Here is a 57,213-nt window from a genome sequence, read left to right as displayed (position 1 = left end):
GTCGTGCTTGGTGAGGAAGGTGTAGGCGTAGATGTATTCGTTCCAGGCGCCGATGAAGGAGTAGATCGCGGTGGCGATGATCCCCGGCGTCGAGAGCGGCATGACGATGTAGAGGAAGGCCTGGAACCGGGTAGCGCCATCGATGCGAGCGGCTTGTTCGAGCTGGATCGGGATGTTGTCGTAAAACCCCTTGAGCAGCCAGATGGCGAGCGGCAGGCCGAAGGTGAGATAGGTCAGGATCAGCGAGCCGTGGGTGTTCACGAGGCCAAGGAGCCGCATCAGGATGAACAGCGGCACGAGGAAGACGATGGCCGGGAACATGTTGCGCAGCAGCACCGAGAAGAAGAGGAAAGTGCGGCCGGGAAAGCGGAAGCGCGAGAAGGCATAGGCGGCCGGGACAGCGACGATGATCGCGAGGATCGTCGTCGCGGTGGAGACCCAGAGGCTGTTCCAGAAGTAGCGCAGGAAATCCTGGCCGATGCTGTTTCGAGGGTCGAGTAGCCGCGCATAGTTTTCGAGCGTCGGGGAGGCGGGCCACCATTGCGGCGGATACTGCATGGCCGCGAAGCCGGTTTTCAGCGAGGTGATCAGCATCCAGGCCATGGGCATGGCGGTGAAGATCAGCAGCAGGACGAGAAAGACGCGGCCCGACCAGCGCCAGTAGTCGACGGGCTTTTTGGTGACGGGGCGGATGCGGGTAGAGGTGGCGTCGGTCATGGGGTTTGTCCTCCGACGGATGTCGCGGGGGGCATCGGCATCTCGGCTTTGGACCATCCCCTTGGGGGCGGTGCCATGGGAGGGGATGGAGCTTTGGTTGCGGCGCGTGCCGACACCCCCACCCATCCTCCCCCATCAAGGGGGAGGTGCTGATCGAGTTGGGGGCGAGATTTGTGCCAAACCCACCGGCCCAACACCTCCCCCTTGATGGGGGAGGATGGGTGGGGGTGCGCGAGCCCGGATATTAAGGCCAAGTCACCACCCTCACCCCCAGCCATTCGAGCGTAGCTCTCACGGCCTTCTCCGTTCAAATCGCGCCACAGGAGCGATTTGCCCAAGGGACGCTGCGAAGCCCACAGGGGGGAGGGGAGGCGAAAGAGCCGATGGCTGGGAGCCGCTTCCTCCCTCCCCTTGATGGGGAGGGATTGAGGGTGGGGTGGAGCCAGGCACTCTGAAGTCTGTGCTCATGCGCCAGCCCTCTTGTCGTCGCCGCGGGTCAGGGCGCGGACGTAGAAGTAGCCAAGGGTCATCATGATGATGAAGAGCAGCACTGAATAAGCAGCGGCCGCGCCCCAGCGCTGGCGGCCGAAGGCGAGCTGGTAGATCTGGGTGATCCAGATATCCGACGAGCCAGCCGGACCGCCGCCGGTCATGATGAAGGGGATGATGAAGGAGTTGAAATTCTGCACTGTCAGCAGGAGCACGGTGACCGTGGACACGCCGGCAAGGTGCGGGAAGGTGACGTGCCAGAAGCGCTGCCAGGCATTGGCCCCGTCGACCTTGGCGGCGCGCAGCAATTGCTCGGGTACGGTCTGGAGGCCGGCCATCAGCATGATCATGGCGAAGGAGAATTCCTTCCAGACATTGACCACGATCAGCGAGGCGAGGGCGGTGGAGGTGTTGTCGACGAAATTGATCGGCTGATCGGTTACGCCGATCTGCACCATGAAGGCGCCGATAGCGCCGAAATCGGAGTGATAAAGCCACTTCCAGACATAGGAGGCAGCTACGGTGCTGACGACCCACGGAATGAGAAGGATGGCGCGCAGCACGCCGCGACCGATGAATTCGCGATGCAGCGACAGGGCGGCGCCAAGGCCGAGGAAGAAGGCAAAGAGGGTCGAGAAAAACGTCCAGATCAGCGTCTGCCAGGTGACTTTCCAGAACGAGGCGCTGGTGAGGATGGTGGTGTAATTGTCGAGGCCGACAAAAACCTTGTCCCGCAGCTGCAGGCTGGCCGGGGTTTTGAAGAAGCTCAGTTCGATCGTGTAGTAAACCGGATAGGCGATGACGATGAGCATCACCACGATGGCCGGGAGCACATAGAGATAGTCGGCGCGCTGCTTCCACATGCGCGAGAGAAGACTGCTCCGCCGTGCCGGCTCCACCGGGCGATCGGTGAAGATGGCAGACCCTGATACGCCGCTCATTGTGCTGTCCCTGTTGGTGGAAGGAGCGGCCGGCAATCAGGGACTGCCGGCCGTCTGCGCGGGAGGGATCGCTACATTCCGCTCATCAGTTCTTCGACCTTGGCCGCCGCGTCGTTGGCTGCCTCATCGACCGTCATGGTGCCGGTAAGCGCGTTCTGCAGCATGTCGGGCACGATGATGTTCATGATCTCGGGCGCATAGGGCTGGACCGGGAACGGGATGCCGTTGGGCAGCATGGAGGTGGTGACGTCGAGGAATTTTATGGTGTCCAGACGTTCCTTCATCCATTCGGTCTTGAAGCCGCCGAGGTGCCCGGGGTTGGAACCGACCCAGGCGAGCTTGGTCGACCATTCCGGGCTCGTCCACATGCAGATCAGCGCCTTGACGGCTTGCTCATCGATGGCGCCGCCATCGACATATTCAGGCTTTACGACGTGAATGTTGGAGCCGCCGAACACCACGGCACGACGGGCCGGACCTTCGGGAAGCAGGCCATAGCGCATGTTTTCGACCACGGCGTCGGCGGTTGCCTTGTCGGCCCCGGTTGCCTTGGAGGCAAGGTCGAGCATTTTCGCATATTCAGCCGGGTGGGCGATCATCATGGCGAGTTGGCCGGCGATGAACGGCGCCTGGTTTTCGGCCTGGGTATTGGTCAGGGCCGAAGTTGGGACCGACTGGTCCCTGACATACATGTCATAGGCGGCCTGCAGGGCGGCCTTCGAACCGTCATTGTTGAGCTCGACAGTTTCATAGGCCGGTTCGGCCGAGGTTTCGTCGAGCGCGCCGCCGCCATAGGCCCAGAGCTGGGGCATGAAGCGGAAGGGCGTATTGCCGGCGTTTTGCTTGGCGACAAGGCCATAGCCGGCAATGCCGAGCTTGTCGTGGATCGTCTTGGAATAGGTGACGACATCGTCCCAGGTTGCGGGCGGAGATTCAGGGTCGAGCCCGGCATCGGCGAAGATCTTGGCGTTCCAGATGAACCCCATGGTCTCGTTATTGGTCGGGATACCGTAGGTTTCGCCGTCCCAGGTGACCGACTTGAGGGCGCCCGGCCAGAAGTCGGCTGAAGTATAGCCTACATCTTCCGGCTTCAGCGGATTTAGATAGCCCTTGGCGGCGAATTCGACGCCGCCGAGAATTTGGAGGCGCACCACCATCGGCGCGGCATTGCCGAGAAGGGCGGTGCGGAACTTGTCGAGCAGCTCGTTGTAGGTGATCGACTGCACGTCGGCCTGGATATTGGGATAGGCGGCTTTGAAGGCTTCCCAGAAGGCCTTGTCCTGATCGTGGGCGATCTGCGGGTCGGCCTCGAAGGGCCCGGTGTACCAGTAGCTCACCTTGCCGGCATAGTCGTTGGGCACCACGGCACCGCAATCCTTGGCAGTGTCATAGGTGGCCGTGCCGGCAATGGATTTGATGTATTCCGGCGACCACTGGCTGAGATCGACCGACTGCGCATAAACGGTCGTCGACATCAGTGAGGCGGTGGTCAAACCGGCCAAGGCATAGGCAACGACTTGCCGACGATACGGCGAGCCAGACCGCCGAACGCGGTCCTGCATGTTCGTCATCGATAGTCCTCCTCGGTTGGATTCCGGCGCTTACGGCACGGCATCCGCGGCGTCCCGCCGCTAGGTCCTCCGGGGCCGGGCTTTTGCCCATGTCTCCCGCTTGGGACAGTTCCAGACCAGAACTTATCTGTCAATATGGCTTGGATCGTACATTATTTTGCATATTTAATGTGCATTATCCCGCTTGGCATCCCGCGAGAAGGCGCATAAACCATGCTCCATGACCACGATGCCTGCCGACGACACCAATGAATTCGCTGCTTCCGAGCAGCCACTATCGATCTATGAGCTGATCCGGGAAGATATCATTTCCGGGCGCCTGGAGCCCAATGCGCGGCTAAAGGTTGCCGATCTTGCGACGCGCTATGGCACCTCGACCAATCCCGTGCGCGAGGCGCTGCAGCAATTGCGCGGCGAAGACTTTGTGGTGATGGAGCCCAATCGCGGGGCGCGGGTGCGGCCCATCGATGAGGCTTTCGTGCGCGACATCATCGAGATCGAGATGCTGATCGAGCCGGCGCTGACCAAGTGGTTTTGCTCGATCGCAACCGATGCCGATATTGCTGATCTCGAAGCGGCGCAGGCCGCAATCGAGGCGCACAATTTTGCCGATCCCAAACATCACGGCGAACTCGATACGCGGTTTCACCAGCTCATCTACGACCGCCACTACAACCGGCACGCGGCTGATCTTTGGTGGAAGCATCGCGAAATCCTGCGGGCCATCAGCCGGCGTTTTCCGACCTCGCTGAGCCGCATGCAGGCTGTGTTGCGCGAGCATCGGGAACTGATCGAGGCTATTCGCGCGCAGGATGCCGATCGTGCCGCCGCGGTTGTGGCGCTGCATGTGGAGGGGTCGGGTCGGCACATCATCGAGCAGATGGGCGTTGCTAAGCGGAATGGGCCGAGGAGAACGCCGGCCTAGGGGCATTCGAGGGAGGAAACCAATGAAAATCACGGACTTGCGCTGCGCCGTCATAGGGCGCCACCCGATCGTTCGTGTCGTTACGGACGAAGGAGTTTATGGTTTGGGCGAGGTGGAATACACCAAGCCGTACCTAAAGCCCTGGGTGCTGCATTTTCGCGAGGCGCTGATCGGGGAGGATCCGACCGATGTCGAGCGCTGCATGCTGAAAATCCGACAGCGCGGGTCTTTCAAGCCCTATGGGGCGGCGGTCAGCGCCATTGAGCATGCGCTTTGGGACATCGCCGGCAAGGCGGCCAATGTGCCCGTCTACAAGCTGCTCGGCGGCAAGGTGCGCGACAAGGTGCGGGTCTACAATGGCTCCATTCGCAAGAAGCGCACGGGAGATCGGCCGGAGGACTATGCGGCCGACGTGAAGTGGATGATGGAGCGGCCGGAAAACTTCTTCATGGTGAAGCAGGGGATCAGCTTTCACTCCAACATGAAGGATTCCATCGACGACTTTCACTACGGCGTCAGGCAGGAAAAGGCTGGCTATCACGGCGCCATGGATCAGGGGCAGATCAGCGAGCGCGGCATGGCGCACATGATCGACTGCGTCATCGCCATGAAGGAAGTCTTGGGGGACAAGGTGAGCCTGGCGCTCGATTGCGGGCCGGGCTGGTTCCTCAACGACGCTATCCGCTTTGCGCAGGCGACGGAAAAATACAATCTCATGTGGCTCGAGGACATGCTGACCGGGGACTATGTGCCCTGGGTCAATCCACAGGCCTATCGCGAGCTTACGGTGTCGACCTCGACGCCGATCCATACCGGCGAGCAGATCTATCTCAGGCACAATTTCAAGGAGTTGATCGAGACGCAGGCGGTGCGGGTCGTGGGGCCCGATCCGGCTGATATTGGCGGGATTGCGGAGCTGAAGTGGGTGGCCGAACACGCCTATATGCACTCGATCATGATGGCGCCGCATGGCACGGCCAATGGGCTTCTTGGGCTCGGCGCGCTGATCAATGTCTGCGCCACGCTGCCGGCCAATTATATCGCCTTTGAATATCCGAGTGCGTCCGACCCTTGGTGGGAGGACATCGTCATTGGCCTGCCAAAACAGATCGTGCGGGATAGTCACGTCGATCTGTTGGAAGCACCGGGGCTGGGGCTCGATATCGATGCCGAGGGGACGAAAAAGTACCTCTCCGAGGAGGATGCTGGTTTCTTCGACTAGCGTGGCGAGGCGCTACCTCCGGTTTTCCGCCGCGGTGGCTGCTTAAGCGTGAATGCGCATGCGCCATGTGCATCTCCTTTTCTCCTCAAACTGGAGACAATCGAAAGTCCTACTGGCGCTTTGTTGGTCATCTCGGTAATGCATGCGTATGCATTATGGAGGGTTGACCCATGCCAGTTTGGCTGAAGCGCGGTAAGGATGTTGAAGAGCGGGCCGAGGCGGATCGCCAGGTTCGGGCGACGGTCGAGGGGATTCTGGCCGATATCGAAAAGCGCGGCGACGCTGCCGTGCGGGATCTGTCGATCAAGTTCGACAAGTGGGATCGCCAGAATTTTCGGTTGAGCCAGAAAGAGATCGACGATTGCGTGGCGCAATTGACCGATCAGGATCTGCACGACATCGAATTCGCCCAGACCCAGGTGCGCAATTTCGCTCAGAAGCAGAAGGACACGATGCTTCCGCTTGAGGTCGAGACCATGCCGGGCGTGACGCTGGGCCACAAGCATGTGCCGATCAACGCCGTGGGCTGCTATGTGCCAGGCGGCAAATATCCGCTGCTGGCTTCGGCCCATATGTCGGTGCTGACGGCGAAGGTCGCGGGGTGTCCGCGCGTCATCACCTGCGCTCCGCCCTTTAGTGGCAAGCCGGCGCCGGCGATCGTCGCGGCGCAGGCCATGGCGGGTGCGGATGAAATCTATGTGCTCGGCGGCATCCAGGCCATTGGCGCCATGGCTATCGGCACGGAGACGATCCAGCCAGTCGACATGCTGGTGGGACCCGGCAATGCCTTTGTCGCCGAAGCCAAGCGCCAGCTCTATGGTCGCGTCGGCATCGACCTTTTTGCCGGCCCAACCGAGACCCTGGTCATCGCTGACGAGACTGTCGATGGCGAACTCTGCGCGACAGATCTTCTGGGGCAAGCGGAGCATGGGCCCACGAGCCCGGCCATTCTGTTGACCAATTCGGAGAAGCTGGCGCGCGATACCATGGCCGAGATCGAGCGTATTCTCGCCATTCTGCCGACGGCCGACATCGCGAAAAAGTCCTGGGCCGATTTCGGCGAGGTTATCGTTTGCGACTCTTATGAGGAAATGCTGGCGGAGGCCGATCGCATCGCCTCTGAACACGTGCAGGTCATGACCGATCGCGACATGTGGTTCCGGGACAATATGACCAATTTCGGCGCCCTGTTCCTCGGGCCGCGCACCAATGTGGCCTATGGCGACAAGGTGATTGGCACCAATCACACGCTGCCCACCATGAAGGCGGCGCGCTATACGGGCGGCCTCTGGGTCGGGAAATTCCTCAAGACCTGCACCTGGCAGACCGTGACCACCGACGAGGCCTCGGCTGAGATCGGCGCCTATGGCTCGCGCCTCTCCATGCTCGAAGGTTTTGTCGGCCATGCGGAGCAAGCCAATATCCGCGTGCGCCGCTATGGCGGTCGCAACGTGCCCTATGGTACCGCTGCCGCACCGACAGCAGAGGCCGCCAAGTAATGATGCTTCCCCGCACGCCCAGTTTCCGTCTCGATGGCAAGCGCGCCCTGGTGACAGGCGGCACGCGCGGGATCGGGCTGGGCGCGTCGGTTGCTCTGGCTGAGGCCGGGGCGCATGTGACGGTGGCGGCTCGCACCGCCGCCGATGTCGAAGGTGTGGTCAATGCCATGGCCGACATCGGTCTTGCGGCCGAAGGCGTCGCCATCGACATCACCGATTTCTCGGCTGTCCGCGAATTCGTCGCCGAAAGCGATCCGTTTCACGTGCTGGTCAATTCGGCCGGCACGGCGCGGCACAGTTCGGTCGCCGGCATTACTGAGCCCGACTATCAGGCGGTGATGCAGCTCAACCTCGCTGCGACCGTCTTCGTGTCGCAGGCCGTGGTCGGCAAGCTCCAGGCAGCCGGACAGGGTGGGTCGATCATCAATGTCTCGTCGCAGATGGGCCATGTCGGCGGACCCAACCGCGCGATTTACGCTGCCAGCAAACATGCTGTTGAAGGCCTCACCAAGGCCATGGCCATCGAGCTGGGCGCCAGCAATATTCGCGTCAACACGATCTGCCCGACCTTTATTGAAACCGAACTGACGGCGAAGAACCTGAGCGATCCCGATTTCCGCTCATGGGTTCTTTCCAAGATCAAGTTGGGGCGTCTGGGCCGGGTGGAAGACATTATGGGGCCAGTGGTTTTTCTCGCCTCGGATGCGGCGGCGCTGATCACCGGCACCGCGCTCTTGGTGGATGGTGGATGGACGGCGGAGTAAGGAAAACCGGGGTCACGTCTTCGCAGGTGGCGCAGCGCGCGGGTGTTTCCCAGTCGGCTGTGTCGCGCAGCTTTACCCCCGGCGCTTCCATTGCCCCCGAGACCCGCGCCAAGGTTTTGGCGGCGGCCAAGGAGCTGGGCTACCGCCCCAATGCCATTGCTCGCTCGCTGACGACGAACCGCTCGCGCATCGTCGCGGTGGTGATGGCCTATCTCGACAATCTCTTTTATCCCGACGTGCTCGAGCAGTTGGGACGTTTGCTCGCCAAGGAAGATTACCGCCTGCTGCTTTTTACCGGCCTGGCTGATGGCGACAGCGACCCGGTTTTTGACCAGCTCATGCAATATCGGGTTGATGGCATCGTGCTCGCCTCGACCTCGCTGTCTTCGGCCTTGTCGGAAGAGTGTGCCGCGGCTGGCATTCCGGTGGTTCTGTTCAACCGCACTACCGAGCGCGACGCAGTATCGAGCGTGACGACCCGCAACCGCGAGGGCGGGCGGCGGGTTGCCGAGTTCCTGCTGGCCGGTGGCCACGAACGCTTTGGCTATATTGCCGGGCTCGAGAGCTCATCGACCAATCGCGACCGTCTCGCGGGCTATCGCGAAGCGCTGGCCGAGGCGGGGCACACGGAAATCCTGATTGAGGTTGGCAATTACGATCGTGCCGAAGCACAGGCGGCGGCGCGAAAACTGCTGACGCGACCGGATCGTCCCGATGCGCTGTTTGTCGCCAATGACCACATGGCTGTTGCGGTGATGGACGTGGCTCGGTTTGAGCTTGGGCTTTCTATCCCCGAGGACATTTCCATTGTCGGCTATGACGATGTGGGGCCAGCGCGCTGGGACGCCTATGGCGTCACCTCCATGAGCCAGCCGCATAAGCGCATGGTCGAGGCTACGGTGGAAATCCTGATGAGCCAGATCAATAGCGGGGAGATCGAGGCGGAGCATCGCGTGTTCAATGGGGAACTGGTGGTGCGGACATCGGCGAGACTGCCGGCTTCGGGGGTGGTCGAGGTCGAGGGCAGGCGGGTGTTCAGGCCGGGGCGGTGAAGACCTTTTTGGGCGGCTAGCCAGGCTGCGATCTTGCCGGGAAATCTACCCCATCGTCACCACCGGGCTTGTCCCGGTGGTCCATACCGTCCGGGGTCCCCAAGGTGGATTGCCGGGACAAGCCCGGCAATGACGAAAGGGGGTATTGGGGAATGGCTTTAGCCGCGTGACCGTCAGCCTTCCCCCAGCCCATCACGATAGTCATTCAAATCCGCGTCGACCGATGACGGGGCATCGATCCATTCGATCATCGGTAATCCCGTTGCCGGATCGCGCGCCGGAATGGGCAGCATCATGATGCGCTTGGCCACGGTGCGGCGGCTCTCTTCGGTGAGATTGGCCTCCTGCACATTGTCCCAGTCGCGGCCATCGGGATAGCCGCCGACCATCTGCACGTCGTCGGAATTGCCGGTCATGCAGTGGGAGACGCCGGCCGGCAGGACGACGATGTCGCCCGCTTCCACCCGCAGTTTCACCCCGCCCACCCCGAAGAACTCGACCTCCATCCAGCCCCGCGCGCAGCCGAGGCATTCATGCGTCGTCGAATGGAAATGGGGATAGGTGTAGATGCCGGGATAGCGCCAGTTGTTGAGCCAGTTGTTTTCGCGCAGCCGCGCCATCACCGCGTCTTCGCCGCCGCCCGGCACAGCATTGCGATGGACCAGCAGCGGAAAGCGGGAATTGGGCAGCATGCCCTTGGGCTTGGACCAATGCAGTTCTGTCTTGATGCTCATGAACCTTCCCCTTCTTGAACGAAGAAGGGGCGCCCTTGGGCGCCCCGCAGTCGTCGTTGGGAAGTTTTTATTCCGTACCGCCCCAGGCCTGGGGATAGTTCGGCATGTCTTCGCAGCCGCACATGGCGTAGTGGAGCGGCGGCATCTTTTCGTTGATGTATTGGTCGAGCACGTCCTGGGTGATGGCCGGCTGCGGCAACACCCATTCCGGGCTCGGGACCTGTTCGCCCTTGAGCGTGTTCACCGCAGCAATGATGGCGGTGCGCCACTGATAGGTCGGGTAGGTCGGGGCAATGCCCTTGAAGCCAAGGTCGCGCCACTTCTGGAGGTAGTCCTGCTGGTCTTCGCCGGTGACGACGGGGACATCGACGCCCTGGTCTTCAAAGGCTTCGACGGCGGCGACGGCGGTGGCGCCGGCATCCATCCACACGGCGTCGATGGTGCCGCGCTGCAGGTAGTCTTCGACAATCGACTTGGTCTTGGCATTGTCGCCATCGGTGAATTCTTCACCGAGGACTTCAAGGCCAGCTTCCTTGAACATGTTGCGGGCGCCCGAGGCGCGGGTTTCGAGCACGTCGACGCCCGGCAGGATGCGCAGCATCAGCACTTTGCCGCCGGCCGGCACATTGGCGATGATGTGTTCGGCCGCCTGGATGCCGAAGCCATAGCCACCCACCGGGTGGACGAAGGTGACCGGGCAATCGGTGGTGACGCCGCGGTCGAAGACGATGACCGGAAGACCGGCGGCGCAGGCTTTTTCGACCGCCGGCGTGAGGGCCGCGGTGGAGTTCGGCGAAACGATCAGCACGCTGCAATTGCCGCCGGCCAAGAGGTCGTCGATATCGGCGATCTGCTTGTCATCAGAACCTTCGGCGTCGACATGGGTGAAGGTGCCGATTTCCGGATGGAGTTTCACTTCCTCGGTCATGTCGGTGTAGCCGACCACGCGCCAGGGATTGTTGACGCCGGCATTCGAGAAGCAAACGGTCCAGGGACCTTCCTTCTTGAACGAGGCGGTATCGGCCATGGAGTCGCCGGCATATTGCAGATACGGCTGGTCCGCAGGGCCGTTGAAGGTTGCGGTCAGCTGGTCGCGCTGCTTGGCGAATTCGGCCGGGTCGTCAAAGTTTGGAGCCTGAGAAAATGCGGCTCCGGTCAGCATGCCGAACACGGCAGCCGCCAAAATAATCTTCTTCACGTCTTCCTCCCTCGTGAGGTTTTCCCACTCTTCCCTCAGACGGCCGATCGGCCATCTGTCTCAGCTCATCGGCCCGCGCGCTTGCGCTGGTAAGTCGCAAACGCCACTGCGCCGATGAGGATTAGTCCCTGCACCACCAGGCGAACCGGCTGGGCCAGCCCGAGAAGGTTGAGCAGGGTGAATATGGCTTCGAGCGCCAGCGCGCCGGCAATGGTCGCGGGTACGGAGCCGCGACCGCCGAGCAATTGCGCGCCGCCGATGACGGCGGCCGTGATGGCCTGCAGCTCGAAGCCCGAACCGATATCGACCGAGACGCCGGCCCGGCCACCGAGAATGACGCCGGCGAGAACTGCCGTCAGCGCCGAGACGACGAAGGCGGAGATGCGCACGCGCTCGACTGGCACGCCGGCAAGACGCGCGGCCTGCTGGTTGTCGCCCACGGCATGCAGCATGCGGCCGAAATTGGTGCGGTGCATGCCCCACCAGAGGATGGTGCCGAAGACGACGAGGCAGATCACGGCGACTGGCAGCAGCGTGATCACCGGTATGTCGGTGATGTTGTAGCGGCCGAAGAAGCGGAACGTGTCGGGCAGGTAGCCGCGCGGGGCGCCGCCGGACCACATGAAGGCGACGCCGTTGAGCGTGATCATCATGCCGAGCGTGGCGATCAGCGATGGGACCTTGAGGTAGCTGACGACGAGGCCGTTGATGAGCCCGATGACGGCGCCGATGCAGAGCATCAGGGGGATAATCCAATAGGTCGAATTGGGATCGTTGCTCGCGAGCATGGACGAGCCGATGACAGTCAGCGTCATGATCGAGCCGACGCTTAGATCGAAGCCGCCCGAGACGATGACATAGAGCGCGCCGGCCGAGAGAATGGCGAGGGCGGTGACGCGCTTGAGGAAATTCATGTAGCCGGTGGGTTCGCCGAAGGCCGGGTTCATGACGATGATGGCAAGGATCAGCGCCGCGACCAGCACATAGACCGGATTGATCTTGGGCAGGCTGCGCTTGGCCGCGGCGGGCCGGGGAAGGGATTGCGCGCTCATGCGACGGGCCTCTTCGAACGGGCGGCATAGAAGGCGACGGCGGCGACGATGATGATGCCGCGCAGCACCTGTTTTACGAAGGCATCGACGCCGGCGACGTTGAAGATGGAGTCGATGAGCGAGAAGATGATGACACCTGCCATGGTGCCCCAGATGCCGCCTCGTCCGCCCGCGAGCACGGTGCCGCCGATGACGACGACGGCGATGGATTCGAGATCATAGACGCCCTCGGCGCCGATCCACGGCGCGCCGGAGCGGAGGCGGGAGGCGAGGTAGATGCCGGCAATGGCAGCGCAGAGCGAGCAGATGACATGGGCGCCGATGACGACGCGATCGGTCTTGATGCCGGCAAGGCGCGCCGCATCCTTGTTGCCGCCGACGGAGTAGACATCGGAGCCGAAGCGGGAAAAGCGCAGGACGAACCAGGCGCAGCCGGCGAGAACGAACATGAAGATCAGCGAGAAGGGCACGATGCCCACCGTGCCATAGGCGAAGATCTGGAACTCCACCGGCACGTTGCCAGCGAAGTTGTTGTAGTAATAGGACAAAACGCCCTGGATGATGAGCGACATGCCCAGCGTCGCGATCAGCGGATTGACCTCCAGCTTGGTGATGACGAGGCCATTAGCGAGGCCGACGACGGCACCAAGGGCGAGGACAGAGGCAACCGCTGGCAGCATCATGGCCGGGTCGCCATTCATGACCACGGAGGTGACGACGGCAGCGGCTGAGATGACGCTGGCGACGCTGAGGTCGATCGAGGCGACGAGAATGGCAAAGGTCTGTCCGATGGCAGTGATGCCAAGGGTGATCGAGCGGCTGAGAATGGCCACGAGGTTTTCGAGGGTGAGAAACCGCGTCTGGCCCATGATGATGATCAGGGCGATGTAGAGCGCGATCGCGGCCAGCAGCAGGATCGTGGAAGCGTGGCGCTCGAAGCGGAAGCGACGGGGATTTTTGGCGGGGAGGGGCATGTCGGTCATGCGGCAACTCCCGTTTCGCCTGTGGCGGCCAGCATGAGTTCGGCCTCGGTTGCCGAGCGGCCGAACTCGCCGGCAATGCGGCCTTCGCGCATGACCACGATGCGGTCGGAGGCGCCGAGGATCTCGGGCAGGTCGGACGAGACCATCATCACGGCCGTGCCGGCGCGGGCGAGGTCGCGCATGAGGTGGTAGATGCTGGCCTTGGCGTCGACGTCGATGCCGCGGGTGGGTTCGATGAAAATCAGAACTTTTGGGCGCAGGGCAAGCCAGCGGGCTACGATAGCCTTCTGCTGGTTTCCGCCGGAGAGGAAGCGCATTTCCTGCTCGTAGGAGGGGGCGCGCACCTTCATCTGATCGAGAAGGGCATTCATGCCGGTGAGGTCGGTGAAGCGATTCGCTTTGTGACCGCCGAACGGATTGGCAAAGCTGCGGGCGGTCAGCATGCCGTTGTCGCGCACCGACTGCATGAGGAACAGCGCCTGCGCCTTACGATCGCCCGGCAGCATGCCGATGCCGGCGCGAATGGCGTCGCGGGGCGAGGTGAGGTGGACCGCCTTGCCATCGAGGGTCATGGTGCCCGACGTGAATGGTGCGGCACCGAAAAGGGCCATGGCGAGCGGCGTGCGGCCGGCGCCTTGCAGGCCCGCAAAACCGACAATTTCGCCCGAGCGGAGTTCGAGGTTGATGTCGCGCAACGCGGCATTCGTGCCGCCGGAAACGGAGAGGACGACGGGGCCGATTTCAGACGACGTCGCTGGTTCGGGATAATATTCGGAGATGTCGCGGCCGACCATGGCACGAACGATGACGTCGGGCGCGGGGACATGGTCGAAACTCGCGGTGGCTTCGCCGTCCTTGATGACAGTGACGCGGTTGGCGAGGCGGGTGACTTCGCGCATGCGGTGGGTGATGTAGACGATGGCTGTGCCCGAGGCGCGGAGCTGGTCGACGAGCGAGAATAGCACCTCGCATTCGGCTTCGTTGAGCGCGGCGGTCGGCTCGTCCATGACGATGACTTTGGCATTGAGCGAAATCGCCTTCGCGATCTCGACCATCTGCTGGCTCGCCACGTCGAGATCGGCCACCAAGGTTTCCGGCTCGATGCGATGGCGCACGCCGAAGAGGCCGAGCACGCGCTGGGTCTCGGCAACCATCGCCTTGTTGTCGATCAACCCGTTCTTCATCGGCTCGCGACCGAGGAAGAGGTTTTGCGCGACGGTGCGCTCCGGCAGCAGCGAAAATTCCTGATAGATCACCGAAATACCGGCGAGGAGGGCTTCCTGCGGATGCTTGAAATGCTGCTCCTGACCGTCGATCAGCACCTCGCCGTTATCGGGTCGATAGACGCCGGAGAGGATTTTGATGAGCGTCGATTTGCCTGCGCCATTCTCGCCGCAAAGCGCATGGACCTCGCCGCGGGAACAGGTGAAGGACACGCCGCGCAGCGCCTTTACCGCCGGGAACGACTTGGAAATGCCGCGCATCTCGATGGTCGGGACGTCACTCATGCGGCGATTTCCTTCCCGGCCGCGTCCCACGTGCTGCGGATGAAATCAGCGCTTTCGGAAAAGAGCGTGTCGTAATCGGGAAAGAGCGGGCGCCAGACACGCGTCGCTGCCGCGATGGCGGGGAGGCCGGCGCCAAAGGCTTCGAGCGTCACCCAGCCATCGTAACCCGAGCGGCGGACAGCCTGCATGATTGAGAGAAAATCGATATGCCCGCGACCGGGAATGCCGCGATCGTTCTCCGAGATATGGACGATGCCGACATGCGGCGCCACGGTTTCGTAGGCTGCGACCTGATTGCGATCTTCGATATTAGCGTGGAACGTGTCGTACATGATCCGGCAGGCCGGATGGTCGACGCGGCGCGCATAATCGCGGCACTGCGTCGTCGTGTTGAGGAAATAGGTCTCGAAGCGATTGAGGTGTTCGAGGCTGAGATAGATGCCATTGGCCTCGGCGCGGGTCGCCAGCGCACGGTGCGCCTCGGCGCCATAGGAAAGCTCGCTCTCGGTGGGGCCGCTGCCGGTAAAATGCCCGATGGGGGCGTGGATCGGCCCGCCGACGCTTTGCGCGCCAAGCGCAATGGCGCAATCGAGGGCCCAATCGAGATGTTTCCGGCCGCGCGCCCGATTGTCCCGGTCTTCCGAAATCGGGCTGGCATCGGGGCTCGGCACTATGGAGGTCGTGCAGCGCTCGAGCCCTATGGCATCCAGCTCCTTGGCCAGCCACGCATAATGCGACGGCTCGCCGGAAAGAACCGGCACCTCGACGCCATCATAACCCAGCGCCTTGATCTGCCGGATTGCCGGCAGATGCGCTTCGGTCACGAAGTCGGTCAAGCACAGCAGATTGATGCCGAGCTTCATATGCTTCCCCTCGCGCCGGACGGTGCGCAGCCGCTCTCGATCGCCTTGAGGCACGTACAACAATTGTTGCACCTCACCTCGCCAGCGAATTTCGAACGCCGCAGAAAACCTGCTCCGGCCTAAACTCCTCCACGGTCCGAAATGTCAGTCTGGCTGTCTTTATGACTGCTCTGGTTGACTTCCGGACGTTCGACTCTCTCTAGCATCAGCGCCAGGAGGCGAACGTTGCGATCATTGCGCACTGCGTGCACTCGCGCGTTCGAATGATAACACTGGTAGAATTTGCACATGGAGGGGACCATGAACGCAGAGGCCCGTTTGCACGCCTTGGCCCGGCCGGCCGTCTTCACCGAGCCCGGCGCGCTGATGTATGCCGGCAATTGCGCCGACCTTTATGAGGCCTCGCTCGCCGGCAAGGTGACGTTGAACGCCTGGACGCGGCGGAAATATCCGGGAAAGCCGCTTGGCGAAGCGCTGCCGCAGGTGCTTTCCGTGGGCGGTTGGGACGCAGTACGCACCCAGGATTGGGGGCTCAAGGAGCACTGCAACGAGGGCGTGAAAATCGCCTATCTGGCGCGCGGCTCCATGGTGCTCAAGGTCGATGGGCAGCGGCACGAGCTGACCGAGGGCCAGATGTTCGTCGTGCGCCCCTGGCAATTGCACCAGTTCGGCGATCCGCATGTGTCGGCCAGCCAGATCATCTGGGTGCTGTTCGATGTCGGCGTCCGCCGGCCGCATGAAGACTGGCTCTGGCCCGACTGGATGGCCTGGCCGGAACGAGATACCGAGCGATTGACAAGGCTGCTGTCACGCAATGAGCAGCATGTTCTTACCGCCAGCCGCGACGTGATGCGCAGCTTTCACGATATTGCCGAGATCGTCGCTGGGCATGATGTTGCCGGCGACGAGACCCGCCTGCGCCTCTTGATCTCTATGATGCTGCTGCAGTTCATGAAGCAGTTGGAGAGCCAGGCACCGGTGTTGGACGAAGATCTCGCCAGCTCCAAGCGCACCGTGCAGATTTTTCTCAATCGCTTGCCGCATGCGCTCGACGAAAACTGGACGCTCGAAAACATGGCCGCCGAATGCAGCCTGTCGCGCACGCAGTTTTCCCAGCATTGCCAGGCGCTGACCAATATGACGCCGGTGCGCTATCTGCAGATGGTGCGGCTGGAGGCGGCAAAGAAGTGGCTGAGTGAAAAGGCCGATGCCAGCGTGACCGAAATCGCGCTGGAATGCGGCTTCTCCTCAAGCCAGTATTTTGCGACTTGCTACAAACGGCGGTTCGGATTCTCGCCGCAGGAGACGCGTAGGGAACCGCACGCGGCTTAGGCGCGCTCCTCCCAGAGGCGCGCCAGTTCCACGATCGTGGACACAGCCTTTTCCATGTCCTGCCGGCTGATCCATTCGAGCGGCGAATGGAAAGCGTGGCCGCCGGCAAAGATATTGGCGGTGGGCAGGCCCATGAAGGAGAGGCGCGATCCGTCTGTGCCGCCGCGAATGGAGCCGCGCACTGGCTCCATGCCGGCACGGCGGATAGCTTCGACGGCGAACTCGACGATCTCGGGGTTCTTGTCCAGAACCTCCTTCATGTTGCGATACTGCTCCTTGACCGCAATGCGATAGCTTGAGCCCGGGTAGTTCGCGATCACCGCCTTGGCGATCTCGTCCACCATGGCTTCCTTTTCATGGAGGCCAGCGACGGTGAAATCGCGCACGATCATGGAAATCGTTGCCTTTTCCATCGAGCCGGTCACGCCGACGGGATGCACAAAACCCTCGCGGCCTTCGGTGCCTTCGGGGGGAGACGTCATGGGGCAGGCGGGCGATGATCTCGCCAGCGATCTTGATGGCATTTTCCATGCGGCCCTTGGCAAAGCCGGGATGCATGGCGACGCCGGTGATGGAGATTTCGAGCCCATCGGCCGAGAACGTCTCGTCCTCGATGGTCCCGGCGGTTTCGCCATCCATCGTATAGGCAAAGCGTGCGCCGAGCTTTTTCAGATCCACCTTGTCGACGCCGCGGCCGATTTCCTCGTCGGGCGTGAATAGCAGTTTGATCGCGCCATGCGGGATGGATTTGTCTTTGAGCAGGATTTCCGCCGCCGTCACGATTTCGGCGACGCCCGCCTTGTCGTCGGCCCCGAGCAGGGTCGTGCCATCGGTGGTGATGAGATCATTGCCGATCTGGTTGTTCAGTTCGGGATGTTCAGAGACGCGGATGACGCGGCTCTTGTCGCCGACAAGAGTGATGTCGCCGCCGGCATAATTCTTGATGATCTGTGGCTTCACGCCCGTGCCGCTGAAATCGGGCGCCGTATCGACATGCGAGCAGAAGCAGATGACCGGTACGTCTTTGTCGGTATTGGCCGGGACGGTGGCATAGACATAGCCATTGCTGTCCATTTCTGCGTCAGCAAAGCCGATTGCCCGCAGTTCGCTGACAAGCAGACGGCTGAGTGTCTTCTGCTTTTCCGTCGAAGGCTGGGCGGGCGAAGCGGGGTCCGACTGGGTGTCGATCTGCACATAGCGCAGGAAACGGTCGAGAACGGTATCGGTCATGAAAAGGCTCGTCTCAATAAGAATAGTCAGTTGGCGCTTGGGCCGACGCGGGCCGGGTCGAGGCGCGTCGGACGATTGGGCAGGGCAAGCGCTGTCTGGCGCGGCGCGGTGCGGGCGATGACGCGGCCGTGCTTGATGACCGCGAGGCGCGTGGCCTTGAGGCGGATGGCCTCGATGGAATCCGTCGCCTGTAGCAGGACCATGTCGGCCTTGTTGCCGACTTCGACGCCATAGCCCTCGAGATGCATGATCTTGGCGGGGCCGGTGGTGACGGCGTCAAAGCACTGGCGCATGGCGTCGCGGCTGGTCATTTGGGCGACGTGGAGGCCCATGGAGGCGACTTCGAGCATGTCGGCTTGGCCCAGCGAATACCAGGGGTCCATCATGCAGTCCTGGCCGAACGCGCAGGTGATGCCATAGGTCAGCATTTCGGGGATGCGGGTCATGCCGCGGCGCTTGGGATAGGTGTCGTGGCGGCCCTGGATGCCGATATTGATATTGGGATTGGCGGTGGCAGAAACGTCGGCCTCGGCCATCAGCGGCAGCAGCTTTGAGACGTAGTAATTGTCCATGGAGTGCATGGACGTCAGATGCGAGCCGTTGACGCGGCCATTGAGGCCGAGGCGCTGGGTTTCGTAGGTCAGCGTCTCGATATGGCGGCTCAGTGGGTCGTCGGTTTCGTCGCAATGGAGATCGACCAAGAGGCCACGCTTCTCGGCGATTTCGCAGAGGGCTTTCACGCTCGCAGCGCCGTCAGCCATGGTCCGCTCGAAATGCGGAATGCCGCCGACGACGTCGACGCCCATGTCGAGGGCGCGGTCGAGGAGATCGATGGCGCCGGGGGAGCGATAGTAGCCATCCTGCGGGAATGCGACGAGTTGCAGGTCGATATAGGGGGCGACGCGCTTCTTCACCTCGAGCAGGGCTTCGACGCCGAGAAGGCGGGTATCGCAGATATCGACATGGGTGCGAATGGCGAGGAGGCCCTGGGCGACAGCGAGGTCGCAATAGTTCAGAGCGCGTTCGATGACGGCTTCATGGGTGAGGAGCGGCTTCAACTCGCCCCAGATCTGGATGCCTTCGAGCAGGCGCCCGCTTTCGTTGAAGCGCGGCTGGCCCAGGGAGAGGGTGGCGTCCATATGAAAATGGCAATCGACGAAGGGCGGGGAGACGAGTTGCCCGTCGGCATCAATCACCTCACCCGCCTCGCCGCCGAGATTGGCTTCAATGGCAGCGATCTTGCCGTCCTTGATGCCGACATCGAGACCTTTGCGGCCGTCGGGCAGAGTGGCATTGGTGATTTTCAGCTCGAACATTCTTTTGGTCTCTCGTCTCGAAAGGTGGTCGGGCGGATGGAGGGCTACCACCGTCCTCTCCCGCTCAGTCGTCATTGCCGGGCTTGTCCCGGCAATCCATCTCGCCTCAGCATGGACCACCGGGACAAGCCCGGTGGTGACGACGATTGATAGGTCGTGCCAGCCCGGAACTAGTGCCGCTGCCCCTTGGTCCAGGGTTGCAACAGCGCGCGGGGATAGTCCGCGCGCCGCGCCACCAGGATCAGTGCCACGATGGATAGCAGATATGGCAGCATGAGGAAGACCTGGCCGGGCACGACTTGGCCGATCTGTGCCTGAAGGCGGATCTGGAAGGCATCGAAGGCGCCGAAGAGCAGCGCGCCGAGCAAGGCTTTACCCGGCTGCCAGGAGGCGAAAACCACCAGCGCAATGCAGATCCAGCCGCGGCCATTGACCATGCCGAAGAAGAAGGCATCGAAGGCCGACATGGTGAGGAAGGCACCGCCCAGCGCCATCAGCGCCGAACCGGCGACGACGGCGCCGACGCGGAGGCCCACCACCGAAAGGCCCTGCGCTTCAACGGAGGCAGGATTGTCGCCCACGGCGCGAATGGCGAGGCCGAGCGGGGTGCGATAAAGCACCAGTGCGACGAGGACCACGAAGACCAGCGCCAGGAAGGTCAGCGGCGTCTGCTGGAAGAGGGCGGGGCCGATGAAGGGCAGGTCGGAGAGGCCAGGAATATTGAGCGGCTGGAAGGCAGCAATGCGGGGGGGCGAGGTCACATCGGGCAGGGCCGTGCGATAGGTGAAATAGCTCACGCTGGTCGCAAGGAGCGTTATGCCGATGCCGGAGACGTGCTGGGAGAGCCCGAGAATGACGGTGAGGAAGGCGTGCAGCAGGCCGAAGAGCGCGCCTGCAAGCGCTGCGACCAGCACGCCGCCCCAGAGGCCGGCACCGAGATAGACGGCGAGCCAGCCGGCCATGGCGCCGGCGACGAAAATGCCCTCGATGCCGAGATTGAGCACGCCGGCGCGCTCACAGATAAGGGCGCCGAGGACGCCGAAGATCAGTGGCGTGGCGATGCGGATGGCGGCGGCCCAGAAATTGGCGGAGCCGAGAATGTCGAAGAGGACGTCCATGCTCAGGCCCCCACTTGCCGGCGTTCGAATATGACGCGGAACCGCAGGAAGAAGCTGCCAACCAGCACGCAGAGCAGCGACAGGGCCACGACGAGATCGGCGATATAACTCGAAATGCCGGTGGCGCGGCTCATCGAGTCTGCGCCGACGAAGACGGCGGCGACAAAGACAGCGGCGATGACTGTACCGACGGGCGAGAGGCCGGCGAGCATTGCGACGACGATGCCGGAATAGCCAAAGCCGGGCGACAGGTCGGAAGACAGGTAGCCTTTTACGCCGGCAACTTCGCCGACACCGGCGAGGCCTGCGAGACCGCCGGAGATGAGGGCAACCTTCAGCATGGTCACATCGACCGGAATGCCGGCAAAGCGGGCGGCGGCCTTGTTCTCGCCGACGGCGCGGATTTCAAAGCCGAGCACGGTCTTGCGGACCATCAGCCAGAGGATCAGCGCGGCGACGAGGCCGGTGATGAGGCCCCAGTGCATGCGCAGGCGCGGCACAAGCTTTGGCAGCTTTGCCTCGGCGATCAGCGGCACCGATTGCGGCCAGCCCATCGACAGCGGGTCTTTCAGCACGCCTTCAACCAACATCTGGATGAAGAGGATCACCACGAAATTGAGCAGCAGGGTGATGACCACCTCGTCGGCGCCAAAGCGCTGCTTGATGATCGTGGGGATGACCATCATCAGCCCGCCAGCGAGGAAGCCGGCGATCATCACGGTCGGGATCATCAGGGCCGGCGGCAATTGCAGGAGTCCGCTGCCGACGCAGACGGCGGCGAGGGCGCCGATATAGAGCTGGCCCTCGGCGCCGATATTCCAGAGCTTTGCGCGGAAGGCGACAGCGGCGGCAAGGCCGGTCAGGATCAGCGGCGTGGCGCGGTTGAGCGTTTCGCTTAGCGCAAACATCGAGCCGAAGGCGCCTTGCAGCATGAGCCAATAGGCTTCCAATGGCGTGCCGCCGGCAGCAACAACAGGAATGGCGACCAACAGCAGGGCGATGACTCCAGCCGCGAGCGACACGGTGAGTTTGAGGCCGACGGAGGCGTGATCCCGCGGTTCCAGACGAAGGCTCATGACGCAATTCCTACTGGCGGGCGGGCCTGGCCGGCCATCATCAGGCCGATCGTGCCGCGGTCGAGGCTTTCGCTGGACCCGGCATCGCTCAATTCGCCAGCGTGAACCACGACGAAGCGGTCGGCGAGGGCGAAGAGCTCGTCGAGGTCTTCGGAGATCACCAACACGGCAGCGCCGCGGTCGCGGGCGGCGAGGATGCGGCGATGCACTTCGGCCTGTGCGCCGACGTCGAGGCCGCGGGTCGGCTGGTTGGCAAGGATGACGCGTGGTTCGCGCTCCAAAACGCGGGCGAGAATGAGCTTTTGCACATTGCCGCCCGAGAGCAGCCGCGCCTCGGCATCGGGGCCGGGGCAGCGAACATCATAGCCGGAAATGGCAGCGGTCGCGCGCTCGCGCATGGCTTTGCGATCAAGGAGGCCCATCTTCGAAAAGGCAGGGCTGCGCACTTCTTCGATGGCGATATTGTCGGCAACGCTCATCGTGCCGACAACGCCATCATGTTGGCGGTCCTCCGGCATGCGGGCAACGCCTGATGTCACGAGATCGCGCGGGCTGGCTTTGGTGACGGCTTCACCGTAGAGCCGCAGCGTCCCGCTGCTTGGCACGGCAAGGCCCGAAATCAGTGCTGCGATGCCCGATTGCCCGTTGCCGGAAACACCGGCGAGGCCGACGATCTCACCAGCGCGCAGTTTCAGGTTGACGCCGCTCAGCGCCTGGCGACCTGCGCCATGGAGCGAAACGTCGTCGAATTCCATGAGGGTTTCACCCGGCAGGGCGGGGATGCGAACAACTTCGGCAACGGCCTTGCCGACCATGAGGTCAGCGATGGCACGGCGATCAGCTTGGGCGGTCACGAGTTCCCCGGCTTTCTTGCCCGCGCGAAGGACGAGAATGCGGTGGGAGACGGCGAGGACTTCGCCCAGCTTATGGGAGATGAAAATGACGCCGAGCCCATTGGTGGCGAGCCGACGCAGGACCACGAAAAGCCCCTCGGCTTCCTGCGGGGTCAGCACGGCGGTGGGCTCGTCGAGAATGAGCACTTTTGCGTCGCGATAGAGCGCTTTCAAAATCTCGATGCGCTGCTTTTCGCCAACTGTCAGGTCGGCAACGCGGCGGTCGAGATCGACGTCGAGGCCGCTCTCGGTGATGATTTTTTTGACTTTTGCTCGTGCGGCGCTCTCGCGCCCGAAGGAGAGCAGCGGTTCGGTGCCGAGGCGGATATTGGCGAGGCCGGAGAGGTTTTCGGCAAGGGTAAAATGCTGGTGCACCATGCCGATACCGGCCTTCAGCGCGGCGCCGGGCGAGCCGGGGGGCAGGGTGGCCAATGCGCCATCGTCGGCTAGCACGCGGACATCCCCTTCGTCCTGCACATAGTGCCCGAAGAGGATGTTCATCAGCGTCGTTTTGCCTGCACCGTTCTCGCCGAGAAGGGCGAGGATCTCGCCCCGATGCAGGTCGAGGGAAATGGCGTCATTGGCGGTGAGGGCACCGAAACGTTTGGTGATGTTTCTGAGCGAGAGGAGCACTGGGGCGTCGGTCATGGGTGGTGCTCCGGGGAGGTCGGACCTTGGAGTATGCCGTTCACCCCCCTCCCAGCCTCCCCCATCAAGGGGGAGGTGCCGATCGAGTGTGTGGCACCATCTCGTCAAACCCACAAATCTTCACCTCCCCCTTGATGGGGGAGGCTGGGAGAGGGTGAGGGAGCCACAAATGTTGCGGCTCCCAAATATCTTACGGCGTCGAGGTCGGTTCGGTGTCGTCGATCTCGACCGTAAAAGTCTTGGCGATGATCTCGGCTTCCTTGGCCTTGGCAGCAGCAACCGCGTCGACGCCGGCCAGGGCTTCGTCATAGACGGCGCTCGAGCCGCCATATTCCATGAAGGCATAGATGCCGTAGTCGGACGCGGTAAAGCTGCCGGCCTTCACGTCGGCGATGGCCTTGTCGATCATCGGCTCACCGTGCCAGAGGGCGCTGGCGAGGATGGTGCCGGGATAATCGGCCGAGGTGTCGATGACGTTGCCAATGGCGAGAATGCCGCGTTCCTTGGCGGCGTCGGAGACGCCAAAGCGTTCGGCATAGAGAATGTCGGCGCCGGCATCGACCATGGCGAAGGCCGCTTCCTTGGCCTTCGGCGGATCATACCAGGAGTTGATGAAGCTCACCGAGAAGGTGACATCAGGGTTGACCGACAGCGCGCCCGCCTTGAAGGCGTTCATCAGGCGGTTCACTTCGGGAATGGCGTAGCCACCCACCATGCCGATCTTGTTGCTCTCGGTCTTGAGGCCAGCAACGATACCCGTGAGGTAGCTCGGCTCATGGATGAAGTTGTCGAAGGTGGCAAAGTTCGGTTCCACCGGCGGCAGCGACGAACCCATGAGGAACGATATTTCCGGATACTCCGAAGCCACGGCGCGGGCCGGCTGCTCGACACCGAAAGCCTCGCCGACGATGAGCTGCACGCCCTGCTCGGCATATTCGCGCATCACGCGCTCATAATCGGTGTTGGAGATGTTTTCGGAATAGACGTAGTCGATTTCGCCGCGATCCTTGGCGGCCACCAGCGCATTATGCAGGCGGCTCGCCCACTGCTGTTCGACCGGCACGGTCCAAATTGCGGCGACCTTGGTCAGGTCCTGCGCGATGCTGACGCCGCTCATGGCCAAAGCCATACCGGCAGCGAGTACACCCACAAAGCTACGGCGTCCAAGCGTAGAAAATTTGCTCATTTTGTCCCTCGTGTCGAAAACTTCATCCGGGAAATCCCTGCTCATTCTCTGAGCAAGAACCCGCGTCTTGGCAAGCACAGCCGTTCCGTTGTGCACCGAACTGTCACAATCAGAACTGGCTGAGGGTTGTCCGCACATTGCCCAGGAAGCCATTGAGCTGGCCGGGCGAGACATTGTTCATGTCGTAGAGCGCCAGGTATTTCGGCCGCGTCTTGAACGTCACCCAGCCCCAGCGCATGGCGAGGCGCCGCGGCGGATCGCCCATGACCCAGGTGCGCCAGCGATTGCCGCCATAGGTCGTTACGAAAGCGACCTTCTTGATGTTGGTGAGGCAGGGCACGAGTTTGCCGCGATCCCCGCCGCCTTCCATGTTGAAGGAGACGCCCGGCACGAAGACGCGGTCAAAATAGCCCTTGAGGATCGCCGGATAGCCATAGTTCCAGACGGGGTGCACTACGACCAGCGCGTCGGCTGCCTGCAGCCGATCGACATAAGGCTTTATGGCCGGCGTCACGTTGCCGGGAACGTCATGATAGTTGAGCCGCTCTTCGCGCGTCAGGACGGGTGAAAAGCCTTCCTCGTAGAGGTTGAGAGGATCGACCTCGTGCCCGGCGCTCTGCAATCCCTCGATAGCCGTTCGAAAAAGCGTCCGGTTGAAACTCGTCTCGACGGGATGGGCGTGAATGACATGAACGCGCATCAGGCCGCATGCACCGGGTTGAGGCCGTCAAAGAGCCAGGCTTTGCCGGAGGAAAAATCATAATCCGGATTTTCCCAGGCGATCATCTTGCCAGGGTTGAGAATGCCCTTGGGGTCGGCTTCCTTCTTGAAGGCCAGTTGCTTCTGGTCCGTGCGCTTCATCCCGCCTTCCTCGAGGGTGAAACGGTGCGGATTGAAGACGTCGCAGCCGTTCTCCTCGTGGATGCGGATGATCTCTTCGAGACGCTCCTCGGTGGTGTAACGCACCATGGGAAGGCCGGCATAAGTCACGAGGCCATCCTGCCGGGTCATTTCGATATGCATGGGCAGTTCGTCGCCTAGTATGTCGACGATCTTTTTCACGTGCTCCAGCGTCGGATAGCGCGTCTGGAGATAGGTGATGGTCGGGTCGATCTTGAGCGCGCGCAGGGTCGTGTGGTTCCAGGCGAGCTCATAGACCGGCGGCAGACGCCTTAATTCCTCTTCGCTCGCCTTGTCCGAGCGATAGAGCATCTCGCCCTTGTGGTGCGAAACGAACAGTGCCAGCGCTTCCACCGAAACCGGCGCCACCATGATCAGCACGACCGATTGGCCGTCCTTGATGTAGGGCTTATGGCGGTTGAAATAGGCCTGCGGAATGGGCGCGGCACAGGGCGAGAGTTCCTTGAGCAGGATACCATCCTGCCGAGCCAGCTTTTCGGAAAAGGCTGCCGCCTCGATAAAATCATCGAAGCCGACCATGACGTCGATCCAGTCATGCGCCTCGGTCAGCGGCATCTCGGCTTCAACGATGATACCATTGGTGCCATAGGCATGCGCGACCTTGAGGATGTCTTCGCCGACGAGATCGAGTTCGCGCGGCTCGGCCTCGCAGGTGATGATTCTTAGCCCGAGGATCGAACCAAGCGCGCGCAAGCCGCCCCAGCGGATCGAGCCGACACCGCCAGAGCCGCCGGCAATGAAGCCGCCGAGTGAGGCCATGCGATAGGTGGACGGGTGAAAGCGCAGTTCGCCGCCCACGGCTTCCTTGGTTTCGTGGTCGAGCTTTTCGAGAACCGCGCCGGCCTGGGCCCGCACGCGGTCCTTTTTGATCTCGAGCACCTTGTCCATGTTCATCAGGTTGAGCATGGCGCCGCCAGAAAGCGGCATGGCCTGGCCGTAATTACCGGTGCCCGCACCACGAGGGGTGATCGCCACGCCATGCTTGTAGGCGGCGCGGAGGACGGTTTTCACTTCGTCGTTGGAGCGCGGGGAAACCACGACCTCGGCGGTGACGTGGTCGAGCTTGGCCTTGAGCACGGGCGAGTACCAATAGTGGTCACGGCTGCGCTGCTGCACGATGCGCGGATTGTCTTCTTGCGGAATGTCGCCCAGTTCGGCGCGGAAAGCGGCAATGCTCATGATTGGCCCATCAAGTCGTCGAGTTCACGGTAATCGGGAAGGGTGGTGTCGATCGCCTGTCCGGCGCGGATCACGGTCCGGTCGGCCTGCGGGCGCGACATCAGTTCAGTCCAGGTGCGGCCCTTGAAAAGGACCAGATCAGCCGGTGCCCCGACGGCCAGCTCACCTGTGTAGCCAAACTCGGCAATCGCGGCCGGGTCGGCCGTGACCACGCGCGACCAGGCAAAGGCCTCGGCCTGCGGGTGATCGAAATGGAGAATGCGCGCGCCCTCGCGGAAAACCTCGAAGCCGTCGAGATCGCCATAGGCGTAGAAGGGGTCGCGCGTATTGTCCGAGGCGATGGCGACTTTCACACCGGCCGCCTTGAGTTCGTTGACGAGCGTGACGCCTCGCCAGCGCGGCGTGCGGACGCCGTCTTTGTTGTCACGGTCCTGCAGGTACATGTTGCACATGGGCAGGGACACGACGGCGATGCCGGCCCGTGCCACCTTGTCGATGACGCGCTTGGCGGTCTCGCTGTCCTGCACGGCGAGCGAGCAGCAGTGGCCGGCGACGACAGAGCCGGTGAAGCCGCTTTCGATCACGGCATCGGCTAGGCATTCCAGCGCATTGGCTTTTGGGTCGGGGCTCTCATCGGTGTGGAGGTCGATGTTGAGGCCCAGTTCTCCAGCCATCTCCACCAGCTTGCGCATGATCGTCGGATTCTCGGGATGCACCGCGGTGGAGCCACCGAGGATGCCGCCGGATGCCTTGGTTCGTGTCGCGACCGCCCGCAGCTTTTCGGCGTCGAGGATCGTGTCCGGCCCCATCAGGCCAGCGGCCTGCAATTCGATCCGTCCTGCCCAGCGCTCGCGCATGGCTTCGAAGACGTCCCAAGTGATGTCGTGCTGCGGCGGGGCCATGTCGAGATGGGTGCGGATGGCGGCCGTGCCGTGCGCATAGGCACAGCGCAGCGAGAAATCCATGCGCCGCTCGACATCGCTTGCCGCCCAATTGGCCTCACGGTCGCCAAGCACCGCCATCAGCGCGCCGAGCCAGGTCCCATCCGGGTTTTCCTTGCGCGGCCAGATGTGGCCCTTGTCGAGATGGGTGTGGAGATCGACGAAGGCCGGCAGGACGATATCGCCGCGGAGATCGATCTGCTGCGGCAGGGTTGCCGAACCGGGGGCGCCGATCGAGGCGATCTTGCCATCGGCGATCGTGATGTCGACCTTGGCGAGATCGCCCGAACTCGCGTCGCCAAGCACCGAGACCGGTACGCTGGCATTGGTGATGGCATAGTGGCCATCGGCAGGAATAGTGATCGGCACCTCAATTCTCCCGCTTGAGGGCACTTTCGTGCCAGCGGTGCAGCAGCAGCCAGGAAACCAGCGAGGTCATGGCGAAAATGGCAACGCCGGTCAGCATCAGCAGCACCAGAGCCGCGTAGAGCCGCGGATAGTTCAGCCGATACCCGGACTCGAGCAAGCGGAACGCCAGGCCAGCACCCTTACCGGCGGAGCCTGCGGCGAACTCAGCCACCACTGAAGCGATCAGCGACAAACCGCCACCAATTCTGAGGCCTGCCGCAAAATAGGGCAGGGAGCTCGGCAATTTCAGCTGGATCAGCGTCTGCCAGCGATTGGCACCATAGAGATCGAACAGGTTGAGCAGGTTGTGGTCGACGCTCTTGAGGCCCGCGACCATATTGGAAAGGATCGGAAAGAACGCCACGACGAAGGCGCAGGTGAGCAGCGCCGATTGCGTGTCGGGCATGTAGATCAGCAGCAGCGGCGCAATGGCGATCATCGGCGTCACCTGCAGGATCACCGCGAACGGAAACACCGCCAATTCGATCCAGCGGCTCTGCACCAGGATGATGGCTATACCCACCCCGCCGATCAGCGCCAGCGCTAGTGCGAGAAAAGTGATGCGCAGGGTAACGAGCAGCGAGGGATAGAGCGTCGGCCAGTCATTGATCAGTGCCGTGATGACGTCCATCGGCGCCGGCATGATGTAGCGGGGCACCTGATTGACGACGATGTGGAGTTGCCAGAGCCCGATGGCCAGCAGCACCATGAGGATCGGAATGGCGATACTCAAAATCCGTTCGAGCCTTGAATCCTTGTGGACCACAATGGCGACGGCGCTATCGGTGCCCGCTTCCGAGCGATTGGAGAGGGTTGGGGCCGCGTCGGTCATTTGCCCTGTGCTCCCAGCATGATGGCTTCTTGAAGGGCACGCGATACCTTGTCGGTCGTCGCCCGATATTCCTCGGAAGTGCGGTAGTGCTCGTCTCGCACGGCCGAGGTTTCGATTGGCAAGTCGGCGCAGACCTGGCCTGGCCGCGCCCGCATGACCACGATGCGGTTGGAGAGGAATGCACTCTCGAACACCGAGTGGGTGACGAAGATCACCGTGATGCCGGTTTCACGCCATAGCCGCAGCACATCGTCATTGAGCTTCTGCCGGGTGATTTCATCAAGCGCTGCAAATGGCTCGTCCATCAGCAGCAGCTTGGGCCTGGTCACCAGTGCCCGCGCGATCGAAACGCGCATTTTCATGCCGCCCGACAATTCTCGCGGATAGGCATTGGCGAAATCGCCGAGGCCGACACTGGCGAGGTTTTCCATCACGGCCGCGCGGGCCTGCGACTTGCCCTGGCCGCGCAGCTTGAGCGGCAGGTGCACATTGTCGAACACGGTTGCCCAGGGCATCAGCGTCGGCTCCTGGAACACGAAGCCAACATCGCCTTCGGGCAGGCCCTTGGAATTGATCTTGGACGAAGGCCAGTCGATGCTGCCCGAAGAGGGGGCGCCAAGGCCGGCGATGATGCGCAAGGCAGTGGATTTGCCGCAGCCCGAGGGGCCGAGGAGGGAAATGAACTCACCGGCCTGCACGTCGAGCGACATGCCCTTGAGGGCCAGCGTGCCATTGGAAAACAGCTTGCTGACCTCCCGCATGGCAACGACGGGGCGGCGTGAACTGGCGGTTGGCGCCTGCGGCGCCGGAGCAACGGAAATATCGGTCAATGAAACAAGCACCCGGGTTAGGGCTGGAACGGCGCGGGCAGTATCGCCCGCGCCGAGGTCTCCAGACTACTTTACGAGATCCGTGCCGAGGCCCTGGCACACATACTCGGTGGTATAGGCCTGGGTCACGTCGATGCCGGTGTCATAGAGGCCGATAGCGGCCATGGCGTCGTAGTAGGATTTCCAGCGCTCGTCGGTCATACAGCCGATGCCCTTGTCCTCGGCATCGCCGGAGACCACGATGCCATATTCCTTCATCTTGGCGATCGAGAAGGCGATCTGCTCGTCGGTCATTTCCGGATTGTCCGACTGGATCAGCTCGTTGGCCGCGGTGTTGTCGCCATAGAGGTAATTGTACCAGCCGATGATCGATGCCTCGACGAAGCGCTTGGCCACATCGGGGTTCTCTTCAACCCAGGGCTTCATTGCTTCGATGGTGGTCGAATAGCCATTGTATTCGCCCTGGTCGGCGATGAGGTAGACGACAGGGGCAAATCCGGCCTGGCGCTCGATTTCATAGGGTTCCGAGGTCAGGTAGCCCTGCTGCACGGCCTTTGTATCGGAGAGGAACGAAGCCGGGTTGAACTGGTAGGGTTCGTACTTCTCATCCACAAAGGCCGGCCACTTGGCTTTCATCCATACGTAGTAGCCGGCAAAGCCATCGGCCCCCATGATGATCTTGCTGGCATCGGCCAGCGATTCAAAAGTGTCGAAACCTTCATCGGGATGGGCCATCAGGATCTGCGGATCCTTCTGGAAGATCGACGCCAGCGTGATCGTGGGAATGCCTTCCTTCACCGCGTTGATCGCGCCGCCGGAGCCGCCCATGTAGAACTGCACCTGGCCCGAGATCAGCAACGGACGGCCCGGCGACTGCGGTCCGCCCGGCATGATCGTTACGTCGAGCCCGTACTTTTCATAAGTGCCGTCGGCGACGGCCTGATAGTAGCCGCCGTGCTCGGCCTGGGCCAACCAGTTGGTGGCAAAGGTCACCTTGTCTTGCGCAAAGGCCGGCGTGGCGGCGAGCGCCATGGCGGCCAGAATGGTCGTCTTGATTGAAGCGTGCATTTACTGCGTTCCCCTGTGCCCCGGTCGTTTCGCCGAAGCCAATTTCTCGGGCGATCTCCTTCGCCCTGGCAGCACCATTCCGCACGACGCTCCTCGTGTGAACCCAAAAAATAGGCAATCTTTGGGAATGCCTGCCATGCGTGCAATTTATGCGCTTTAGGACTGGTCAAGCGCTTTACCTTTGGCTTAGCATTCGCCCGGCAAGCATTGGATAACCATGACCACCGCCCTAGACCCCAAGGACATCCACCCGCCATTCGCGCCCTATAGCCACGGCATTGTCGTTCCGCCGGGCCAGCGTCTGGTCTTCTGTTCCGGCCAGCTCGGCATATCGGTCGACAAGACCATTCCCCCCGATTGCGCGGGGCAGACGAAACTCTGCTTCGACAATGTCGCGGCCATTTTGCGTGAAGCCGGGCTTGGCCTCGAACACATCATCCGCATCAATGCCTATGTGACGGGGCGCGAGCACCTCCCCGACTATATGGGCGTGCGCAATGCGCTCTTTTCCGCTCCATACCCTGCCTCGACGCTGGTGATCGTCTCCGGCTTTGCCCGGCCCGAATTCGTCGTCGAAATCGAAGTCATCGCGGCCGGCCCCGCCTGAGGAACTTTTTACATGCGCAAGATCTGGTGGACTGATTTCGCGGCGCGCGAATTCGAAGGGCTCGACCCCAACAAGACCATTGCCATCCTGCCCATCGCAGCGGTGGAACAGCACGGCCCGCACCTGCCGGTCGGCACGGACACGATCATCAACACCTCGATGATCGAACTTCTTATTGAGCGCGCGCCTGCGGATATGGACCTGCGCATCCTGCCGGTTCAGGCCATTGGCAAGTCCAACGAGCACATCTGGGCCAAGGGCACTATTACCCACACGGCGACGAACCTGATCGAAGCCTGGACGCAGATCGGGCTCGAAGTGGCCCGGGCGGGCGTGAAGAAGATCATTTTCATCAATTCGCACGGCGGCAATGAGGAAATCATGGGCATCGTCGCCCGCGAACTGCGCGTTCGCGCCGGCATGCTGGCGGTCAAGAGCGGCTGGCGCTTCACGCCGCCCGGCGTGTTGAGCGACCTCGAACGCCGCCACGGCATCCATGGTGGCGATGCGGAGACGTCATTGGTGCTGCACTTCAAGCCGCATCTGGTCGACATGTCGAAGGCGGAGAATTTCGTTTCTATCGCCGCAAGTGATGAACAGCAGTTTCAATATCTGCGGCCCACGGGGGCTTTTGGGCACACCTATGCGTGGATCGCGTCCGATGTGAACCCGTCAGGCGCGGTGGGCGATGCATCCATCGCTACGGCCGAGAAGGGCAAGACGATCGCCGAAGCCAATGTGGTCGGCATGATCGAGGTCTTGCGAGAAATCGAAGCCATGCCGCTGCCCGGCGAGCGCAGGGGCTAAGCGACCGGCGTCCAGCGCTCGTTTTCGTTGAGCGTGAAGCGCGGCGAGCTGAGAGGCGCGACGATCCGGTCGCGCCAGGCCGCTAAGGGCTCCTGCCAGTTCGTCCCCTGCAACATGGCGCAGCCGATCACGGCCGGCTCGATCTCTGCCTTCCGAAGCAGGCGCAGGACTGCACCCATCGATTGGCCGGAACTGATGACATCGTCGATCACGGCGACGCGCTGGCCGCGTAGCAGCGGCAGCATGCGCGGATCGACATAGAGCGTTTTGCTTGCGGTCGGGCTGGTGATGGATTTCATCGGCTCGGAGAGATCGTCGCGGTACCAAAACTTTCGCGAGGTCCCGAGCGGCACCATGCGCGTGTGCCCGAGCCGCCGCGCCACGTTCGAAGCGAGGGGTAGTCCGAGCGTCGGCACGCCAATGATGACTTCTGGATTCTTCGTCTTGAGTAGGGCGGTCAGCGCGGCGGCGAGTCCATCCTCGACCGCAAAACTGGCCTGGTTGAGGATCAGCGACGCAACAGCCGATTTGCCATCGCCGGGCAAGACCCGCAGCGGCAGCGGCAATTGCCGCCCGTCGGCCAGCGGCGCGGGGTAAAAGCCGAGATACCCGTCAGCTGGGTTTTGCTCGTGCGTACCGGGCTGGGCAAAGGCCTGCCAGAATTCATGCGGCTCGAAACTCACGCCAAGTCCTTGATTCAATGATGCGGTGCAAGCAAAGGTTCTCCACCGATCCTATGACAAGACGAGCAGGCCAATGCAATCGCGCAGCAATGATCCCTTCGAACTCGAAGCCATGACGGCGCTGCGCCGCGATTTTCATGCCCACCCTGAACTGGGTTTCGAGGAAGTCCGCACCAGCGCTATCGTCGCCGAAAAACTCGAAGAGGCCGGCATCGAAGTGCATCGCGGGCTTGGGAAAACCGGCCTCGTGGGCACGCTTAGGATTGGTGACGGCCCCCGCCGCATTGCGCTCCGCGCCGATATGGATGCGCTCGCCATGCCCGAACTGGCCGATCGTCCCTATAAGTCGGGCACGCCCAACACCATGCATGCCTGCGGCCATGACGGCCACACCGTAATGCTGCTCGCTGCGGCGCGCCATCTGGCGCGGACCAAGAATTTCTCGGGCACTGTGCACTTCATCTTCCAGCCGGCCGAAGAGGGTAGGGGTGGCGCTAAGGCCATGGTGGATGAGGGATTCTTCAAGCAGTTTCCGGTGGATGCCGTTTATGGCCTCCACAACATGCCCGGCCTCGCGACGGACGAGATGGCCGTGGTCGCGGGCCCGCAACTGGCCTCGTCCGATAGCTGGACCGTCACCTTCAAGGGTGTTGGCACGCATGGTGCCAAGCCGCATCTTGGGCGCGATGCTGTGACGGCTGCGGGACACTTCCTCGCAGCTATCCACACCATCGTCGCTCGCGTGGTGAATCCGCTGCAGCCCGCCGTTGTCAGCGCCTGTGCGCTCGAAGCGGGGGACTTCAAGGCGCTCAATGTGATTCCCGATATCGTTCGCATCGGCGGCACGGCTCGCGCCTATCGTGCCGACGTACGCGACCAGCTTGAACTGGAAATTGGCAATATCGCACGAGGTGTGGCGGCGACCTTCGGCATTGAGGTTGACTACGAATTCCTGCGCCGCATTCCGCCGGTGGTGAATGATGGCGACGCGACCGCCCGCGCGCTGAAGGCAGCGCAGGCCGCCACGGGCCGCCCTGTCGTCACCGATTTTCCGCCCTCAACCGCTGGTGATGACTTCGCCTATTTCGGCGCCGAAGCGCCGGGCGCCTATGTCTGGCTGGGCAATGGTCCGGCCGTCGACGGCGCGCTGCACCACAATTCGCGCTACGATTTCAACGACGACGCCATTCTCACCGGCGCCCGCTTCTGGGCGACGCTGGTGGAACAGGAACTGTCGGCCTGATCAGACGAACCCGGTTCGCAGCAAAGCGAGAGCGCGCTCGGTATCGACGCCGAGCGCCACATCGACCGGTTTGCCGCGCCGGTCGACCAGCAGCCGGCCGGCATCGGGATCATCGCCAAGGTCGATATCGAGTTTCATGTTCTCGATCTTGAAAATGCTCGGGTCGAGCGCCACCAGCATTACGCAGGGGTCATGCAACGGCCGGCTCAACCGTCCGTCCTGCAGGTAGGCCGTGAGCAATTCGCGGGCGAGGCGTCCGTGTGGCGTATCGGGCAGCGCCTCGACATAGTCCGTCTGCGCCCGGACCTTGCGGGTCACGTCGAGCGGAATGATCGTCACCTTGGCGGAACTGCCGATCACCACCGAAGCAGCCTCGGGATCAGAGGCAAAATTGAACTCCGAATTCGGGCCGGAATTGCCGGGTTCATTGATGGTCCCGCCCATGACGATGATCTCGCCGATCCGGTCAACCACCTCGGGATGCTCCGTCAGTACATGGGCGACATTGGTCAGCGGTCCCAGCGCCAGAATGTCGACGCTGCCCGGTTCGGATTCTGCGAGAACCCGCGCGATCCAGCCGGGAGCATCGTCGAGTGCCGGCGCTAAGGGAGCGGGCAAAGTAACGCCCTTGAGCCCATCGGCGCCGTGAACGATGGCGACCAGATCCTGCAATTCGCGTGTCAGCGGAATATCCGTGCCGCGGACAACCGGAATGTCGCCACGCCCCATCACTGCCAGCAGACCGCCGGCATTGTCGGTTGTGCGATCGAGACCGATATTGCCGGCAATGGTCGTGAGGCCAAGCACGTCGAAATGGCCCGATCCCAGCGCGAACAGGATGGCGATGGCATCGTCGAGGCCCGGATCCGTGTCGATGATGACGCGCTTCTTCATGGTCTAAAAGTCCTCAACGCCGCCTTTTCGCGGCCTTGGTTCCAGATGATCGCTTAGCCTTGGCGATCGATCCGATCCATTTCCGCCTTGAACTGGCGGGCGATCTGATTGGCATCGGCAACGGTCTTGCCGACATCCAGCGTTTGCACCTTGCGCTCCCGCATCAGCCAGCGGCCGGCAACCATGGTGTCGGTCACGTCGGACGGCAGGGCCGCGAAGACGAGGGCGGAATAGGGGTCGTAAATCGGGTGGAAACGCGGGGCGGCGAGGCTGATGCGGATCAGGTCCGCCTGTTTTCCAACTTCTAGCGAACCGGTCTTCAAATTGAGGCTCAGGGTCCGGGCGCCTTCGATCGTCGCCATGCGGATCACGTCGACGGCTGGCAGCGGCTTTCGCGAGCCGGCGAGGAGCTTTGCGAACATCGAGACCGGCGCGAACTGGCTGAAAAGATCGAGCGTATTGCCGCTCATGGCGCCATCGCTGCCGATGCCGACCGGCAGGCCAGCGTTGCGCATCTTTTCCACCGGGGCAATGCCGCGGCCAGCCTTGCCGTTGGAGCGCGGATTGGTGACCACGCAGACCTGATGCTCGGACATCATGCGGATGTCGGCGTCATCGAGTTGCAGGCAATGCGCGCAAATGAGATTGGGTTTCAGGAGCCCGGCTTCGGCAGTGACCTCAACGGTGGATTTGCCGTGCGTGTCGAGCGCCCATTTTACCTCAAGCGAACTCTCGGCGAGGTGCATCTGCGCGGGCACGTCGGGGTGGTCGGCCGACCACTGTGCGATCCGGGCCATGGTGTCGCGGCCGGTGGAGTAGGGGGCGTGGGGGGCGATGGATGGTGTCACCAGCGGATGGCCGGTGAAGCGATCGACCAGTTCTTCCACGCGGGCAAAACCCTCGTCGAAATTCTTGTGATCCGGCGGATCGAAATCGGCCAGCGTCTGGCCGACAATGGCGCGGAGGCCCGCCTTGTCGCAGACATCGCCGACTTCGGTTTCGAAGTAATACATGTCGGCCACCGTGGTGACCCCGCCCTGGATCATTTCCAGCGCCGACATGGCCGACCCGACGCGCACCATCTCCGCCGACACGAATTTTCGCTCAAGCGGCAGGATGTAGCGATAGAGCCGGTCATCGACATCTTCGCCGAGGCCGCGGAATACCGACATGCCCATATGGCAGTGGGCATTGACCATGCCCGGCATGACGATGTCGCCACCACAATCGACTGTCTCCGCACCCGGAACATCAGGCGGTGTGCCGGAGCCGAGCGCCGATATCGTCGTGCCCTCGACATGCACCCAACCGTTTTCATGAACGGTCAGGGCGTCGTCCATGGTGACGACAAGGGCATTGGTGAAGAGAACGCTCATTCCACCGCCAGGATGGTGCACTGATCCGGCACCGGCACCAGCTTGGCGTTCGAGCCCGGTTCCAGCGGCTTGCTGAGCGGACCATTGGCCACCAGCATCCCGGCAGCGGTTTCGCTCTGATACTGATAGGCGCGACCGAGGTACGTGCGCAGGCCCAGCGTCGTCGGAATGCCTTCGGCGGCCATATTGTCGGTGACCGCCAGGCCATCGGCGCGGCAGGCGAGGACAAAATTGTCGGGGATCGCACCAAAGTGCTCGAGGCTGAGCGTCAGCTTCACTCCGCCAGCGGCTTCCGCCGTGATCTTGGCGCCATCGCGGGCGACGACCTTCATCGGCACGAGGTTTTCAAAACCGACGAAGCGGGCGACGAAGGCATTGGCCGGGCGCTGGTAGAGGTTCTCCGGCGTATCGAGCTGCATGATCTTGCCCGCATGCATGATCGCCACGCGATCCGAGATCGAGAAAGCTTCTTCCTGGTCGTGGGTCACATAGACCGAGGTCGTGCCATTGGCACGCTGCAGCTGGCGGATTTCGACGCGCATGTCGATGCGGAGCTTTGCATCGAGGTTGCTGAGCGGCTCATCGAACATCAGCAGCGGGGGCTCGATAACGAGGGCGCGCGCAAGCGCAACGCGCTGCTTCTGGCCGCCCGAAAGGGCGCCGGGCAGGCGGTCAGCGAGATGGGCAAGACCCACGCGTTCCAGCATGGCGCCGACGCGCTTGGTTTTCGCTTCACCAGAAATGCCGCGCTGCTTGAGGCCGAAGCCGACATTCTCGGCGACGCTCAGATGCGGGAAGAGCGCGTAGTTCTGGAAGACGAGACCAATGTCGCGCTGGTGTGCGGGCAAGCGCGTAAGATCCTTGCCGCCGAGCGTAATGCTACCCGAGGTGGGCTGGAGGAAGCCGGCGACGAGGCGCAGGGTCGTGGTCTTGCCGCAGCCCGAGGCGCCGAGGAGGGAGACGAGTTCACCCTCGGCGATATCGAGCGACAGATCCTCGAGAACCTTGGTCTGGCCGTAGTGGGCGGTGATGTTGCGAATGGAAAGCGGCTTGGTCACGGCAGACCTCTATTTGGCAAGGAAGGTGAGGCCCAGCGTGCGCTCGACAATGGCCATGACGGCCACGGTGAGCACCATGAGCATGACCGAAACCGAAGCGACGGTAGGATCGAAGAACTGCTCCATATGGGCGAGCAGCTGAATGGGAAGCGTCGAAATGCCCGGTCCCGTGAGGAAGATCGAGATCGACACGTCATTGATCGAGGTGATGAAGGCCAGGGATGAAGGCCGCAATCACGCCCGAGCGGACATTGGGCAGGAGCACGGTGAAGAAGGTCTTCAGCGGCGGCGAACCCAGGCTGATCGCCGCTTCCTCGATGGAGAAATCGAAAGAGGCCAGCGAAGCCGAAATCACCCGGATCACATAGGGCAAGATCAGGATCGTGTGGCCGATGACCAGCGACAGGAAGATCGGCGCATTGAACTGGAAGGCGAGATTCTTCAGCAGCGAAAAGCCCAGCACCAGTTCGGGCACCAGCACCGGCAGCACGAACAGCGTCGACAGCCAGCCCGGAAGCTGGATGCGATAGCGGCTCATGGCGTAGGACGCCGGAATGCCGATCAGCAGCGCCACGAAGGTCGAAAGCACGGCGACCTGCAGGCTGGTGAGAATGGTGCGCCGGAAGGCGTCGATCTCAAAAATGTTCTGGAACCAACGCAGACTAAGCCCCTGCGGCGGGAAGGTGAGGAACGTCGTATCGCTGAGGGCGGCGCCCACCACGATGACGAGCGGCCCCACGAGGAACAGGAAGACGAGAGCGGTGAAGCCGATCAGGGCTGGATGGATCTTTGTCGGCATCAGACGGTCATCGGGTTGAGGCGGCGGGCCGCGGCATTCATCGCCATGACGATGGCAATGGTGATCACCACCATGATGGCGGCGATGGTGGAGGCGCTCACCCAGTCAAAGGTGACCATGGCCTGCTGATACATCAGCGTACCCATCATCATCACCTGCTCGCCGCCGAGTAGCTGGGGCGTGGCGTATGAGGTGAAGCTGCCGGTAAAGACCAGCACGGCGCCGACGATGAGGCCGGGCACGGCCAGCGGCAGGATGACCTGCGTAAAGGTTGCCCACGAATTGGCGCCGAGCGAGGCCGAGGCCTGGATCAGGTCATCGGGAATGGCTTCCAGCACGCCCACAAGGGTGAGGACCATCAGCGGCACGAAGAGATAGACCATGGCAACGATCACCGATCCCTGCGTGTAGAGCATGGAGAGCGGTTCGCCGATGAGGCCGAGATTGATCAGCGTCGAATTGAGGATGCCGTTTTTGCCCAGGATTATGAGCCAGGCGAACGAGCGCACGACAACGCCGGTCAGCAGCGGAAAGACTGCGGCGATGATCAGGATGGATTTGAGCCAGCCCGGTGCACGCGACACCACATAGGCAGTGATGAAGCCGATCACCAGCGCGATGACCGTGACGATCAACGAGACATTGATGGTCCGCAGCAGCACCGTGCGACGGAAGCCGCTGCCGAAGAAGGCCTGGTAGGTAGCAAATGGTCCGCCCGGCGTTCCGAACGTCGTGTAGATCGTGGCTGCAACGGGGGCGACTAGCCCCAGCAGCACCAGCAGGGTTGCCGGCGAAGCCAGCGTCCAGCCTGCAAAGCGTTTCATCGCCTATGGCCTTTTTCTTTGGTAGCCCCTCAACCACCACGTCATTCCCGCGGGTAACGGGAATCTCTCATTCAGTGCAATACGGGATTCCCGGGGTTGCGGGAATGACCTCAAAGTAGAGGTGGGGAAAACTCGCGTTTCCCCCACCCGAAAATCTTACATGCCGAAGATTTCGTTCCAGCGATCAACCCAGCCGCCCTTAGCTGCATTGAGCGCGGCCGAGTCGATGCTCTGCAGGCCAGCGATCACGTCTGCACCATAGGTCCAGAGCGCAGCCTGTTCCGGGGTCAGCGTGACGGCGGTATTGACCGGAGCGTCAACGCCCTGCTCGGCCAGCTGCTGCTGGATTTCCGGCGACAGGATGAAGTTGATGAACTCATAGGCCAGTTCCGGCTCGGCAGCGCCCTTCGGAATATTGACCGTGTTCAGCGTCGCGATCGAGCCTTCCGAAAGGTCGGCCCAGACAACGGTCGGCACGGCGGCCTGGATCTGAGCCAGGGTGAAATCCTGCGCGATGGCAGCGGTCACTTCGCCGGTCGAGAAGAGGTTAATCATCTCCGAACCGGTGTTGTAGTTCTTCACGACATTCGGCTTGAGGGCCTCGACACCGGCAAAGGCGCCATCGGCGTCTGCGAAGGCATCGACGCCCTGATGTTCGCCGGCCTTGACCACAACCATCGGGCCAGCCGTGGTGGTGATACCCGGCAGCGACAGGGAGGAGGCGAGGTCTTCACGCCACAGGTCGTTCCACGAGGTGATCGGGGTCGTTACCTTGGCGCTGTCATAGACGACGCCGACGCGGCCGATCGAGTAAGCCGGGCCGTAACCGCCCTGCGGGTCCTTGGCGAGGTCATAGAGACCTTCAATGTTCGGGAGCTTGGAGCGGTCGAGCTCCTGGAACAGGCCCAGCTCGATGCCCTGCTGGCTGAAAGCGTCGGTGAAATAGGCCACGTCGACGCCGGCACCGTTGCGGATCTGCAGCTTGTTCAGGCGCTCGCCATTATTGCCGGTTTCAAACTGGATTTCGCAGCCGCACTTTTCGCGGAACGGGGCCAGGATAATGGATTCGAGCTTTTCGCCGTTGAAACCCCACCAGGAAATGGTGAGCGTCTTGGTCTGCGCGAAGGCAGGCGTGGCAAAAGCCGCGGTGGCGGCAAGGCCAAGCGCGAGAGTGGTTGCGACGATACGTGACATGTCTTGTTCCCTGTTCCAGCAGGCTTGGGACCGCTGGCGTTTGAGTGTGCTCCCTCGGAAATTCAGCCTATTTTTGCGCCCGAGTTAACACAAGACTAATTTCTGGGCTTTCCGTCGCAATCCGCATGAAATCGCAGAACTATTCGGCGTCGTCCTTAACGGCCTCCATCGAGACATGCGTGCTGGTATGGGCCACATGGGGCAGAGCGGAGATCTTTTCGCCCAACACTTCGCGATAGGCCGCGATGTCCTTGGTGCGAACCTTCAGGAGATAGTCGAAGCTCGAGGCGATCATATGCGCCTGTTCGACCTCAGGTAGGGACCGCACCGCCTTGTTGAAGGCCGCCAACGCTGCCTTGCGCGTGTCTGAAAGCTTGACCTCCACGAAGGCAACATGGGGCAGGCCCAGGCGCTTGGGATCGATAACTGCGCGATAGCCGAGGATGTAGCCTTCGGCCTCCAGACGCTTGATCCGAGCCTGGCACGGCGTCTTGGAAAGATTGACCCTGCGGCTCAGTTCAGCGACGCTCAAACGGCCATCGCGCGCCAGCTCATCCAGAATCTTCCGGTCGATTTGGTCTAAAGTTTCGAGAACGACTGTTTTCATGGTCACTTCGCCTACTTGGTGGGCTGAAATTACCACTGTCGTCGCGAGACGGCCATACAAATAGGCGAAACGACTTCCCGGCTTCTGGCATTTTAAGGCAACGCTTTTGAGTGCTCTTCCATGACCGACACGACCGCCTTCCGCGACACCATGCGCAACCGCATTTATGCGGATGAAAACATCCTCGTCCCCCAGCTGATCGAAGCCACCGGCCTCGACGCGGCCCAGCGCCAGTCCATCTCCGGCCATGCCGAAAAGCTGGTGACATCAGTCCGCACCGGCAACAAGCTCGGGCTGATGGAGAGCTTCCTTGCCGAGTATGGTCTTGCCACCGACGAAGGCGTGGCTTTGATGTCGCTGGCCGAAGCGCTGCTGCGCGTGCCCGATGCCGAGACCGTCGATGCGCTGATCCACGACAAGGTCGGCGGCTCCGACTGGGCCAGCCACTTTGGCTCGTCATCGAACACGCTGGTCAATTTTTCGTCCTGGGCGCTGAACCTGACCGCCGACGTGCTGGGTGACCCCGAAGTCGGCCCCAAGAACGCGCTGCACCGCGCCATTGCCCGCCTCGGCGAACCGGTCATCCGCACCGCCGTCGGTCAGGCCATGCGCCTCCTCGGCAGCCAGTTTGTTTTCGGCCGCACCATCGACGAAGCCGTCGCTAATGCGAAGAAGCCGGAATCCCTCGGCTACCGCTATTCCTACGACATGCTGGGCGAAGCCGCCCGCACTGCCGAAGACGCCGAGCGCTATTTCAAGGCCTATTCGGACGCCATCGCCACGCTCGCCCCGCACTGCACCTCCTCGGCTGTGCGCGACAATCCCGGTATTTCCGTAAAACTCTCGGCGCTGCACCCGCGCTACGAGTTCGCGCAGCGCGAACGCGTTCTTACCGAACTCGTTGATGCGACTCGGAAACTCGCCATTGCCGCCCGTGAAGCCAATATGGGCTTCAATATCGACGCCGAAGAAGCCGATCGTCTCGATCTCTCGATGGAAATCATCGAAGCCGTGCTGGCAACGCCCGAACTCGCCGGTTGGGAGGGTTTTGGTATTGTCGTGCAGGCCTATGGCAAGCGCGTGCTGCCGCTGATCGACTGGCTCGAAGCCACGGCCGAAAAGTACGATCGCAAGGTCATGGTGCGTCTCGTCAAGGGCGCCTATTGGGACGCCGAAATCAAGCGCGCCCAGGTGCTCGGCCTGCCGGGCTTCCCGGTCTATACGCGCAAGGCCATCACCGACGTCAGCTACATCGCTGCCGCCCGGAAGCTCTTTTCCAAGAAGCGCATCTACCCCCAGTTCGCCTCGCACAATGCCCACACGGCCGCTGCCGTGCTGCATCTGGCGGCTGAGGCCGGTCGCCTAAACGACACCTATGAGTTCCAACGCCTCCACGGCATGGGCGAGCGCCTGCACGAAGTGCTGCGCACCAACCACGGCACCACCACGCGCATCTATGCGCCCGTCGGTCCGCACAAGGATCTGCTAGCCTATCTCGTGCGTCGCCTGCTCGAAAACGGCGCCAATGGCTCTTTCGTCTACCAGATCGCCGACGAGGACATTCCGGCCGCCAAGGTCGCAGAAGACCCGATCACCAAGCTCCTGGCGCTCGATGGTTTTGCCAACCCGAACATCCCGCTGCCCGACGCCGTCTTCGGCGCGCGCCGCAATTCGGCCGGTCTCGACCTGACCGATCCGGTGGCCTTCGGCGCCGTGAATGCGGCCCGCGAAGCCTTCTGCAAGACCCAGTGGCTGGCAACGCCGCTGCCGGTTGCCGAAGCCTCCAGCGAAACCACGCCGGTCATCAACCCGGCTGACCCCACCGACATCGTCGGCCAGGTGGTTTCCGCCTCGGCCAAGGGTGTTACCACGGCAATCTCCGCCGCCGTTGCCAGCAAGTGGTCGCAGACCGCTGTCGGCACCCGCGCTGAACTCTTGCGCAAGACCGCCGACCTCTACGAAGCCAACCGCGCCGAACTTTTCGCGCTGCTGGCTCGTGAAGCCGGCAAGTCCTGGGCGGATGCTATCGCCGAGGTCCGCGAGGCCGTCGACTTCCTGCGCTATTACGCAGCCGAAGCCGAGACCAAGCCGCTGGCTGCTGCCCGCGGTCCGTTCGTGGCCATCTCGCCGTGGAATTTCCCGCTCGCCATCTTCTCCGGCCAGATCGCCGCGGCGCTCGTTGCCGGCAATCCGGTGGTGGCAAAGCCGGCGCCGCAGACCCCGCTCATCGCCTTCCGCGCCGTGCAATTGATGCACGAAGCCGGTATCCCGACCGACGCAATCCAGCTCATGCCGGGCGGCCCGGATGTCGGCACAGCGCTGACTTCGGATGCGCGTATCGCCGGCGTCGCCTTCACCGGCTCACTGCCGACGGCCCATCGCATCGACCGCGCCATGGCCGAACATGTCGACGCCAAGGCGCCGCTGATCGCCGAAACCGGCGGCCTCAACGCCATGATCGTCGACTCGACCGCGCTGCCCGAACAGGCCGTGCGCGACATTCTCGCCTCGGCCTTCCAGTCGGCCGGCCAGCGCTGCTCGGCGCTCCGCGTTCTCTATGTGCAGGAAGATGCTGCCGCGCGGACCATCGAAATGCTCAAGGGCGCGATGGACGAACTGACCCTCGGCAATCCCTGGGATCTCGCCACCGATATCGGCCCGATCATCGACGAGCCGGCGCGCAAGAAAATCCAGTCCTATGTGGATGTTAACGCGAGAAAGGTGATTCACGCCATGAAGGCGCCCGCCGTTGGCACCTTCGTTGCGCCCACCGTCGTAAAGGTCGGTGGCATCGGGGAAATTCCGGAAGAAATCTTCGGACCCGTGCTGCACGTCGCGACCTTCAAGGCCGACGAGCTCGATAGCGTCATCGACGCCATCAACGCTTCCGGCTATGGCCTCACCTTCGGCATGCACACCCGCATTTCGAGCCGCGTGAAGAAGGTTTCTTCGGCAGTTCACGCCGGCAATATCTACGTCAACCGCAACCAGATCGGCGCCGTCGTTGGCTCCCAGCCCTTTGGTGGCGAGGGCCTCTCGGGCACCGGCCCCAAGGCTGGCGGCCCGCACTATGTCGCGCGCTTCACCAAGGGCCATTCCGGCCTGCAGGCTGCCGCCGAAACGCTGCCGGGCCCGACGGGCGAAAGCAATGTGCTGCACGTCTCGCCGCGCGGCACCCTGTTGTGCCTTGGCCCGACCGAAGCCGATATCTCGGCCCAGAAGGTCATGGCCGGCCAGGCCGGCTGCGTGCCGCTGGTCGCCTCGCTCGATAAGGACATGCTTGGCGTCGCCACCACCTTCGACGCTGTCGCCTGGTTCGGCGATGACGCAACGCTGTCGACCATCCGCAAGACCCTGGCCGGTCGCGACGGTCCGATCCTGCCAGTGCTGACGTCAACCGAAGACGTCGCACGCTTGCAGCATGAACGCCACGTCTGCATCGACACCACGGCAGCCGGCGGCAACGCCACGCTGATCGCCACGGCGAGCTGAGGGCTTTCCTCTCTTCCACTGTGTCATCCCCGCGAAAGCGGGGACCTCCGTTTCCTAAAACAGGGCCTCCCGCTTTCGCGGGAATGACACCGTGGGGTGGGGTAGCCTGGTGTGAAGCTCAAAGCAAAAAAAGGCCCGTGGTGATCACCACGGGCCTTTTTGATTCTATACGAGAACTTTAGCTTCAGCGCGCAACAACCGCCGCTGCCAATTTCGCCGGAATCGACAGCACTGCCTTGATCTCTGCAACGCGTTCCGGCGTGTAAAAATCCGTCTCGTGCAGCATGTTGACCGTGCCGACCAGTTCGCCGCCAAGTATGACCGGCATGTTCACCACCGACTGGCAGCCGAGCGAGTTGATCAGCTCATAGTCGGGAAACACCTTGGCGATGTCTTCGATCGTGTTGGCGACGAAATAGGCGTGCTGCTTGTGCACGATGTCGAACCAGGCGTCGTAGTGGATCGGCTTGGTGCCCGAAGTGGGGTAGCTGAGGGCATCGCTCGTATAGGCGCGGCGGGCCAGTTCATTGGCCATGTCGACGGTCATATAGGTGAAAAGCTTCACGCCCACGGTGGCTTCAGTCAGCGTCTGCAGCGCGGCAAAGGCCGCTTCGACACCCTTGGCCTCGGCAATGGCCGCGTCAAATGCGGCGAGGGCGGCGGAATGGTCAGTCATTCGAATAGTCCTTAGTATGAAATATCAGGCGGCCGTCGCGGCGAGCAATTCGCGCGAATAGGGCTCCTTGAGGTCGCCTTGCTTGAGCTGGGCGACGTCGGCAATCTCGACGATTTTGCCATGTCGCATCACGGCGAGGCGGTCGCAGAGGAAGCTCACGACGGGCAGGTTATGCGTCACCATCAGGAAGGTGAGGTTCTGTTCCCGACGCAGGCGCTTGAGGAGGTTCAGGATTTCCGCCTGCACCGAAACGTCGAGCGCCGAAGTCGGCTCGTCGAGCAGCAGTACCTTGGGCTCGAGCATCAACGCCCGCGCAATGGCGACACGCTGGCGCTGGCCGCCCGAAAGCTGGTGCGGGAAGCGGAAGCGAAAACGCTGGTCGAGACCGACTTGCTTCAGCACCGCTTCAACCCGCTCCCCGCGATTGCCGATGCCATGAATGGCCAGCGGCTCGGAGAGGGCGGAGTCGATGGTCTTGCGCGGATGCAGCGAGCCGTAAGGGTCCTGGAACACCATCTGCACAGTGCGCGAGACATTGCGGTCGACGCCATGGGTCCGCGGCTTGCCCAGCACCGAAATTTCGCCGGTCCATTCCGGAGCGAGCCCGGCAATGGCGCGCAGGATCGTCGACTTGCCCGAGCCGCTTTCCCCGACGAGGGCAAAGCTTTCGCCTTCCGGGACGTCGAGGTTCACCCCATGCACGACCTTGGTGTCGCCATAGGAAATGTCGAGATTTTTGAGGGTAAGTGCGCTCATGTGCCCGCCCATTGTGTCCGGTCGAGCACCGGCAATTCGTCGCGTGTTTCGTCAATCACCGGCATGGCCGCAAGCAGGCCCCGCGTGTAGGGGTGCTGCGCCTTGTCGAGTTGCCCGGCGGCGCATTCTTCAACCACGCGGCCGGCATTCATCACGAGGATGCGGTCGCAGTAGCGGCTGACCAGCGCCAGGTCGTGGCTGATCAGGATCAGGCCCATGCCTTTTCTCGTGACCAGATCATCGATGATGTCGAGCACCTGCGCCTGCACCGAAACGTCGAGTGCCGAGGTCGGCTCGTCGGCGATGAGCAGTTCAGGCTCAGGGATCAGCATCATTGCGATCATGATGCGCTGGCCCATGCCGCCCGAAACTTCGTGCGGATAAAGCTTGGCCACGCGCTCGGGATCGTTGATGCGGACGGCAACAAGCATGTCGAGAATGCGCTGCTGCACTTCCTTGCGGCCCAGCCTCTGGTGCGTCACCAGTGCTTCGGCGATCTGCTCGCCAACAGTCATCACCGGGTTGAGCGAGAATTTCGGGTCCTGCATGACCATGGAAATGCGGGCGCCGCGAATGGCGCGCATCTGCTTTTCGTTCTGGTCGAGGATGTCGATCCCCTCGAAACGCAGCTTGTCGGCGGTCACTTCACCGGGCTTGCGGATGAGTTTGAGGATCGAGCGGCCAGTCATCGACTTGCCCGACCCGCTCTCGCCCACAATGCCCAGCCGCTCGCGACCGAGGGTGAAGGAGAGGCCCTTCACCACTTCGACGCGACCGGAATGGGTCGGAAACGAAACGCGCAGATTTTCGACTTCGAGGAGGGGAGAACTCATGACTTGCCCTCGCTCTTGGGATCAAGCACGTCGCGCAGGCCATCGCCGAGGAAGCAGAAGCCGAGCGAGACGATGATGATGGCAAAACCGGGCATGGTCGCGACCCACCACTGATCGAGAATGAAGGTGCGGCCACGCGAAATCATTGCGCCCCACTCGGGCAGCGGCGGCTGTGCGCCAAGGCCGATAAAGCCCAGGCCTGCTGCCGTCAGGATCACCCCGGCCATGTCGAGCGTTACGCGGACGATCATCGACGAGGTGCAAAGCGGCAGGATGTGCTGCACGATCACACGGATCGGACCGCCACCGGCCAGCTGCACCGCCGAGATATATTCGGCATTGCGAATGGTCAGCGTTTCGGCGCGGGCGATACGCGCATAAGCCGGCCAGGAGGTGATGGCGATCGCGATGATGGCATTGTTGATGCCCGGCCCGAGTGCCGCCACGAAGGCCAGCGCCAGGATCAGTTTGGGCAGCGACAGGAAGATGTCGGTAAAGCCCATCAGCACGCGATCGACCCAGCCACCGAAATAGCCGGAGATTGCCCCGATGAGGAGGCCCAGCGGCGCCGAGATCAGCGCCACCAGCAGAACGATGGTCAGGGTGATCTGCGAACCCCAAACCACACGTGAAAAAATATCACGGCCAAGCTCATCCGTGCCCATCCAGTTGACGCCCGAGGGGGGCAACAGGCGCTGGCTCAAGTTCTGCCCTGTCGGCGAAAACGGCGCGATCCAAGGCGCAAAGAGGGCCGTCAGCAGCAGGACGAGGATGATGACCCCGCCCAGCACCGACAGGGGATTGCGGAGGAGGGCGGTGAACACCCGATAAGCGCGGCCGGCATTGGCCTGCCAGCGCGAAGTGGGGGAATCGGCGAGAAGCCAGTCACGCGTCGTCATTAGCGAGCCCTCGGATCGAGGACGCGGTAGAGCACGTCCGAAACTTTATTGATGACGATGAAGACGGCGCCAATGACCAGCGTCGAACCGAGCACGGCATTCATGTCGGCATTGAGCAGCGCCGTCGTCAGATAATTGCCGATGCCGGGCCAGGAGAAGACCGTCTCGATCATCACCGAACCTTCAAGCAGCCCGGCGTAAGAGAGGCCGATAACCGTGATCAGCGGCACACGGATCGGGTTGAAGGCATGGCGCCAGATAACGATCCGCTCCGGCACGCCTTTGACGCGCGCCGTGGTGACGAATTCCTGGCTCAACTGATCGAGCATGAAGCTGCGCGTCATGCGGGCGATGTAGGCGAGGCTGAAAAAGCCCAGCACGGACGCCGGCAGCACGATGTGCCAGACCGCGTTCCAGAAAATGTCGATCTCGCCCTGCACGAGGCTGTCGATCAGGATCATGCCGGTGATGGGCGTAACGAGCCCATCGTAGAAGATGTCCAGACGACCCGGTCCGCCAACCCAGCGCAACCGGGCATAGAAGATCGCAAGACCGACAAGCCCGAGCCAGAAGGCAGGCACCGAGTAGCCGAGGAGGCCCACCACGCGAATAGCCTGATCGAGCCAGCTGCCCTGCCGCGCCGCGGCGGTCACCCCAAGCGGCACGCCGATGGCGACACCGATGAGAATGCCCAGCGTCGCCATTTCGAATGTCGCCGGGAAGAAGCGGCTGAGATCGTCGGCAACGGCACGGCCGGTGGACACAGACATGCCGAGATTGCCGGTGAAAACATTGCCCACATAGGTGACGAACTGCATGTAGAGCGGTTGATCGAGCCCCATGGCGATCTTGGCCGCATCATACTGCGCCTGCGTCGCGCGATCGCCCACCACGGCGAGCACTGGATCGATCGGGATCACGCGCCCGATGAAAAATGTGATCGCCAGCAGGCCCAGAAAAGTGAGGAAAAGCGTGACGAGAAAGGTCGTGACGGCCCCGATCTGCCGTCTTGTACGCTTGCCCGATAGTTTTTCTGGCGGTGGCGAGGTCAGCGCCGGCTGTTCAGTCGTCACACGAAATCCTCTTGTAATAACAGGGTTTTATCGCCGCAGGATCAGTTACCTGCAGGTTGCAAAACCTTCACATTTCCCTTTCACCATACAAGAAACTTTGCTTATATCAAAAAAATTTTGGTGGGATGGATGGCTCAGAGCGCTCTCGCAGAAGTGGAGCAGGGGCACCCGAAGGTGGGTGCGCTTATCCGTGCGCGCCGTCGACAGCAGCATATGACGCTGATGGATTTGGGTGCCGTGGCCGAGGTTTCGGTGGGCTATCTCAGTCAGGTCGAGCGCGATCATGCCACGCCCTCGCTCGGCACGCTCGCCCAGATCGCGCGGGCCCTCGGCGTTTCCATCGAATATTTCGTTTCCGCCCCGGCGCCGCACAATGCGCTGACGCGGGCAGGGGACCGCAATCGCTTCTCGCTCGATGGCTCGTCCATCGTTTACGAGCGTCTCGGTGCCGACTTCCCCGGCAACCAGCTTTCAAGCTTCATCATGCTCGTGCCGCCCGGCTATCGCTCTGAGACGGTGTCGCACGAAGGCGAGGAAATCCTCTACGTGCTCGAAGGGGCCATCACCCAGCGCCTCGATGGCGAGGAGATGGTGATGAATGCCGGCGATAGCCTCCATTTCCGCGGCAACCGCCCCCATTCCTGGGCCAATCACACCGATCAGCCTGCCAAGCTCCTCTGGACCGGCACGCTCGCACTCTTCCGCTCCACGGCGCGTCCGTCGCGCCAGGTGGTGGCGAAAGCAAAACCCGGCATCAACAAGCCGGTTCGAAAAAAAGTCACTTCAAAGGAGAAACGCACATGAAACTCTTCCGCGCCGCCCTTCTGGCGTCCACGCTCAGCCTGCCGCTGGCAGCTGGCGCCGTCTACGCCGCGACCCCGGCCGATGCCCTGGTCATTGCCCAGAACATCGACGACATCGTCGCGCTCGATCCCGCACAGGCCTATGAATTCTCGGCCGGCGAAATCAACGCCAACCTCTATGACCACCTGGTGCAGTACGCCGCCGAGGACACCACTGTTCTCGCGCCTGGCCTTGCTTCGGAATGGACTGCTGACGAAGCCGCCAAGTCGCTGACCTTCACCATGCGCGAAGGCGCCACCTTCGCCTCGGGCAACCCGGTCCGCGCCGAAGACGTGCACTATTCCTTCAAGCGCGTCATTGCGCTGAACCTGACCCCGGCCTTCATCCTGACCCAGCTCGGCTGGACCCCGGAAAACATCGACGAGATGGTCACCGTTGACGGCAACACTGTCACCGTGAAGTGGACCGGCGACTTCGCTTCGGCCTTCGTGCTGAACGTACTCGCTGCCCGTCCGGCCGCCATCGTCGACGAAGTGCTGGTTTCCCAGCATGTGACCGGCGAAGACTGGGGCAATGCCTGGCTCAACACCAACTCGGCTGGTTCCGGCCCGTTCGTGCTGACCGACTACCGTCCGGCTGAACTCGTTCGCCTCACCGCCAACGAAACCTATTTCGATGGCGCTCCGGCCATGAAGCAGGTTCTCATCCGTCACGTTGCCGAAGCCGCGACCCAGCAGCTGCTGCTGACCTCGGGCGACGTCGACATGGCCAAGAACCTGACCCCGGACCAGATCTCGGGTCTGCCGGCTGACACGGTGAAGGTCGAGTCCTACCCGCAGGCTGCCGTCCACTTCCTGTCGTTCAACCAGAAGACGGAATCGCTGACCCCGCCGGCCGTCTGGGAAGCTGCGCGTTACCTCGTCGACTATGACGGGATGACCGAGACCTTCCTCAAGGGCCAGATGGAAAAGCACCAGGCCTTCTGGCCCAAGGGTTTTCCGGGCTCTTATGACGAGACGCCGTACACCTACGACGTCGAAAAGGCCAAGCAGATCCTGGCTGACGCCGGTATCACGACCCCGATCAACGTCACCCTCGACGTGATCAACTCGACCCCGTTCACCGACATTGCCCAGTCGCTGCAGGCTGGCTTTGCCGAAGCCGGCATCAACTTCGAAATCCTGCCCGGCACCGGCGCCCAGGTGATCACCAAGTACCGTGAGCGTACCCACCAGGCCATGCTGCTCTATTGGGGCCCGGACTTCATGGACCCGCACTCGAATGCCAAGGCTTTCGCCTACAATTCGAACAATGCGGACGACAACTACACCGCGACCACGACCTGGCGTAACGCCTGGGCCGTGCCGGCCGAAATGAACGACGAAGTCAATGCCGCTCTCGCCGAGCCCGATCAGGCCAAGCGCAACGAGCTCTACATTGACCTGCAGAAGAAGGTTCAGGCCGAAAGCCCGATCGTCATCATGTTCCAGGCGGCTCTCCAGATCGCCATGGCCAACAATGTCGAAGGCTATGTGAACGGCTCGAACTCGGACTTCGTCTACTACCGTCTCGTGACCAAGCAGTAGTCTTTCCAAACACGACCGCGGGGCCAAATCCCGCGGTCACCCACGGCGGCGATTGTCCCTCGGTCGCCGCTTGCGGAGCCGGGCATCCTCCTCCCGCTCGGCTCCGCTCTTTTTCTCCGGCCCCTCACCCTAACCCTCAATGACGAGGGTTAGGGTGAGGGGCTTCAAAGCCCAAAACCAGTTTGAGACCGACAATGAACTCCACGCTCACCACCCGCATGGCCAATCTCCGTCGCCGCATGGCCGAGACTGCAACTGATCTCGTCGCCATCGGCCCATCGAGCCATATGCGCTGGCTGGCGGATCTCTCGCCCCATGGCGATGAGCGTCCCGTCATGCTGCTGGTCAGCCAGACCTATGCCGGCTTCCTGATGCCCGCGCTCAATGTCGATTCCTCGCGCCAGCACACCGATCTGCCCTTCTTCCCCTGGGCCGATGCCGAGGGTCCGAGCGCCGCGCTTGCACAACTGATCGAAGCGTCAGGCATTTCCCGCGAAAACCCGTCCGTCGTGCTCGACGAAACCATGCGCGCCGATTTCGCCCTGTTGCTGCTCGATGCCCTGCCAGGCGCCAAGCGCCGCTTCACCCAGGATACGGTCGGCTACCTGCGCTCGCGCAAGGATGAAGCCGAATACAAGCTCATCAAGGCGGCACACCTCCTCAACGACCGCGCTGTGACCGCTGCCTTCGCAGCGCTGAAGCCCGGCATGACCGAGGTGGAAGTCGCTGAATTCATCGGTGAATTCTACAAGGCCAATGGCGCTACCACCGAATTCTGCTCGGTCTGCTTCGGCCCCAACGGCGCCTTCCCGCACCACCACACTGGCTCGACCCAGCTCAAGGCCGGCGATGCCGTGCTGATCGACACCGGCTGCCGCCTCGATGGCTATCCGTCAGACATGACGCGCATGGGTTATTTTGAGGCCGCGCCCGAAGGCTATGGCCAGATCCACTCGATCATCGACCGCGCCGTGGAAGCGGCCATAGCCGCCGCCAAGCCCGGCGCCGTCGCCAGCGACGTCGACAAGGCCGCGCGCGATGTCATCACCGCGGCTGGCTACGGCCCTAACTTCCTGCACCGCACCGGCCACGGCCTCGGCATCGATGTGCACGAAGCGCCCTATATTACCGGCACCAGCGAAACCGTGCTCGACGAAGGCATGGTCTTCTCCATCGAGCCGGGCATCTATCTGCAGGGCAAGTTCGGCCTCCGCCTCGAAGAGATCGTCATCATCCGCAATGGCAAGGCCGAGATTTTCTCGGAAATGCCGCGCACGGCCGTCGCCGCCGGCTGATGTCAGAAATCCTCGAAACGGAGCGCCTGCAGCTTCGCCGCCATCAGGTTTCCGATTTTGAGGCGAGCTGCCGGCTCTGGGGCAATGACGAGGTCACCCGCTATATCGGCGGCCGCCCCAGCACGCCGGAAGAAGTCTGGTCGCGGCTGCTGCGCTATGCCGGCCACTGGGACCTGCTCGGCTACGGCTATTTTGCTGTGGTCGAAAAGCGGTCCGGCGCCATGATCGGCGAGTTCGGCCTCGCCGACTTTCACCGATCCATCGATCCGCCACTCACGGACCCTGAAGCGGGCTGGGTGCTCCATCCCGACCATCACGGCAAAGGCTTTGCCGCCGAGGCGCTCACGGCACTGCTAATTTGGGCAGATGCCCAAAACATGAGGCGCACCTGCTGCCTCATCGACCCGGAAAACACGCCCTCGCTCCGGCTGGCGCAGCGCTTGGGCTATGTGGAGGGGAAGACCGTCTCCTACCACGACAAGCCGTCGATTTTGCTGGTTCGCGGGTAGGCGGATGGGGAGCCTCTTCACATCTCCCTTTGGGGGAGAGGTCGGCCCGCAGGGCCGGGTGAGGGGGCCTTCCTACTGCTCGATGCTTACCAAGGGCCCCCTCACCCGCCGCTTCGCGTCGACCTCTCCCCCCAGGGAGAGGTGAAGATCAAAGCGTCTTCGCGACTTCCTCAAGCTGCGCAGCACATAGCCCCCAGCCTTCGTGAAAACCCATCTTCTCGTGGGCTTCCTTGTCTTCCTTGGCCCAATGCCGGGCGACCGCCGTGTAGCGCGTCTTGCCGCCTTCATCGTCAAAAGTCAGCGTGCAGGTGAAGAACGGTTTTCCCGACGGTTTCCAGTCGCCGACATAGGCATCGGTGAAGACCAGCTTCCTGTTCGGGACCACTTCGAGGTACTGGCCGGGATTGGGATATTCATTGCCCGCCTCGTCGGCCATCACCACTTCGGTGGCGCCACCGGCGCGGAGGTCGACCGTTGCGCGCGGCGTGCTCCAGGGCTTTGGCGCAAACCACTGCACCATCAGCGCCGGATCGGTCCAGCAGCGATAGACGGCCGACGGCGGCGCGTCGATCAGGCGGGTGAGTACGAGGTCGCGTTCCTCATCGATAGTGTTGTCGGTGCTCATCTTTTGCTCCCAGGCATTTGAGATTGATATGCCCAAACGACGAAGCGCCCAACGTGCCTTCGACATTTTGCGATGAAAATTTCTCGCGGCACGAAACTTCTGTTGTATGGAAGCGCCGTTCGCGCCTTGGGGAGTATGGCATGCCGACTAGAGATCACGCGCTCGATGGCAACTGGACGCTGACCTGTCTTGGCGGGCAGGGGGCTCGCCCCGGCCTTCCCGAGGCCATTCCGGCCACGGTGCCCGGCACGGTCCATACCGATCTTCTCGCCGCCGGACTGATCCCCGATCCCTATCTCGACCTCAACGAAATATCAGTCGATTGGGTCGGTCGCTGCGACTGGCGCTACGAGAGGACCTTCGACTGGTCCGATGACGGCGCTGAAAACGTCGACCTCGTCTTTGCCGGCCTCGACACCTTTGCTGCCATCACGCTCAACGGCGTGATCCTCGGCGAAACCGCCAATATGAACCGGAGCTACCGCTTCCCGGTCCGCGAGCATCTGCGTCCCGGCGAGAACCATCTCGTGGTGAGCTTCGAATCCGCCTGGAAGCGCGGCGAAGCGCTCGACAAGATTTACGAGCCGCGCCCCAACAACTATCCCGGCCCGGCCAATCTGATGCGCAAGATGGCCTGCAATTTCGGCTGGGACTGGGGCCCGACCGTCGTCACATCGGGCCTCTGGCAGGGCGTCTCGCTGCAATCGTGGTCAAAAGCTCGCCTGCGCTCGATCCGTCCCGAAGTCACCCTCGCGGGCGCCGACGGACATGTCTGCATCCACGCCGAAGTCGAGGGCGACGCGGCCAATCTGAGCCTCCGCATCAGCGTCGCCGGCGAGACCATAACGGCCCCCGTCGGTTCGGCCGAAATCACCGTCGAAAAACCCGAACTTTGGTGGCCCACCGGTCTCGGCAATCAGCCGCTCTATGCGCTGGCCGTCGAACTGCTCGATGCCGAAACCGTGCTCGACACCTGGCAGCGCGACATCGGCTTCCGCTCCCTGCGCCTCGATACGACCCCGGATGAAGAAGGCACGCCCTTCGCCTTCATCATCAACGACGTACCGGTCTATATCTGCGGCGCCAATTGGATTCCCGACGACTGCTTCCTGCCGCGCGTCACGCCCGAGCGCTATGCCGCCCGCATCGCCCAGGCCAAGGCCGCGAACATCAACATGCTCCGCGTCTGGGGCGGCGGCATCTACGAAACCGAAGCCTTCTACCAAGAATGCGACAGGCAGGGCATGCTCGTCTGGCAGGATTTTCTCTTCGCCTGCGCCGCCTATCCCGAGGAAGGCGATCTGCCCGCCGAGATCGAGGCCGAAGCGCGTGAAAACATTGTCCGCCTCATGCCGCACCCCTCGCTGGTGGTCTGGAACGGCAACAACGAAAACATCTGGGGCTGGTTCGATTGGGGCTGGCAGGACGTCCTCAAGAACCGCACCTGGGGCCTCGGCTACTATCTCGATCTCCTGCCGCGCCTCGTCGCCGAACTCGATCCCACACGCCCCTATTGGGCTGGTAGCCCCTATTCGGGCTCGATGGACATTCACCCCAACGACCCCGCCCACGGCTGCACCCATCTCTGGGATGTCTGGAACGAAATCGGCTACGAGCACTATGCCGATAGCATCCCGCGCTTCTGTTCCGAATTCGGCTGGCAGGCGCCACCAACCTGGGCGACGCTCACCCAATCGGTCCACGACAATCCGCTCACCCCGACCTCGCCCGGCGTCTGGCACCACCAGAAGGCGACCATCGGCAATGACAAGCTGCTGCGCGGCCTGAAAGGCCATCTGCCTGAACCCAAGAATATGGACGATTGGCATTTTGCCACCCAGCTCAACCAGGCCCGCGCCATCAAATTCGGCATCGAGCACATGCGCAGTTTCCGCGGGCGCAACATGGGTACCATCGTCTGGCAATTGAACGATTGCTGGCCCGTCACCTCATGGGCCGCCATCGACGGCTATGGGCGGCTTAAGCCGCTCTGGTACGCGCTGCGCGCCGTCTATCACCCGCACCTTCTTATGATCCAACCACGCGGCGACGGCCTCAGCGTCGTCGCCGTCAACGAACGCACCCTGTTCTGGCGTGGGCCCGTCACAATAAAGCGCCTGCGCTTCGATGGTACGGTTCTGGCCGAATGGACCCACTGGCGCCTTTGCGCCGATCGGCTTTCGGCGGCCGAACTCCCAATCCCCGCCGAGATCACGGCCGTAGGCGACAAGTCCAATGAACTCCTCGTCGCCACCATGCACGACAGCACGGCTTTTCATTATTTTGCCGAAGACATCGACCTGAACCTGCCGCGGGCGGAATTCGACCTGAGGGTTGAAAGGGCAGCGGACGGCTATCAGGTCACCGTAGCGGCCAAAACTCTGATCAAGGACCTCTGCCTTTTCGTCGACCGCATCCATCCAGACGCGACCGTCGACGACATGCTGGTGACCCTGCTTCCGGGGCAGAGCAAGACATTCGTTGTGCAATCGCCGGTCGAACTGGACGCGAAAACACTGTCGGGCGCGCCGATTTTCCGCTGCGTCAATCAACTGATCCGATAGCTCATCACGGTGTCATTCCCGCGAAAGCGGGAATCTCCGTTTCCAAACATGGATTCCCGCTTTCGCGGGAATGACAACGTGGATTGGAGGAGTGTTGAGGGCCTAGCTCTGCAGCGCTGCAAGCGCTAACCGCAACCGTCCCTTGTGCTCGGCCAGCATCGCCTCTGCCGCGCCAAGGTCTTCCGCGCCCGCCGCCAGCAACACTGCCGGCTTCACCGCGCCTTCGCTTGTTTCGAGCGCTGCCGCGGCGCGGTCTTCGCTGGCCCCCGAGATCGACGCAACGATTCCCCGCGCCCGTTCGCGCAGCTTGATATTGTCCGCGATGACATTGACCATGAACCCGTCGTGCACGTGACCAAGGTGAATGGCCATCAGCGTCGACAGCATATTGAGCGCGATCTTCTGCGCCGTACCGGCACCCATGCGGGTCGAGCCAGCAATCACCTCCGGCGGCGTCGGCAGGCAGACGCCAACATCGGCGATATCAAGGATCAGCGCGCCGGCATTGTTCGAAAAGCCGATCGTCTTCGCACCTGCCGCCTTGGCTGCGAGAACAGCCGAAACCGGGAACGGTGTCTGCCCGCTCGCCGTGAGCGCGATCACACAATCTCGGGCATCAAGATAGAGGTCCTCAATCGCCTTCTTCGCGGCGTCGCCATCGTCTTCCGGTCCGCCGAGCATATTCACCAGCGAGTCGAGCCCGCCGGCCAGCAACACCACGATCTGTTCGCGAGCAATGCCATAGGTTCCCGGCAATTCCAGCGCGTCGGCCAGCGCCATCAGCCCCGAACTGCCCGCCGCGACATAGATCAGACGCCCGCCAGCCTCGATACTGGCGGCCGCAAGCACAGCGCCATCGGCCAAGGCATCAACGGCCGTCGCAACGCTTTTTGCCGCATCTGCCTGACCAGCCGCCAGCAGCGTCAGAATCTCGGTCGGCGACCGCAATTCCAGTCCCTGGGCTGCCGCGTGGCGCTTTTCGGTTTGTCTTTCGGCCATAAGAAACTCCTTGGCCGGATAATGCCAAAAAAATACCACTTGTCCAGCCGGGCGCCTCAGGCCATAACCCGCTTGTCGTCGGACCCAAGTTTTTGTTGAGAAATGTCCAGCGCGCCTGCGCTTTGGACTGACCACTCTGGAAACCGGATCGTGCGAATGGTATTTTATTGGTATTGTGGGTGAGCATTTGCGCGGGGAGGTCCCGCCCGAAGTCTGAGCCCCGACTATGACAGAGAACAGGAGGAAAAACATGTCCGAGACATATGAAACCTTCTTTTCCGATCGCCCCGTTACCCTGCCGCAGGGTGGTCCGCTTTATCTCCAGCTCAAGCGCTGGGTAGAAGAAGCCATCAAGAGTGGCGCCCTCAATCCCGGTGATGCCCTGCCGTCCGAGCGCGATCTGGCGCTAAAAGTCGACGTGTCGCGCGTCACCGTGCGCAAGGCCGTGTCGCATCTGGTGCAGGAAGGCGTGCTCGTGCAGCGCCATGGCTCGGGTACTTTTGTTGCCCCCGCC

50 protein-coding genes and 2 pseudogenes (2 of these 52 only partly in view) are annotated in these 57,213 nt (G+C 62.3%); 16 read left to right on the top strand and 36 right to left on the bottom strand.

Going from position 1 to position 57,213, the window contains the following annotated elements:
- From NVV77_RS02365 to NVV77_RS02355, 3 genes are all read right to left on the bottom strand, one after another.
- Window positions 1-717 carry the 5' portion of a carbohydrate ABC transporter permease gene (locus NVV77_RS02365; RefSeq protein WP_035081435.1) on the bottom strand. Its footprint begins 168 nt before the window's first position, so only the first 717 of its 885 coding nucleotides appear in the window; the start codon lies at window positions 715-717; its stop codon lies beyond the left edge, outside the window.
- A 464-nt stretch (window positions 718-1,181) separates the two neighbouring features.
- Window positions 1,182-2,147 (bottom strand): carbohydrate ABC transporter permease, encoded by a 966-nt coding sequence (locus NVV77_RS02360; RefSeq protein WP_295410340.1) that lies wholly within the window; start codon window positions 2,145-2,147, stop codon window positions 1,182-1,184.
- A 71-nt stretch (window positions 2,148-2,218) separates the two neighbouring features.
- The gene (locus NVV77_RS02355) at window positions 2,219-3,622 is read right to left on the bottom strand and encodes an extracellular solute-binding protein (RefSeq protein WP_295410598.1); all 1,404 of its coding nucleotides are present in this window, start codon (window positions 3,620-3,622) and stop codon (window positions 2,219-2,221) included.
- Between the two features lie 316 nt (window positions 3,623-3,938).
- On the opposite strand from NVV77_RS02355, the gene NVV77_RS02350 reads away from it, so the two are divergent.
- The 5 genes from NVV77_RS02350 (at window position 3,939) to NVV77_RS02330 (ending at window position 9,180) form a co-directional block, all read left to right on the top strand.
- A complete protein-coding gene (locus tag NVV77_RS02350; RefSeq protein WP_295410339.1) occupies window positions 3,939-4,643 on the top strand; it encodes a GntR family transcriptional regulator in 705 nt (234 codons plus the stop codon).
- Between the two features lie 22 nt (window positions 4,644-4,665).
- On the top strand, window positions 4,666-5,865 hold the full coding sequence (locus NVV77_RS02345) for a mandelate racemase/muconate lactonizing enzyme family protein (RefSeq protein ID WP_295410337.1): 1,200 nt from the start codon (window positions 4,666-4,668) through the stop codon (window positions 5,863-5,865).
- Between the two features lie 170 nt (window positions 5,866-6,035).
- Window positions 6,036-7,364 carry a histidinol dehydrogenase gene (gene hisD / locus NVV77_RS02340; protein ID WP_295410335.1) on the top strand — a complete coding sequence of 443 codons (1,329 nt, stop codon included), beginning with the start codon at window positions 6,036-6,038 and terminating at the stop codon, window positions 7,362-7,364.
- Window positions 7,364-8,128 (top strand): SDR family oxidoreductase, encoded by a 765-nt coding sequence (locus NVV77_RS02335; protein WP_295410333.1) that lies wholly within the window; start codon window positions 7,364-7,366, stop codon window positions 8,126-8,128. Before hisD ends, NVV77_RS02335 begins: the two co-directional genes overlap by 1 nt.
- Window positions 8,113-9,180 (top strand): LacI family DNA-binding transcriptional regulator, encoded by a 1,068-nt coding sequence (locus NVV77_RS02330; RefSeq protein WP_295410331.1) that lies wholly within the window; start codon window positions 8,113-8,115, stop codon window positions 9,178-9,180. The genes NVV77_RS02335 and NVV77_RS02330 overlap by 16 nt, the downstream gene beginning before the upstream one ends.
- Window positions 9,181-9,353: 173 nt before the next feature.
- Here NVV77_RS02330 and NVV77_RS02325 read toward each other — a convergent pair whose 3' ends face one another.
- From NVV77_RS02325 to NVV77_RS02300, 6 genes are all read right to left on the bottom strand, one after another.
- Entirely contained in the window at window positions 9,354-9,914 is a 561-nt protein-coding gene (locus NVV77_RS02325; protein WP_295410329.1) for a cupin domain-containing protein, read from the bottom strand.
- Between the two features lie 67 nt (window positions 9,915-9,981).
- Window positions 9,982-11,112: a substrate-binding domain-containing protein gene (locus NVV77_RS02320; protein ID WP_295410327.1), complete on the bottom strand. Its 1,131-nt coding sequence runs from the start codon at window positions 11,110-11,112 to the stop codon at window positions 9,982-9,984.
- 65 nt (window positions 11,113-11,177) lie between these two features.
- The gene (locus tag NVV77_RS02315) at window positions 11,178-12,164 is read right to left on the bottom strand and encodes an ABC transporter permease (RefSeq protein WP_295410325.1); all 987 of its coding nucleotides are present in this window, start codon (window positions 12,162-12,164) and stop codon (window positions 11,178-11,180) included.
- Entirely contained in the window at window positions 12,161-13,147 is a 987-nt protein-coding gene (locus NVV77_RS02310; protein ID WP_295410323.1) for an ABC transporter permease, read from the bottom strand. Before NVV77_RS02310 ends, NVV77_RS02315 begins: the two co-directional genes overlap by 4 nt.
- Window positions 13,144-14,655 carry a sugar ABC transporter ATP-binding protein gene (locus tag NVV77_RS02305; protein WP_295410321.1) on the bottom strand — a complete coding sequence of 504 codons (1,512 nt, stop codon included), beginning with the start codon at window positions 14,653-14,655 and terminating at the stop codon, window positions 13,144-13,146. Before NVV77_RS02305 ends, NVV77_RS02310 begins: the two co-directional genes overlap by 4 nt.
- On the bottom strand, window positions 14,652-15,518 hold the full coding sequence (locus NVV77_RS02300) for a sugar phosphate isomerase/epimerase (RefSeq protein WP_295410319.1): 867 nt from the start codon (window positions 15,516-15,518) through the stop codon (window positions 14,652-14,654). Before NVV77_RS02300 ends, NVV77_RS02305 begins: the two co-directional genes overlap by 4 nt.
- Window positions 15,519-15,818: 300 nt before the next feature.
- Here NVV77_RS02300 and NVV77_RS02295 point away from each other — a divergent pair, with 300 nt between their 5' ends.
- Window positions 15,819-16,850, top strand: a complete 1,032-nt coding sequence (locus NVV77_RS02295; RefSeq protein ID WP_295410317.1) for an AraC family transcriptional regulator — start codon at window positions 15,819-15,821, stop codon at window positions 16,848-16,850.
- On the opposite strand, the pseudogene pepT reads toward NVV77_RS02295, so the two are convergent.
- The 12 genes and pseudogenes from pepT to NVV77_RS02235 form a co-directional block, all read right to left on the bottom strand.
- Window positions 16,847-18,080, bottom strand: a pseudogene (pepT, locus tag NVV77_RS02290) (peptidase T). The gene NVV77_RS02295 and the pseudogene pepT overlap by 4 nt on opposite strands.
- 26 nt (window positions 18,081-18,106) lie before the next feature.
- A complete protein-coding gene (locus tag NVV77_RS02285) occupies window positions 18,107-19,396 on the bottom strand; it encodes an amidohydrolase family protein (protein WP_295410315.1) in 1,290 nt (429 codons plus the stop codon).
- A gap of 170 nt (window positions 19,397-19,566) precedes the next feature.
- Entirely contained in the window at window positions 19,567-20,514 is a 948-nt protein-coding gene (locus NVV77_RS02280) for an ABC transporter permease (RefSeq protein ID WP_295410313.1), read from the bottom strand.
- Between the two features lie 2 nt (window positions 20,515-20,516).
- Window positions 20,517-21,590, bottom strand: coding sequence for an ABC transporter permease (locus NVV77_RS02275; protein WP_295410311.1), 1,074 nt, complete (start codon window positions 21,588-21,590; stop codon window positions 20,517-20,519).
- Window positions 21,587-23,131 carry an ABC transporter ATP-binding protein gene (locus NVV77_RS02270; protein WP_295410309.1) on the bottom strand — a complete coding sequence of 515 codons (1,545 nt, stop codon included), beginning with the start codon at window positions 23,129-23,131 and terminating at the stop codon, window positions 21,587-21,589. Before NVV77_RS02270 ends, NVV77_RS02275 begins: the two co-directional genes overlap by 4 nt.
- A 190-nt stretch (window positions 23,132-23,321) precedes the next feature.
- Window positions 23,322-24,317, bottom strand: a complete 996-nt coding sequence (locus tag NVV77_RS02265) for a BMP family protein (protein ID WP_295410307.1) — start codon at window positions 24,315-24,317, stop codon at window positions 23,322-23,324.
- A 109-nt stretch (window positions 24,318-24,426) separates the two neighbouring features.
- Window positions 24,427-25,017 carry an NAD(P)H-dependent oxidoreductase gene (locus NVV77_RS02260; RefSeq protein ID WP_295410305.1) on the bottom strand — a complete coding sequence of 197 codons (591 nt, stop codon included), beginning with the start codon at window positions 25,015-25,017 and terminating at the stop codon, window positions 24,427-24,429.
- The gene (locus tag NVV77_RS02255) at window positions 25,017-26,417 is read right to left on the bottom strand and encodes an FAD-binding oxidoreductase (RefSeq protein WP_295410303.1); all 1,401 of its coding nucleotides are present in this window, start codon (window positions 26,415-26,417) and stop codon (window positions 25,017-25,019) included. Before NVV77_RS02255 ends, NVV77_RS02260 begins: the two co-directional genes overlap by 1 nt.
- Entirely contained in the window at window positions 26,414-27,733 is a 1,320-nt protein-coding gene (locus NVV77_RS02250) for a cytosine deaminase (RefSeq protein WP_295410597.1), read from the bottom strand. The genes NVV77_RS02255 and NVV77_RS02250 overlap by 4 nt, the downstream gene beginning before the upstream one ends.
- The gene (locus tag NVV77_RS02245; protein ID WP_295410301.1) at window positions 27,729-28,598 is read right to left on the bottom strand and encodes an ABC transporter permease; all 870 of its coding nucleotides are present in this window, start codon (window positions 28,596-28,598) and stop codon (window positions 27,729-27,731) included. The genes NVV77_RS02250 and NVV77_RS02245 overlap by 5 nt, the downstream gene beginning before the upstream one ends.
- A complete protein-coding gene (locus tag NVV77_RS02240; RefSeq protein WP_295410596.1) occupies window positions 28,595-29,359 on the bottom strand; it encodes an ABC transporter ATP-binding protein in 765 nt (254 codons plus the stop codon). Before NVV77_RS02240 ends, NVV77_RS02245 begins: the two co-directional genes overlap by 4 nt.
- Before the next feature lie 135 nt (window positions 29,360-29,494).
- Window positions 29,495-30,496 carry an ABC transporter substrate-binding protein gene (locus NVV77_RS02235; RefSeq protein ID WP_295410299.1) on the bottom strand — a complete coding sequence of 334 codons (1,002 nt, stop codon included), beginning with the start codon at window positions 30,494-30,496 and terminating at the stop codon, window positions 29,495-29,497.
- A gap of 217 nt (window positions 30,497-30,713) precedes the next feature.
- On the opposite strand from NVV77_RS02235, the gene NVV77_RS02230 reads away from it, so the two are divergent.
- Window positions 30,714-31,103, top strand: coding sequence for a RidA family protein (locus NVV77_RS02230; RefSeq protein WP_295410297.1), 390 nt, complete (start codon window positions 30,714-30,716; stop codon window positions 31,101-31,103).
- Window positions 31,104-31,115: 12 nt separating this feature from the next.
- Window positions 31,116-31,910: a creatininase family protein gene (locus tag NVV77_RS02225; protein WP_295410295.1), complete on the top strand. Its 795-nt coding sequence runs from the start codon at window positions 31,116-31,118 to the stop codon at window positions 31,908-31,910.
- On the opposite strand, the gene NVV77_RS02220 is transcribed toward NVV77_RS02225, so the two are convergent.
- Window positions 31,907-32,593 carry a phosphoribosyltransferase gene (locus NVV77_RS02220; RefSeq protein ID WP_295410293.1) on the bottom strand — a complete coding sequence of 229 codons (687 nt, stop codon included), beginning with the start codon at window positions 32,591-32,593 and terminating at the stop codon, window positions 31,907-31,909. The two genes, NVV77_RS02225 and NVV77_RS02220, sit on opposite strands and share 4 nt — an antisense overlap.
- Window positions 32,594-32,666: 73 nt before the next feature.
- Between NVV77_RS02220 and NVV77_RS02215 the strand changes: the two genes are divergently transcribed.
- On the top strand, window positions 32,667-33,836 hold the full coding sequence (locus tag NVV77_RS02215) for a M20 aminoacylase family protein (protein ID WP_295410291.1): 1,170 nt from the start codon (window positions 32,667-32,669) through the stop codon (window positions 33,834-33,836).
- Here the strand turns inward: NVV77_RS02215 and NVV77_RS02210 are convergent, their stop codons facing one another.
- The 7 genes and pseudogenes from NVV77_RS02210 to NVV77_RS02180 form a co-directional block, all read right to left on the bottom strand.
- A complete protein-coding gene (locus NVV77_RS02210) occupies window positions 33,837-34,730 on the bottom strand; it encodes a nucleoside hydrolase (protein WP_295410289.1) in 894 nt (297 codons plus the stop codon).
- 53 nt (window positions 34,731-34,783) lie between these two features.
- Window positions 34,784-36,106, bottom strand: a complete 1,323-nt coding sequence (locus NVV77_RS02205) for an amidohydrolase (RefSeq protein WP_295410287.1) — start codon at window positions 36,104-36,106, stop codon at window positions 34,784-34,786.
- Window positions 36,103-37,164 carry an ABC transporter ATP-binding protein gene (locus NVV77_RS02200; protein ID WP_295410285.1) on the bottom strand — a complete coding sequence of 354 codons (1,062 nt, stop codon included), beginning with the start codon at window positions 37,162-37,164 and terminating at the stop codon, window positions 36,103-36,105. Before NVV77_RS02200 ends, NVV77_RS02205 begins: the two co-directional genes overlap by 4 nt.
- Before the next feature lie 9 nt (window positions 37,165-37,173).
- A pseudogene (locus NVV77_RS02195) lies at window positions 37,174-37,966 on the bottom strand (ABC transporter permease).
- Entirely contained in the window at window positions 37,963-38,787 is an 825-nt protein-coding gene (locus NVV77_RS02190) for an ABC transporter permease (RefSeq protein WP_295410283.1), read from the bottom strand. The pseudogene NVV77_RS02195 and the gene NVV77_RS02190 overlap by 4 nt, the downstream one beginning before the upstream one ends.
- 156 nt (window positions 38,788-38,943) lie before the next feature.
- Entirely contained in the window at window positions 38,944-39,981 is a 1,038-nt protein-coding gene (locus tag NVV77_RS02185) for a PotD/PotF family extracellular solute-binding protein (RefSeq protein WP_295410281.1), read from the bottom strand.
- 139 nt (window positions 39,982-40,120) lie between these two features.
- The gene (locus NVV77_RS02180; protein ID WP_295410279.1) at window positions 40,121-40,588 is read right to left on the bottom strand and encodes an Lrp/AsnC ligand binding domain-containing protein; all 468 of its coding nucleotides are present in this window, start codon (window positions 40,586-40,588) and stop codon (window positions 40,121-40,123) included.
- A 120-nt stretch (window positions 40,589-40,708) separates the two neighbouring features.
- Here NVV77_RS02180 and putA point away from each other — a divergent pair, with 120 nt between their 5' ends.
- Window positions 40,709-44,080 carry a bifunctional proline dehydrogenase/L-glutamate gamma-semialdehyde dehydrogenase PutA gene (gene putA / locus NVV77_RS02175; protein WP_295410278.1) on the top strand — a complete coding sequence of 1,124 codons (3,372 nt, stop codon included), beginning with the start codon at window positions 40,709-40,711 and terminating at the stop codon, window positions 44,078-44,080.
- A 184-nt stretch (window positions 44,081-44,264) separates the two neighbouring features.
- Here the strand turns inward: putA and NVV77_RS02170 are convergent, their stop codons facing one another.
- The 5 genes from NVV77_RS02170 to NVV77_RS02150 are packed head-to-tail and all read right to left on the bottom strand — an operon-like array spanning window position 44,265 to window position 48,245.
- A complete protein-coding gene (locus tag NVV77_RS02170) occupies window positions 44,265-44,756 on the bottom strand; it encodes a GAF domain-containing protein (protein ID WP_295410276.1) in 492 nt (163 codons plus the stop codon).
- Window positions 44,757-44,780: 24 nt separating this feature from the next.
- Window positions 44,781-45,512, bottom strand: a complete 732-nt coding sequence (locus NVV77_RS02165; RefSeq protein ID WP_291420552.1) for an ABC transporter ATP-binding protein — start codon at window positions 45,510-45,512, stop codon at window positions 44,781-44,783.
- Window positions 45,509-46,345, bottom strand: a complete 837-nt coding sequence (locus tag NVV77_RS02160; RefSeq protein ID WP_295410273.1) for an ABC transporter ATP-binding protein — start codon at window positions 46,343-46,345, stop codon at window positions 45,509-45,511. Before NVV77_RS02160 ends, NVV77_RS02165 begins: the two co-directional genes overlap by 4 nt.
- Window positions 46,342-47,244, bottom strand: a complete 903-nt coding sequence (locus NVV77_RS02155) for an ABC transporter permease (protein ID WP_035081519.1) — start codon at window positions 47,242-47,244, stop codon at window positions 46,342-46,344. The genes NVV77_RS02160 and NVV77_RS02155 overlap by 4 nt, the downstream gene beginning before the upstream one ends.
- A complete protein-coding gene (locus tag NVV77_RS02150) occupies window positions 47,244-48,245 on the bottom strand; it encodes an ABC transporter permease (RefSeq protein ID WP_295410595.1) in 1,002 nt (333 codons plus the stop codon). The genes NVV77_RS02155 and NVV77_RS02150 overlap by 1 nt, the downstream gene beginning before the upstream one ends.
- Before the next feature lie 201 nt (window positions 48,246-48,446).
- Here NVV77_RS02150 and NVV77_RS02145 point away from each other — a divergent pair, with 201 nt between their 5' ends.
- The 4 genes from NVV77_RS02145 to NVV77_RS02130 all read left to right on the top strand — a co-directional run bounded on the left by NVV77_RS02145 (window position 48,447) and on the right by NVV77_RS02130 (window position 52,511).
- Window positions 48,447-49,121, top strand: coding sequence for a helix-turn-helix domain-containing protein (locus NVV77_RS02145; RefSeq protein WP_295410270.1), 675 nt, complete (start codon window positions 48,447-48,449; stop codon window positions 49,119-49,121).
- Window positions 49,118-50,707: an ABC transporter substrate-binding protein gene (locus tag NVV77_RS02140; protein ID WP_295410268.1), complete on the top strand. Its 1,590-nt coding sequence runs from the start codon at window positions 49,118-49,120 to the stop codon at window positions 50,705-50,707. The genes NVV77_RS02145 and NVV77_RS02140 overlap by 4 nt, the downstream gene beginning before the upstream one ends.
- Before the next feature lie 194 nt (window positions 50,708-50,901).
- Window positions 50,902-52,002 carry a Xaa-Pro peptidase family protein gene (locus NVV77_RS02135; RefSeq protein ID WP_295410266.1) on the top strand — a complete coding sequence of 367 codons (1,101 nt, stop codon included), beginning with the start codon at window positions 50,902-50,904 and terminating at the stop codon, window positions 52,000-52,002.
- Complete coding sequence (locus tag NVV77_RS02130) at window positions 52,002-52,511, top strand: GNAT family N-acetyltransferase (protein ID WP_295410264.1); 510 nt, start codon at window positions 52,002-52,004, stop codon at window positions 52,509-52,511. Before NVV77_RS02135 ends, NVV77_RS02130 begins: the two co-directional genes overlap by 1 nt.
- 148 nt (window positions 52,512-52,659) lie before the next feature.
- Here NVV77_RS02130 and NVV77_RS02125 read toward each other — a convergent pair whose 3' ends face one another.
- On the bottom strand, window positions 52,660-53,136 hold the full coding sequence (locus tag NVV77_RS02125) for an SRPBCC family protein (protein WP_295410262.1): 477 nt from the start codon (window positions 53,134-53,136) through the stop codon (window positions 52,660-52,662).
- Window positions 53,137-53,276: 140 nt separating this feature from the next.
- Between NVV77_RS02125 and NVV77_RS02120 the strand changes: the two genes are divergently transcribed.
- Window positions 53,277-55,700, top strand: coding sequence for a glycoside hydrolase family 2 protein (locus tag NVV77_RS02120; RefSeq protein WP_295410261.1), 2,424 nt, complete (start codon window positions 53,277-53,279; stop codon window positions 55,698-55,700).
- Window positions 55,701-55,802: 102 nt separating this feature from the next.
- Here the strand turns inward: NVV77_RS02120 and NVV77_RS02115 are convergent, their stop codons facing one another.
- The gene (locus NVV77_RS02115) at window positions 55,803-56,699 is read right to left on the bottom strand and encodes an N-acetylmuramic acid 6-phosphate etherase (protein ID WP_295410260.1); all 897 of its coding nucleotides are present in this window, start codon (window positions 56,697-56,699) and stop codon (window positions 55,803-55,805) included.
- Between the two features lie 250 nt (window positions 56,700-56,949).
- On the opposite strand from NVV77_RS02115, the gene NVV77_RS02110 reads away from it, so the two are divergent.
- On the top strand, window positions 56,950-57,213 hold the start of the coding sequence (locus tag NVV77_RS02110) for a GntR family transcriptional regulator (RefSeq protein WP_295410258.1). 522 nt of this gene lie beyond the right edge of the window; only the first 264 of its 786 coding nucleotides appear in the window; the start codon lies at window positions 56,950-56,952; its stop codon lies off the right edge, out of view.

This window comes from Devosia sp. (genome assembly GCF_024707125.1).
GTDB lineage: Bacteria > Pseudomonadota > Alphaproteobacteria > Rhizobiales > Devosiaceae > Devosia.
This window is presented reverse-complemented; position numbering and strand designations above follow the sequence as displayed.

Excerpts from the sequence above, each read along its gene's own strand:
- NVV77_RS02360 (WP_295410340.1), bottom strand. The coding sequence starts at position 2,147 with ATGAGCGGCGTATCAGGGTCTGCCATCTTCACCGATCGCCCGGTGGAG.
- NVV77_RS02355 (WP_295410598.1), bottom strand. The coding sequence starts at position 3,622 with ATGTCGACGACCGTTTATGCGCAGTCGGTCGATCTCAGCCAGTGGTCG.
- NVV77_RS02350 (WP_295410339.1), top strand. The coding sequence starts at position 3,939 with ATGACCACGATGCCTGCCGACGACACCAATGAATTCGCTGCTTCCGAG.
- NVV77_RS02345 (WP_295410337.1), top strand. The coding sequence starts at position 4,666 with ATGAAAATCACGGACTTGCGCTGCGCCGTCATAGGGCGCCACCCGATC.
- hisD (WP_295410335.1), top strand. The coding sequence starts at position 6,036 with ATGCCAGTTTGGCTGAAGCGCGGTAAGGATGTTGAAGAGCGGGCCGAG.
- NVV77_RS02335 (WP_295410333.1), top strand. The coding sequence starts at position 7,364 with ATGATGCTTCCCCGCACGCCCAGTTTCCGTCTCGATGGCAAGCGCGCC.
- NVV77_RS02330 (WP_295410331.1), top strand. The coding sequence starts at position 8,113 with ATGGACGGCGGAGTAAGGAAAACCGGGGTCACGTCTTCGCAGGTGGCG.
- NVV77_RS02325 (WP_295410329.1), bottom strand. The coding sequence starts at position 9,914 with ATGAGCATCAAGACAGAACTGCATTGGTCCAAGCCCAAGGGCATGCTG.
- NVV77_RS02315 (WP_295410325.1), bottom strand. The coding sequence starts at position 12,164 with ATGAGCGCGCAATCCCTTCCCCGGCCCGCCGCGGCCAAGCGCAGCCTG.
- NVV77_RS02310 (WP_295410323.1), bottom strand. The coding sequence starts at position 13,147 with ATGACCGACATGCCCCTCCCCGCCAAAAATCCCCGTCGCTTCCGCTTC.
- NVV77_RS02305 (WP_295410321.1), bottom strand. The coding sequence starts at position 14,655 with ATGAGTGACGTCCCGACCATCGAGATGCGCGGCATTTCCAAGTCGTTC.
- NVV77_RS02300 (WP_295410319.1), bottom strand. The coding sequence starts at position 15,518 with ATGAAGCTCGGCATCAATCTGCTGTGCTTGACCGACTTCGTGACCGAA.
- NVV77_RS02295 (WP_295410317.1), top strand. The coding sequence starts at position 15,819 with ATGAACGCAGAGGCCCGTTTGCACGCCTTGGCCCGGCCGGCCGTCTTC.
- NVV77_RS02285 (WP_295410315.1), bottom strand. The coding sequence starts at position 19,396 with ATGTTCGAGCTGAAAATCACCAATGCCACTCTGCCCGACGGCCGCAAA.
- NVV77_RS02280 (WP_295410313.1), bottom strand. The coding sequence starts at position 20,514 with ATGGACGTCCTCTTCGACATTCTCGGCTCCGCCAATTTCTGGGCCGCC.
- NVV77_RS02275 (WP_295410311.1), bottom strand. The coding sequence starts at position 21,590 with ATGAGCCTTCGTCTGGAACCGCGGGATCACGCCTCCGTCGGCCTCAAA.
- NVV77_RS02270 (WP_295410309.1), bottom strand. The coding sequence starts at position 23,131 with ATGACCGACGCCCCAGTGCTCCTCTCGCTCAGAAACATCACCAAACGT.
- NVV77_RS02265 (WP_295410307.1), bottom strand. The coding sequence starts at position 24,317 with ATGAGCAAATTTTCTACGCTTGGACGCCGTAGCTTTGTGGGTGTACTC.
- NVV77_RS02260 (WP_295410305.1), bottom strand. The coding sequence starts at position 25,017 with ATGCGCGTTCATGTCATTCACGCCCATCCCGTCGAGACGAGTTTCAAC.
- NVV77_RS02255 (WP_295410303.1), bottom strand. The coding sequence starts at position 26,417 with ATGAGCATTGCCGCTTTCCGCGCCGAACTGGGCGACATTCCGCAAGAA.
- NVV77_RS02245 (WP_295410301.1), bottom strand. The coding sequence starts at position 28,598 with ATGACCGACGCGGCCCCAACCCTCTCCAATCGCTCGGAAGCGGGCACC.
- NVV77_RS02240 (WP_295410596.1), bottom strand. The coding sequence starts at position 29,359 with ATGCGGGAGGTCAGCAAGCTGTTTTCCAATGGCACGCTGGCCCTCAAG.
- NVV77_RS02235 (WP_295410299.1), bottom strand. The coding sequence starts at position 30,496 with ATGCACGCTTCAATCAAGACGACCATTCTGGCCGCCATGGCGCTCGCC.
- NVV77_RS02230 (WP_295410297.1), top strand. The coding sequence starts at position 30,714 with ATGACCACCGCCCTAGACCCCAAGGACATCCACCCGCCATTCGCGCCC.
- NVV77_RS02225 (WP_295410295.1), top strand. The coding sequence starts at position 31,116 with ATGCGCAAGATCTGGTGGACTGATTTCGCGGCGCGCGAATTCGAAGGG.
- NVV77_RS02215 (WP_295410291.1), top strand. The coding sequence starts at position 32,667 with ATGCAATCGCGCAGCAATGATCCCTTCGAACTCGAAGCCATGACGGCG.
- NVV77_RS02210 (WP_295410289.1), bottom strand. The coding sequence starts at position 34,730 with ATGAAGAAGCGCGTCATCATCGACACGGATCCGGGCCTCGACGATGCC.
- NVV77_RS02205 (WP_295410287.1), bottom strand. The coding sequence starts at position 36,106 with ATGAGCGTTCTCTTCACCAATGCCCTTGTCGTCACCATGGACGACGCC.
- NVV77_RS02190 (WP_295410283.1), bottom strand. The coding sequence starts at position 38,787 with ATGAAACGCTTTGCAGGCTGGACGCTGGCTTCGCCGGCAACCCTGCTG.
- NVV77_RS02185 (WP_295410281.1), bottom strand. The coding sequence starts at position 39,981 with ATGTCACGTATCGTCGCAACCACTCTCGCGCTTGGCCTTGCCGCCACC.
- NVV77_RS02180 (WP_295410279.1), bottom strand. The coding sequence starts at position 40,588 with ATGAAAACAGTCGTTCTCGAAACTTTAGACCAAATCGACCGGAAGATT.
- putA (WP_295410278.1), top strand. The coding sequence starts at position 40,709 with ATGACCGACACGACCGCCTTCCGCGACACCATGCGCAACCGCATTTAT.
- NVV77_RS02170 (WP_295410276.1), bottom strand. The coding sequence starts at position 44,756 with ATGACTGACCATTCCGCCGCCCTCGCCGCATTTGACGCGGCCATTGCC.
- NVV77_RS02165 (WP_291420552.1), bottom strand. The coding sequence starts at position 45,512 with ATGAGCGCACTTACCCTCAAAAATCTCGACATTTCCTATGGCGACACC.
- NVV77_RS02160 (WP_295410273.1), bottom strand. The coding sequence starts at position 46,345 with ATGAGTTCTCCCCTCCTCGAAGTCGAAAATCTGCGCGTTTCGTTTCCG.
- NVV77_RS02155 (WP_035081519.1), bottom strand. The coding sequence starts at position 47,244 with ATGACGACGCGTGACTGGCTTCTCGCCGATTCCCCCACTTCGCGCTGG.
- NVV77_RS02145 (WP_295410270.1), top strand. The coding sequence starts at position 48,447 with ATGGCTCAGAGCGCTCTCGCAGAAGTGGAGCAGGGGCACCCGAAGGTG.
- NVV77_RS02140 (WP_295410268.1), top strand. The coding sequence starts at position 49,118 with ATGAAACTCTTCCGCGCCGCCCTTCTGGCGTCCACGCTCAGCCTGCCG.
- NVV77_RS02135 (WP_295410266.1), top strand. The coding sequence starts at position 50,902 with ATGAACTCCACGCTCACCACCCGCATGGCCAATCTCCGTCGCCGCATG.
- NVV77_RS02130 (WP_295410264.1), top strand. The coding sequence starts at position 52,002 with ATGTCAGAAATCCTCGAAACGGAGCGCCTGCAGCTTCGCCGCCATCAG.
- NVV77_RS02125 (WP_295410262.1), bottom strand. The coding sequence starts at position 53,136 with ATGAGCACCGACAACACTATCGATGAGGAACGCGACCTCGTACTCACC.
- NVV77_RS02120 (WP_295410261.1), top strand. The coding sequence starts at position 53,277 with ATGCCGACTAGAGATCACGCGCTCGATGGCAACTGGACGCTGACCTGT.
- NVV77_RS02115 (WP_295410260.1), bottom strand. The coding sequence starts at position 56,699 with ATGGCCGAAAGACAAACCGAAAAGCGCCACGCGGCAGCCCAGGGACTG.